At 40.8% G+C, this 57671-nt stretch carries 59 protein-coding genes and 1 riboswitch (2 of these 60 cut by a window edge); of the genes, 19 read left to right on the top strand and 40 right to left on the bottom strand.

The window, feature by feature from the left end; all coding sequences use genetic code 11:
* Window positions 1–620, bottom strand: the 5' portion of a protein-coding gene (locus HNR53_RS09535) for a GNAT family N-acetyltransferase (RefSeq protein ID WP_184525279.1). 58 nt of this gene lie to the left of the window's left edge; the window shows 620 of its 678 coding nt (coding positions 1–620); the start codon lies at window positions 618–620; its stop codon lies off the left edge, out of view.
* A 143-nt stretch (window positions 621–763) separates the two neighbouring features.
* Window positions 764–878, top strand: a riboswitch (TPP riboswitch).
* Between the two features lie 131 nt (window positions 879–1009).
* On the opposite strand from HNR53_RS09535, the gene thiC reads away from it, so the two are divergent.
* Complete coding sequence (thiC, locus tag HNR53_RS09530) at window positions 1010–2794, top strand: phosphomethylpyrimidine synthase ThiC (RefSeq protein ID WP_184525277.1); 1785 nt, start codon at window positions 1010–1012, stop codon at window positions 2792–2794.
* Window positions 2795–2940: 146 nt separating this feature from the next.
* On the opposite strand, the gene HNR53_RS09525 is transcribed toward thiC, so the two are convergent.
* From HNR53_RS09525 to HNR53_RS09505, 5 genes are all read right to left on the bottom strand, one after another.
* Complete coding sequence (locus tag HNR53_RS09525) at window positions 2941–3276, bottom strand: zinc ribbon domain-containing protein YjdM (RefSeq protein ID WP_184525275.1); 336 nt, start codon at window positions 3274–3276, stop codon at window positions 2941–2943.
* A 251-nt stretch (window positions 3277–3527) separates the two neighbouring features.
* Entirely contained in the window at window positions 3528–3761 is a 234-nt protein-coding gene (locus tag HNR53_RS09520; RefSeq protein WP_184525273.1) for a glutaredoxin family protein, read from the bottom strand.
* 71 nt (window positions 3762–3832) lie between these two features.
* On the bottom strand, window positions 3833–4129 hold the full coding sequence (locus tag HNR53_RS09515) for a rhodanese-like domain-containing protein (protein ID WP_184525271.1): 297 nt from the start codon (window positions 4127–4129) through the stop codon (window positions 3833–3835).
* Window positions 4130–4163: 34 nt separating this feature from the next.
* Window positions 4164–4523 (bottom strand): rhodanese-like domain-containing protein, encoded by a 360-nt coding sequence (locus tag HNR53_RS09510; RefSeq protein WP_184525269.1) that lies wholly within the window; start codon window positions 4521–4523, stop codon window positions 4164–4166.
* Window positions 4524–4681: 158 nt separating this feature from the next.
* Window positions 4682–5881 (bottom strand): nitrate/nitrite transporter, encoded by a 1200-nt coding sequence (locus HNR53_RS09505; protein WP_184525267.1) that lies wholly within the window; start codon window positions 5879–5881, stop codon window positions 4682–4684.
* Window positions 5882–6083: 202 nt separating this feature from the next.
* Between HNR53_RS09505 and HNR53_RS09500 the strand changes: the two genes are divergently transcribed.
* The 5 genes from HNR53_RS09500 (at window position 6084) to narI (ending at window position 13495) form a co-directional block, all read left to right on the top strand.
* Window positions 6084–6785, top strand: coding sequence for a Crp/Fnr family transcriptional regulator (locus HNR53_RS09500; RefSeq protein ID WP_184525265.1), 702 nt, complete (start codon window positions 6084–6086; stop codon window positions 6783–6785).
* 259 nt (window positions 6786–7044) lie between these two features.
* Entirely contained in the window at window positions 7045–10725 is a 3681-nt protein-coding gene (locus HNR53_RS09495) for a nitrate reductase subunit alpha (RefSeq protein ID WP_184525263.1), read from the top strand.
* Window positions 10715–12181 carry a nitrate reductase subunit beta gene (gene narH, locus HNR53_RS09490; RefSeq protein WP_184525261.1) on the top strand — a complete coding sequence of 489 codons (1467 nt, stop codon included), beginning with the start codon at window positions 10715–10717 and terminating at the stop codon, window positions 12179–12181. The genes HNR53_RS09495 and narH overlap by 11 nt, the downstream gene beginning before the upstream one ends.
* 71 nt (window positions 12182–12252) lie before the next feature.
* Window positions 12253–12813, top strand: coding sequence for a nitrate reductase molybdenum cofactor assembly chaperone (gene narJ, locus HNR53_RS09485; protein ID WP_184525259.1), 561 nt, complete (start codon window positions 12253–12255; stop codon window positions 12811–12813).
* The gene (gene narI, locus HNR53_RS09480; protein WP_184525257.1) at window positions 12806–13495 is read left to right on the top strand and encodes a respiratory nitrate reductase subunit gamma; all 690 of its coding nucleotides are present in this window, start codon (window positions 12806–12808) and stop codon (window positions 13493–13495) included. Before narJ ends, narI begins: the two co-directional genes overlap by 8 nt.
* Window positions 13496–13557: 62 nt before the next feature.
* Here narI and HNR53_RS09475 read toward each other — a convergent pair whose 3' ends face one another.
* The 4 genes from HNR53_RS09475 to HNR53_RS09460 all read right to left on the bottom strand — a co-directional run bounded on the left by HNR53_RS09475 (window position 13558) and on the right by HNR53_RS09460 (window position 16669).
* Entirely contained in the window at window positions 13558–13980 is a 423-nt protein-coding gene (locus HNR53_RS09475; protein WP_184525255.1) for a universal stress protein, read from the bottom strand.
* A gap of 111 nt (window positions 13981–14091) precedes the next feature.
* Window positions 14092–14979 carry an ADP-ribosylglycohydrolase family protein gene (locus tag HNR53_RS09470; protein WP_184525253.1) on the bottom strand — a complete coding sequence of 296 codons (888 nt, stop codon included), beginning with the start codon at window positions 14977–14979 and terminating at the stop codon, window positions 14092–14094.
* 118 nt (window positions 14980–15097) lie between these two features.
* Window positions 15098–15703: a nicotinate (nicotinamide) nucleotide adenylyltransferase gene (nadD, locus tag HNR53_RS09465; protein WP_184525251.1), complete on the bottom strand. Its 606-nt coding sequence runs from the start codon at window positions 15701–15703 to the stop codon at window positions 15098–15100.
* A gap of 168 nt (window positions 15704–15871) precedes the next feature.
* Entirely contained in the window at window positions 15872–16669 is a 798-nt protein-coding gene (locus tag HNR53_RS09460; RefSeq protein ID WP_184525249.1) for an NUDIX hydrolase, read from the bottom strand.
* 396 nt (window positions 16670–17065) lie between these two features.
* On the opposite strand from HNR53_RS09460, the gene HNR53_RS09455 reads away from it, so the two are divergent.
* The 3 genes from HNR53_RS09455 to HNR53_RS09445 all read left to right on the top strand — a co-directional run bounded on the left by HNR53_RS09455 (window position 17066) and on the right by HNR53_RS09445 (window position 19623).
* The gene (locus HNR53_RS09455; protein WP_184525247.1) at window positions 17066–17413 is read left to right on the top strand and encodes a PadR family transcriptional regulator; all 348 of its coding nucleotides are present in this window, start codon (window positions 17066–17068) and stop codon (window positions 17411–17413) included.
* The gene (locus HNR53_RS09450; protein ID WP_184525245.1) at window positions 17394–18032 is read left to right on the top strand and encodes a DUF1700 domain-containing protein; all 639 of its coding nucleotides are present in this window, start codon (window positions 17394–17396) and stop codon (window positions 18030–18032) included. The genes HNR53_RS09455 and HNR53_RS09450 overlap by 20 nt, the downstream gene beginning before the upstream one ends.
* 133 nt (window positions 18033–18165) lie before the next feature.
* On the top strand, window positions 18166–19623 hold the full coding sequence (locus HNR53_RS09445; protein ID WP_184525243.1) for a DUF4153 domain-containing protein: 1458 nt from the start codon (window positions 18166–18168) through the stop codon (window positions 19621–19623).
* A 57-nt stretch (window positions 19624–19680) separates the two neighbouring features.
* Here HNR53_RS09445 and HNR53_RS09440 read toward each other — a convergent pair whose 3' ends face one another.
* The 5 genes from HNR53_RS09440 to HNR53_RS09420 all read right to left on the bottom strand — a co-directional run bounded on the left by HNR53_RS09440 (window position 19681) and on the right by HNR53_RS09420 (window position 26477).
* Entirely contained in the window at window positions 19681–21255 is a 1575-nt protein-coding gene (locus tag HNR53_RS09440) for a SagB family peptide dehydrogenase (RefSeq protein ID WP_184525241.1), read from the bottom strand.
* A gap of 21 nt (window positions 21256–21276) precedes the next feature.
* Window positions 21277–23223 (bottom strand): TOMM precursor leader peptide-binding protein, encoded by a 1947-nt coding sequence (locus tag HNR53_RS09435; protein ID WP_184525239.1) that lies wholly within the window; start codon window positions 23221–23223, stop codon window positions 21277–21279.
* On the bottom strand, window positions 23220–25175 hold the full coding sequence (locus HNR53_RS09430; RefSeq protein ID WP_184525237.1) for a putative thiazole-containing bacteriocin maturation protein: 1956 nt from the start codon (window positions 25173–25175) through the stop codon (window positions 23220–23222). The genes HNR53_RS09435 and HNR53_RS09430 overlap by 4 nt, the downstream gene beginning before the upstream one ends.
* 200 nt (window positions 25176–25375) lie before the next feature.
* A complete protein-coding gene (locus HNR53_RS09425) occupies window positions 25376–25678 on the bottom strand; it encodes a heterocycloanthracin/sonorensin family bacteriocin (RefSeq protein ID WP_184525235.1) in 303 nt (100 codons plus the stop codon).
* Window positions 25679–26051: 373 nt separating this feature from the next.
* On the bottom strand, window positions 26052–26477 hold the full coding sequence (locus tag HNR53_RS09420) for a universal stress protein (RefSeq protein ID WP_184525233.1): 426 nt from the start codon (window positions 26475–26477) through the stop codon (window positions 26052–26054).
* 241 nt (window positions 26478–26718) lie between these two features.
* Here HNR53_RS09420 and HNR53_RS09415 point away from each other — a divergent pair, with 241 nt between their 5' ends.
* Both HNR53_RS09415 and HNR53_RS09410 read left to right on the top strand, forming a co-directional pair.
* Window positions 26719–27393, top strand: a complete 675-nt coding sequence (locus tag HNR53_RS09415; RefSeq protein WP_184525412.1) for a uracil-DNA glycosylase — start codon at window positions 26719–26721, stop codon at window positions 27391–27393.
* 360 nt (window positions 27394–27753) lie between these two features.
* Window positions 27754–28344, top strand: a complete 591-nt coding sequence (locus tag HNR53_RS09410; protein WP_184525231.1) for a guanylate kinase — start codon at window positions 27754–27756, stop codon at window positions 28342–28344.
* A gap of 106 nt (window positions 28345–28450) precedes the next feature.
* Here HNR53_RS09410 and HNR53_RS09405 read toward each other — a convergent pair whose 3' ends face one another.
* The 5 genes from HNR53_RS09405 to HNR53_RS09385 all read right to left on the bottom strand — a co-directional run bounded on the left by HNR53_RS09405 (window position 28451) and on the right by HNR53_RS09385 (window position 32159).
* Window positions 28451–29245, bottom strand: coding sequence for an SDR family NAD(P)-dependent oxidoreductase (locus HNR53_RS09405; protein WP_184525229.1), 795 nt, complete (start codon window positions 29243–29245; stop codon window positions 28451–28453).
* A gap of 135 nt (window positions 29246–29380) precedes the next feature.
* Entirely contained in the window at window positions 29381–30271 is an 891-nt protein-coding gene (locus HNR53_RS09400; protein WP_184525227.1) for a YitT family protein, read from the bottom strand.
* Between the two features lie 131 nt (window positions 30272–30402).
* On the bottom strand, window positions 30403–30717 hold the full coding sequence (locus tag HNR53_RS09395; protein WP_184525225.1) for a DUF3870 domain-containing protein: 315 nt from the start codon (window positions 30715–30717) through the stop codon (window positions 30403–30405).
* A gap of 244 nt (window positions 30718–30961) precedes the next feature.
* Entirely contained in the window at window positions 30962–31279 is a 318-nt protein-coding gene (locus HNR53_RS09390; protein ID WP_184525223.1) for a DUF3892 domain-containing protein, read from the bottom strand.
* A 58-nt stretch (window positions 31280–31337) separates the two neighbouring features.
* Window positions 31338–32159, bottom strand: coding sequence for an arylamine N-acetyltransferase (locus HNR53_RS09385; protein ID WP_184525221.1), 822 nt, complete (start codon window positions 32157–32159; stop codon window positions 31338–31340).
* 661 nt (window positions 32160–32820) lie between these two features.
* Between HNR53_RS09385 and HNR53_RS09380 the strand changes: the two genes are divergently transcribed.
* Window positions 32821–33279, top strand: a complete 459-nt coding sequence (locus tag HNR53_RS09380) for a hypothetical protein (protein ID WP_184525219.1) — start codon at window positions 32821–32823, stop codon at window positions 33277–33279.
* A gap of 107 nt (window positions 33280–33386) precedes the next feature.
* Here the strand turns inward: HNR53_RS09380 and HNR53_RS09375 are convergent, their stop codons facing one another.
* Entirely contained in the window at window positions 33387–34151 is a 765-nt protein-coding gene (locus HNR53_RS09375) for a MerR family transcriptional regulator (protein ID WP_184525217.1), read from the bottom strand.
* A gap of 176 nt (window positions 34152–34327) precedes the next feature.
* A complete protein-coding gene (locus HNR53_RS09370) occupies window positions 34328–34849 on the bottom strand; it encodes a DoxX family protein (protein WP_184525215.1) in 522 nt (173 codons plus the stop codon).
* A gap of 392 nt (window positions 34850–35241) precedes the next feature.
* On the opposite strand from HNR53_RS09370, the gene HNR53_RS09365 reads away from it, so the two are divergent.
* Complete coding sequence (locus tag HNR53_RS09365) at window positions 35242–35427, top strand: hypothetical protein (RefSeq protein WP_184525213.1); 186 nt, start codon at window positions 35242–35244, stop codon at window positions 35425–35427.
* Window positions 35428–35501: 74 nt separating this feature from the next.
* Here the strand turns inward: HNR53_RS09365 and HNR53_RS09360 are convergent, their stop codons facing one another.
* On the bottom strand, window positions 35502–36233 hold the full coding sequence (locus HNR53_RS09360) for a DsbA family oxidoreductase (RefSeq protein WP_184525211.1): 732 nt from the start codon (window positions 36231–36233) through the stop codon (window positions 35502–35504).
* 253 nt (window positions 36234–36486) lie between these two features.
* Between HNR53_RS09360 and HNR53_RS09355 the strand changes: the two genes are divergently transcribed.
* Together HNR53_RS09355 and HNR53_RS09350 are read left to right on the top strand one after the other, a co-directional pair.
* Window positions 36487–36648 (top strand): hypothetical protein, encoded by a 162-nt coding sequence (locus tag HNR53_RS09355; RefSeq protein ID WP_184525209.1) that lies wholly within the window; start codon window positions 36487–36489, stop codon window positions 36646–36648.
* Window positions 36649–37304: 656 nt separating this feature from the next.
* On the top strand, window positions 37305–37637 hold the full coding sequence (locus tag HNR53_RS09350; protein ID WP_184525207.1) for a hypothetical protein: 333 nt from the start codon (window positions 37305–37307) through the stop codon (window positions 37635–37637).
* 63 nt (window positions 37638–37700) lie between these two features.
* On the opposite strand, the gene HNR53_RS09345 is transcribed toward HNR53_RS09350, so the two are convergent.
* From HNR53_RS09345 to HNR53_RS09330, 4 genes are all read right to left on the bottom strand, one after another.
* Window positions 37701–38366, bottom strand: a complete 666-nt coding sequence (locus tag HNR53_RS09345; RefSeq protein WP_184525205.1) for a DUF429 domain-containing protein — start codon at window positions 38364–38366, stop codon at window positions 37701–37703.
* A 28-nt stretch (window positions 38367–38394) separates the two neighbouring features.
* The gene (locus HNR53_RS09340; protein WP_184525203.1) at window positions 38395–39693 is read right to left on the bottom strand and encodes an acetyl-CoA hydrolase/transferase family protein; all 1299 of its coding nucleotides are present in this window, start codon (window positions 39691–39693) and stop codon (window positions 38395–38397) included.
* A gap of 13 nt (window positions 39694–39706) precedes the next feature.
* Window positions 39707–40126 (bottom strand): MaoC family dehydratase, encoded by a 420-nt coding sequence (locus HNR53_RS09335; protein ID WP_184525201.1) that lies wholly within the window; start codon window positions 40124–40126, stop codon window positions 39707–39709.
* Between the two features lie 407 nt (window positions 40127–40533).
* Window positions 40534–40794 carry a DUF2621 family protein gene (locus HNR53_RS09330; protein WP_184525199.1) on the bottom strand — a complete coding sequence of 87 codons (261 nt, stop codon included), beginning with the start codon at window positions 40792–40794 and terminating at the stop codon, window positions 40534–40536.
* Between the two features lie 169 nt (window positions 40795–40963).
* Here HNR53_RS09330 and HNR53_RS09325 point away from each other — a divergent pair, with 169 nt between their 5' ends.
* Complete coding sequence (locus HNR53_RS09325; RefSeq protein WP_184525197.1) at window positions 40964–41842, top strand: protein-glutamine gamma-glutamyltransferase; 879 nt, start codon at window positions 40964–40966, stop codon at window positions 41840–41842.
* 65 nt (window positions 41843–41907) lie between these two features.
* Here the strand turns inward: HNR53_RS09325 and bluB are convergent, their stop codons facing one another.
* Entirely contained in the window at window positions 41908–42555 is a 648-nt protein-coding gene (bluB, locus tag HNR53_RS09320) for a 5,6-dimethylbenzimidazole synthase (RefSeq protein WP_184525195.1), read from the bottom strand.
* A 179-nt stretch (window positions 42556–42734) separates the two neighbouring features.
* Entirely contained in the window at window positions 42735–43184 is a 450-nt protein-coding gene (locus HNR53_RS09315; RefSeq protein WP_184525193.1) for a V4R domain-containing protein, read from the bottom strand.
* Window positions 43185–43355: 171 nt separating this feature from the next.
* Between HNR53_RS09315 and HNR53_RS09310 the strand changes: the two genes are divergently transcribed.
* Window positions 43356–45008 carry a sensor domain-containing protein gene (locus HNR53_RS09310; protein WP_184525191.1) on the top strand — a complete coding sequence of 551 codons (1653 nt, stop codon included), beginning with the start codon at window positions 43356–43358 and terminating at the stop codon, window positions 45006–45008.
* A gap of 134 nt (window positions 45009–45142) precedes the next feature.
* Here HNR53_RS09310 and HNR53_RS09305 read toward each other — a convergent pair whose 3' ends face one another.
* From HNR53_RS09305 to HNR53_RS09265, 10 genes are all read right to left on the bottom strand, one after another.
* Window positions 45143–45871 carry a CAP domain-containing protein gene (locus tag HNR53_RS09305; protein WP_184525189.1) on the bottom strand — a complete coding sequence of 243 codons (729 nt, stop codon included), beginning with the start codon at window positions 45869–45871 and terminating at the stop codon, window positions 45143–45145.
* Between the two features lie 391 nt (window positions 45872–46262).
* Window positions 46263–47048 (bottom strand): sulfite exporter TauE/SafE family protein, encoded by a 786-nt coding sequence (locus HNR53_RS09300; protein ID WP_184525187.1) that lies wholly within the window; start codon window positions 47046–47048, stop codon window positions 46263–46265.
* Window positions 47049–47123: 75 nt separating this feature from the next.
* Window positions 47124–47351, bottom strand: coding sequence for a sulfurtransferase TusA family protein (locus tag HNR53_RS09295; RefSeq protein ID WP_184525185.1), 228 nt, complete (start codon window positions 47349–47351; stop codon window positions 47124–47126).
* A gap of 36 nt (window positions 47352–47387) precedes the next feature.
* Window positions 47388–48521, bottom strand: coding sequence for an MBL fold metallo-hydrolase (locus tag HNR53_RS09290; RefSeq protein ID WP_184525183.1), 1134 nt, complete (start codon window positions 48519–48521; stop codon window positions 47388–47390).
* A 48-nt stretch (window positions 48522–48569) separates the two neighbouring features.
* Window positions 48570–48695, bottom strand: coding sequence for a hypothetical protein (locus tag HNR53_RS23400; protein WP_281391777.1), 126 nt, complete (start codon window positions 48693–48695; stop codon window positions 48570–48572).
* 25 nt (window positions 48696–48720) lie between these two features.
* A complete protein-coding gene (locus HNR53_RS09285; RefSeq protein ID WP_184525181.1) occupies window positions 48721–49116 on the bottom strand; it encodes a DsrE/DsrF/DrsH-like family protein in 396 nt (131 codons plus the stop codon).
* 158 nt (window positions 49117–49274) lie between these two features.
* Window positions 49275–49847, bottom strand: a complete 573-nt coding sequence (locus HNR53_RS09280; RefSeq protein WP_184525179.1) for a sulfurtransferase TusA family protein — start codon at window positions 49845–49847, stop codon at window positions 49275–49277.
* A gap of 335 nt (window positions 49848–50182) precedes the next feature.
* Entirely contained in the window at window positions 50183–51133 is a 951-nt protein-coding gene (locus tag HNR53_RS09275) for an L-lactate dehydrogenase (protein WP_184525410.1), read from the bottom strand.
* 107 nt (window positions 51134–51240) lie between these two features.
* Window positions 51241–52059 carry a PGN_0703 family putative restriction endonuclease gene (locus tag HNR53_RS09270; RefSeq protein ID WP_184525177.1) on the bottom strand — a complete coding sequence of 273 codons (819 nt, stop codon included), beginning with the start codon at window positions 52057–52059 and terminating at the stop codon, window positions 51241–51243.
* Window positions 52060–52263: 204 nt separating this feature from the next.
* On the bottom strand, window positions 52264–53031 hold the full coding sequence (locus tag HNR53_RS09265) for a GNAT family N-acetyltransferase (RefSeq protein ID WP_184525175.1): 768 nt from the start codon (window positions 53029–53031) through the stop codon (window positions 52264–52266).
* A gap of 326 nt (window positions 53032–53357) precedes the next feature.
* Between HNR53_RS09265 and HNR53_RS23395 the strand changes: the two genes are divergently transcribed.
* Window positions 53358–54569 (top strand): polysaccharide deacetylase family protein, encoded by a 1212-nt coding sequence (locus HNR53_RS23395; protein WP_184525173.1) that lies wholly within the window; start codon window positions 53358–53360, stop codon window positions 54567–54569.
* A gap of 105 nt (window positions 54570–54674) precedes the next feature.
* On the opposite strand, the gene HNR53_RS09255 is transcribed toward HNR53_RS23395, so the two are convergent.
* Window positions 54675–56624 carry an oxidoreductase gene (locus tag HNR53_RS09255; RefSeq protein WP_184525171.1) on the bottom strand — a complete coding sequence of 650 codons (1950 nt, stop codon included), beginning with the start codon at window positions 56622–56624 and terminating at the stop codon, window positions 54675–54677.
* Window positions 56625–56980: 356 nt separating this feature from the next.
* On the opposite strand from HNR53_RS09255, the gene HNR53_RS09250 reads away from it, so the two are divergent.
* Window positions 56981–57671, top strand: the 5' portion of a protein-coding gene (locus HNR53_RS09250; RefSeq protein WP_184525169.1) for a glycosyl hydrolase family 18 protein. It continues 203 nt past the right edge of the window; 691 of the gene's 894 nt are visible here — the first part of the coding sequence; the start codon lies at window positions 56981–56983; the stop codon falls past the right edge of the window.

Below are 57671 nucleotides of genomic sequence, written 5' to 3'. Positions count from 1 at the left end.
ACTCCAGCATATTTCTCCCGATACATCGCTTTGATGATCTCCCTGCATTCTTCTTTCGTACAGAATTCTTTTCCCATTGTTTTAATCAAGAGATTTAATGGAACGCACGCCCCTTCTCCATGCAGCGGAGGCTGGAAGTAATGAATCTCATCATAGACTTGATAACTATTTTTCTTAAAGAAGAGATTTCTCTTTTCGCAGGCTTCTTTTTCAACCATGGAAGAACCCTCTTCGTACTTTTCCGTTTCGAGACTGATAGCCGAAATATTTTGCTGTTTGTTTAAGGCAGCATCTTCGTTTAACAGTCTTTCCATTTGCTGCAATGTTCGCGAGCCCAGCCCTTTTTTTCTCCTATTCTCGCTTACAGCCAGATAAACAATAAATCCGGCGTTGACTTCAGCTAAATAATGAGCGGTTGCCAGCGATACCAGTTCCTCTTTTTCCAGCCCGATGAGAAAGTGAAAGTGATTAGCGTTCTGTTTTTCAGCATATTGGAGGCTATTGAGAAGGATTTGATGAGGTTCCCTCACCTCAATTGGAAAGGACCTATCGTATAGCTGAAATGCCTTTTCTAAATAGATTTGATTATTTAAAGTTATTTCTATCCAGCTAATCGACATGACTGATTCCCTTCTTTCATTCTTTACTCCTTCATCTTATCATAGAGCAAAGGACAGAGTATATTCCTCATTTTTATTCATTTTTCTAAAAAAAACTATTCCATTTTATGCTAGGTTCCGCTATAATAAATTTTGAATTTAATAGCAATAACTAGGGGTGTCCATTGAGTTGGGCTGAGAGAGAAACACGATGAAGTTTCTTGACCCTCGGGACCTGATCTGGTTCATACCAGCGTAGGGAAGTTACTATCATGTACATGATGATTTACTTTCGGATAAATCAAGCCGGGTCCAATCCTTTTATTGGACACCGGCTTTTTTATTTTTTCCATGATCGCTTGATACGATCCAGATCCGATCCCTTGCTGAAAAAAAGGAGAGATCTCATTATGTTAAATCCGTCAGTAAATAACGAAAACATTTCGATCATGTCTAGCTTTGAGGGCAGTAAAAAAGTATATGTAGCGGGCTCAAGACCTGATATAAAAGTTCCGATGCGGGAAATTGAATTAAGCCCGACGATAAATACTCGTGGAGAAGAACAAAATTCACCTGTTCGTGTCTATGATACAAGCGGTCCTTATACAGATCCCAATTATTCTGTTGATATTACAAAAGGTCTCCCTGCTCTCCGTGTGCCATGGATTCAAGAACGCTCTGATGTAGAAGAATATGAAGGAAGAGAAATTAAGCCTGAAGATAATGGCTACAGGGATGCCGAGGATCCACGTTCTAATCATCAGGTGTTCCCTGCGTTAAAACGGAAACCTTTACGGGCAAAACAAGGGAAAAACGTGACTCAGCTTCATTATGCGAAAAAAGGTATCATTACGCCTGAGATGGAATTTATCGCAATCCGCGAAAACATGGATCCGGAGTTTGTTCGTGAAGAAGTGGCTAGAGGTCGTGCGATTATTCCAGCGAACATCAATCACCCGGAAACAGAACCGATGATCATCGGGCGCAATTTCCATGTAAAGATAAATGCGAATATTGGGAATTCGGCTGTATCCTCTTCTATTGAAGAAGAAGTGGAAAAAATGACATGGGCAACACGCTGGGGCGCTGATACCATTATGGATTTATCGACAGGGAAAAACATTCATACCACACGGGAATGGATTATCCGCAACTCTGTTGTTCCGGTTGGTACTGTACCGATTTACCAGGCGCTGGAAAAAGTAAACGGGATTGCTGAGGATTTAACATGGGAGGTATACCGCGATACTTTAATCGAGCAGGCTGAACAAGGCGTGGATTATTTCACGATTCATGCCGGTGTATTGCTGCGCTATGTTCCGCTTACGGCGAAACGTCTAACCGGAATTGTATCACGCGGAGGTTCCATCATGGCTCAATGGTGTTTATATCACCACCAGGAAAATTTCCTCTATACTCATTTTGCAGAAATCTGCGAAATTATGAAAGCCTATGATATTGCCTTCTCATTAGGAGACGGTTTGCGTCCCGGTTCCATTTATGACGCGAACGACGAAGCACAGTTTGCCGAGTTAGAGACACTTGGAGAATTGACGAAAATTGCCTGGGAGCATGATGTACAAGTGATGGTAGAAGGACCTGGGCATGTACCGATGCATCTGATTAAAGAAAATATGGATAAACAGCTCGAGGTTTGTCAGGAAGCTCCATTCTATACATTGGGACCTCTGACTACAGACATTGCACCTGGATATGACCATATTACTTCTGCTATAGGGGCTGCGATGATTGGCTGGTATGGAACAGCTATGCTTTGCTATGTGACACCGAAGGAACATTTGGGACTGCCAAACCGTGAAGATGTTCGAACAGGAGTAGTTACCTATAAAATCGCTGCACATGCAGCCGATTTAGCTAAAGGACATCCGGGTGCCCAGGCGAGAGATAACGCCCTTTCTAAAGCTCGTTTTGAATTCCGTTGGAAAGACCAGTTTAATCTTTCCCTTGATCCCGAACGTGCCGTTGAATACCATGATGAAACGCTTCCGGCTGAAGGAGCGAAAACAGCTCACTTCTGTTCGATGTGCGGTCCGAAATTCTGCTCTATGAGAATCTCTCATGATATCCGCAATCGCGCGAATGAAAATCAGCCTGAAAAAATGGAAGAGATAGAAGCTGGTATGAAGGAAAAGGCAGAGGAATTTAAGAAAACAGGCGGGCACCTCTACCAGTAATTCGCTGTTGTTCAAGGATTTGTGAGACCATCTAATTATTTATATAACAAAAAACGCACAGGGATTTTTTATCTATCCCCCTGTGCGTTTTTCTTATCATACATTTTTGATTTCAATGCCCTTGAATTCATTTGATGATGGCTATATTAGATTTTCTTTACAAATTCAGATTTTAACTTCATTGCACCAAATCCATCAATTTTGCAGTCGATATCATGGTCGCCGTCAACCAAGCGGATATTCTTTACTCTTGTTCCCTGTTTCAAAGTGGAAGAGCTTCCTTTTACTTTAAGGTCTTTGATGATCGTTATCGTATCGCCATCGCTTAACACATTTCCATTCGCATCTTTCACTATTTTTATATCCTCTGTATTTTCTGAATCCAGTGTCCACTCATGTGCACACTCTGGACAGATAAACATATTTCGATCCTCATATGTATACTCAGAACTGCATTCCGGGCATTTAGGCAAATTTGACATCTTTAAATCCTCCATATTATCTCACTATTTTTCAAAACTACCTTTCCTATTGTAGCGAATGTCCGGCATATTCGCCACCCTAAAAACAATCATTTATCTGCTGCTAAAGCTATTTATTATAAATGGAACTGCCTCCTGATTGAACTGCATAACTTCGTTCATAAAAAAAGAGATCCAGCTATTTTGAACTGGATCCCTTTTAGAGCTGTATAGAAGTATCCTTCAGGCACTTCAATAAGAATACAGGAGATTTAGTCTCTTAATGCCTTCATAATGCTATTTGGGTCATACCCTACTACCCATTTCCCATTAACCTCTGTTTGCGGAACTCCTAACTGACCGGTTGCTGCAATGAGCTTATGCATCGATCTTTGATCCTGTTGAACATTCACTTCTTGAAAAGGTATATTCTGGTCGTTTAAAAAGTTTTTTAACATGACACAGTATCGGCATGTGTTTGTTGTATAAACGGTAACTGAATTCATCCTAAAAACTCCCTTTGTAATTAAATAGTCTTTCTTTCATACCAAGGCGATTATCATAAAAGATAATGAATTTATTCCATTTCCCCTGCCCAGCTCATCATACCGCCAATCATATTTGTTACGTTATAGCCATAGCTTTCAAGAACTTGAGCAGCCATACCGCTTCTTCCGCCTGAACGGCAAACGATGATATATTCTTTATTTTTATCTAATTCATTCATTTTAAATTGGATTAATCCTAATGGTATGTTTACGGCACCCGGAACTTTTCCGCCTGCAACTTCATCGACTTCTCGTACATCGATGATGTTTAAGGCTGAGCCGCTTTTTAACATGTTTTGAACTTCTGTTGCTGTGATCTGTTTCATTATATTAATTCCCCCCAAAATATGTGTTTTTATTTTATATCCAGGCACTCATGCCGTCTTTAACATTGGTAACGTATTTAAAACCTTGTTTCTTTAAAATTTTACTTGCTTTATTGCTTCTCATGCCGCTTTGGCAAATAACTACTACTTCCTTTTCCTTTGATAGCCCATTCGATTTTTCAGCTAATTGATGAAGAGGAATATTTTTAAACCCGCTGATATTTCTTGATTTGAACTCCCCGGGGGTTCTGACATCAATAAATTGTTTGTTTTTATCAGTTAATTCCTGTTTTAAATCTGCAGCCGTAATCTGTCGTACCCCTCTTGTCGGCAGCATGCGCATGACAAAAAAGATGCCAATTAGCCCGAGAAGGATGTAATTGATATAATCCATGAAAGTAGTGCCTCCTATATAGTTTATTTACCACCAATACATTTACCCCTATAGGTATTATAATAATTTAATTCGATTAGAGTGTCAATTGATTTACCTGCCTTTGATTATTAGCCATAAATAGAAAAAAAAGGTGCTAAAATTTAAGCACCTTTCATTTATCCTGATTTCTTATTAAAAGTTTCTGTTCCTTCAGGCAGCAAAAAAGGTTCCTTCATCTTTTCTTGATTTAACATAACGAAAACAATGATTAAGCAGACACTCGCTACCTGCGAAAAGGCCATATAACCGATTGCGTAATTACCAGTTAGATTATACAATAGCGACAGCATCAGCGGAGGGAAAAATCCTCCCAATCCCCCTAAAGCAGCAACAACACCATTGACAATCCCGGCTTCCTTTGAAAAATACAACGGCACCAATTTAAAAACGGTACCATTACCGATTCCCGCACACACCGCAATGCAAAGACAACCTACTGAGTACATCACGAATGATAGATTAAACGCAAGCAGAATTCCGGAAAGAGTTAAACCGGTAAAGACACCAATAAGGATTTTAAAAGAATTAAATCGATCACCTAGCCAGCCCCCAATTGGGCGAAGGAAGGTGGCGATGGCAATAAAACCGGCCGTCCTTATCCCTGCATCTACTTTATCTAAGCCGAATTGTTCAACCAGATAGTTTGGCAGGTATACGGTAAAGGCAACAAATGAGCCAAAAGTAAGAAAATAAAACAAACTTAAAAACCATAGCTTTTCATTTTTATAAACATTTTTTATTTGCGCCGCTAAAGGCGTGATCACTTTTGGTTCTTCTTTATCACCAAAGAAAAAGTTACTTAATACAACAATTGCAATAAGAATCGCATACAACTGCACGGTTGTCTGCCATCCAAGCTTAGTGGCAATAACTGGGGCTGAAAATGTCGTAAGGGCTGTACCAATATTCCCCATTCCGTAGATACCATTGACAAATCCATGGCGTTCCTTTGGATAATATTTCGGCAGAGATGTAACACCTGCTGAGAAAACGGCTCCGCTGATCCCAATAAATAACCCGCCAATTAGTAAATCTGAAAATGAATTCGCATGGCTAATATAGAATATGGGGAAAAATAATACAACGAAACTAATCATCGTGACCAATCGGCCGCCAAAGCGATTGGTCCAATAGCCAATTGGCACCCTTAAGATCGAACCAAGCACAACGGGGATAGCTGTAACTAATGTCAATTGACTGGCTGTTAACGAAATATCTTCTTTTATAAACGGGATTAAACCTGACAAAATCACCCACACCATAAATCCAATAATTAATGAAAATGTTTGCAGGGGTAGTTGAAGCGCTTTCCTCATCTTAATTCTCCTTTCTACTTCCACATTTTACATAGTCTAATTTTTTATCTGTTCTTATTTTAAAAAATAAAGAATATGTTAAGATGTTAAGAGATTCACAGATTTCCATACGTTCATGAAATCGACACATTCCTGGAAAAAGAAAATCATGATTAAGTATGATATGATAACGTTATATTGAAAAAATAAAGGGTGATTTCATATGGCTCCAACTTCGATTAAGCCAACACACTCCATTGAGATTAAGGAACTCCTTCGTATTGCTGATAGAACAATCAAAACAGGGAAAAACCAATATTTGTTTCAGGAAGGGCAAGCAGCGAATGAACTTTATTTGATCATTTCCGGTAAAGTGCAAATCAGCAAGATTACTTCTGAAGGCCGCGAGCTGGCCTTACGCATATGCGGTGAAAATGATATTTGTGGCGAATTAACTCTCTTTACCAATGCTCCGCGCTATCTGCTGAATGCGCATGTGATTGCTGAAGGGGAAGTGGCGGTCATTAACAAAGATGTCCTTGAAAAGGAAATTTTCCATAACGGTGCCTTAGCCTATGAATTTATGAAATGGATGAGTGATCATTTTCGCAAAACGCAGACGAAATTTCGCGACTTGCTTCTAACTGGAAAAAAAGGAGCATTATTTTCAACGCTGATCCGGATGACGAACAGCTATGGTGTACAAAAAGAAGACGGAATTCTCATCGATCTTCCACTCACGAACCAGCAATTGGGAGATTTCTGCGGTACATCACGCGAAAGTACAAACCGCTATTTAAATGAATTGAAGCGGGATGGTGTCGTCTCTTTTGAAAAAGGGAAAATAAAGATCCATGACCTGCAATATTTAAAGAACGAAATTGGCTGTGAAAATTGTCCTGCTGTCTATTGCAGCATTGAATAAAATATCTACAAAAAGAGACTGAATCGACATTCAGTCTCTTTTTTTCTCCCCATTTCCTATCATTTTTCAAACAAGCGATATCCCCTATATTTTTATGTCTATTTTGTGACAATAAAATCGGTGTGAAGTACTTCACAGTTTTTACCCTGTACATATTGTTAAAGTGATAGCGTAATCATGATTCGTTTTTTAAAGAAGCAATGAAGTGTTATTTTCTAACTTTTGAATGTATGACCATTTTAGAAAAGGAGTATTTCCTATGAAAAAGAAACGATCACCTTTACTTAATCGTTTAAAATATTTAACGCCGATTGAAAAACAATCCAATAATCACAGTCAGACAACCTATGAAAATCGCGACTGGGAACAGGCTTACCGAAATCGCTGGCAGCACGATAAAGTCGTACGTTCTACTCACGGAGTAAACTGTACGGGCTCATGCAGCTGGAATATTTATGTAAAAGATGGACTTGTGACATGGGAGGGGCAAAAGCTAGATTACCCATCAACAGGACCGGATATGCCGGATTTTGAACCCCGCGGCTGTCCACGCGGTGCTAGTTTTTCCTGGTATATCTACAGCCCGCTTCGTGTGAAATATCCTTATGTCCGCGGCATTCTCTTAAATATGTGGCGTGAAGCATTAAAGGAACATAAGAATCCGCTAGAGGCCTGGAAAAGCATTGTCGAAAACCAGGATAAAGCAAAATCCTATAAGAAAGCACGCGGCAAAGGCGGGTTAGTCCGTGCTGAGTGGGACGAAGTGCTGAAGCTTATTTCTGCTTCTACTTTGTATACGGCGCAGACATACGGCCCAGACAGGAATGTCGGCTTCTCTCCTATCCCGGCCATGTCGATGCTGAGCTATGCCGCAGGCTCCCGTTTTATGGCTTTAATGGGCGGACCGATGCTGAGCTTTTATGACTGGTATGCCGACCTCCCTCCCGCTTCACCGCAAATTTGGGGAGATCAAACGGATGTTCCGGAAAGCAGTGATTGGTTTAATTCCGGCTATATTCTGACATGGGGCTCCAACGTCCCGCAGACGCGGACACCGGATGCTCATTTTCTTGCTGAAGTCCGCTACCGCGGGACAAAGGTCGTCTCTGTAAGCCCGGACTATGCCGAATCAACTAAGTTTTCCGATGATTGGATGAAAGTGAAGCAAGGAACAGACGGTGCGCTGGCGATGGCAATGGGTCATGTCATATTGAAGGAATTTTATATAGAGCATCAGCATGAATATTTTATCAATTACGCCAAGCAATATACAGACTTTCCTTTTGTCGTCACATTGAAAAATGACGGTGATGCCTTTATTCCAGACCGCTTTTTAAATGCGGCCGATCTTGGTAAAGAAGTGGGAAACGGCGAGTTTAAACCCGTTCTCTATGATGAGATAACGGGAGGATTAGTCATCCCGCATGGAACAATGGGTTCCCGCTGGGAAGACAAAGCAAAATGGAATTTAAAAATGATCAATGAAGAAACAGGAGAATCATTTGAGCCAAGACTTTCGTTTCAAGGAATTGAGGAAGAAATTGCCGCGGTTAAAATTCCGTACTTCTCTCATGACGGTAATGAGGTGTTATACCGCAGCGTACCAATGAAAGTAGTGGAAATCAATGGCGAGATTTTTTATACGACAACCGTATATGATTTGACCCTTGCCAATTATGGTGTCGATCGCGGATTAGGCGGCGAGTGTGCCACATCACTTGATTCAGACGTACCATTTACACCAGCCTGGCAGGAAAAAATCACAGGCGTGAAAAAGGAGCTTGTTATTCAAATCGCCCGTGAATTTGCGCAAAATGCCTTAGATACAAATGGCCGCTCGATGATTATCGTTGGAGCAGGGATCAATCATTGGTTTAATTCCGATACCATCTACCGCGCGGTATTAAACCTTGTCCTGTTTACCGGTGCACAGGGAGTAAACGGAGGAGGATGGGCCCATTATGTCGGTCAGGAAAAACTGCGTCCGGCAGAAGGCTGGCAGACGATTGCCACTGCAAAAGATTGGGGGGCTAATGCCAAGCTGCAAAACGGAACCTCTTTCTTCTATTTCACAACGGATCAATGGCGCTATGAAGAGCAGCCGGTAAGCGAGCATATTTCACCGATTTATGATAAAGCGCGCTATGAGCATTATGCTGATTATAATGTTTTAGCAGCACGTCTCGGCTGGCTCCCTTCCTATCCTGCTTTTAATGAGAATGGGATTGACTTATATCAGAAAGCAGCTCTTGCAGGTGCCCAGTCCCCTGCTGAAATCGGAGAGTATATTGCTGAAAGGTTAAAGAAACGCGATCTGCAGTTTGCGATTGAAGACCCTGATAATCCTGTCAACTTCCCAAGAAATCTATTTGTCTGGCGCGCAAACTTAATCTCAAGTTCAGGCAAGGGGCATGAGTATTTCTTAAAGCATTTATTAGGCACCACGAACGGATTATTGAATGAAGATCACGATAGTCTCCGCCCGGAAGAAGTAAAATGGCATGATGAAGCACCTGAAGGCAAACTTGATTTATTAATTAACCTCGATTTCCGGATGAGCGGGACTGCGCTTTATTCCGATATCATTCTGCCGACGGCCACATGGTACGAAAAGCATGATTTGAATAGTACGGATATGCATCCATTTATCCATCCGTTCAATCCGGCTATTTCTTCCCCTTGGGAGGCCCGTTCAGACTGGGATATTTTCAAGTCGCTTGCGAAAACCGTTTCCGACATGGCTCAGGAACTGAACCTGGAACCGGTGAAAGAAGTTTTCCCTTCTCCCCTGCTGCATGACACGAAGCAGGAAATGGCACAGCCGCTCGGGGCTATCAAAGATTGGAGCAAAGGTGAATGCGAACCGGTACCTGGGAAAACGATGCCGCAGCTGCAGGTCGTTGAAAGAGATTATAAGCTCATTTACGAAAAAATGATTTCATTGGGACCCAATGTCAAAAACGCACCATATGGCATTAAAGGCATTTCTTGGTCCGCTGCAGATGAATACGAAAAACTGAGGAAAGTACTCGGAGAGATTCGCGGTGGTTTTGCCAATGGCTGCCCAAGCATTGAATCTGCTAAGAGTGCATCAGAGGCTGTTTTAACCTTATCCTCAACGTCAAATGGAAAAATGGCCGTAAAAGCATGGGAAGCGCTCGAAAAGAAAACGGACCTTGAACTGGTTGACTTGGCTGCTGAACGGGAAGAGGAATGTTTCACTTTTGAGCAGATTACCGCACAGCCCAAAACGGTTATCACTTCTCCGGCATTCAGCGGTTCAGAAAAGGATGGACGCCGTTACTCACCATTTACAACGAATGTAGAACGATTGATCCCATGGAGAACCGTAACCGGCAGACAGTCATTCTATGTCGATCATGCGATGATGCAGGAATTTGGCGAGTCTATGGCGACCTTTAAACCGATTTTACAGCCGAAGCCGTTTAAAAATAAGCGCCCGGAAGTGGAAGGAAAAGAAATTACATTGAACTATTTAACACCGCATAATAAATGGTCGATTCACAGCATGTATTTCGATTCTCAGCCGATGCTGACGCTCTTCCGCGGCGGTCCGACGGTTTGGATGAATAAAGATGATGCCCTTGATGCCGACATTGCCGATAACGACTGGATTGAAGTATTTAACCGCAATGGGGTCGTTGTGGCACGAGCTGTTGTCTCACATAGAATTCCACGCGGGATGGCCTTTATGCACCATGCCCAGGATCGTCATATTAATGTACCGGGAACAAAATTAACAAACAACCGCGGCGGCACGCACAACAGCCCGACCCGCATCCATGTTAAACCAACTCATATGATCGGCGGCTATGGACAATTAAGTTACGGCTATAACTACTATGGACCGACAGGAAATCAACGGGATTTAAATGTTGTCATCCGTAAATTGAAGGAGGTTGACTGGCTTGAAGATTAAAGCGCATATCGGCATGGTCATGAACCTGGACAAATGTATCGGCTGCCATACATGCAGCGTAACGTGTAAAAACACCTGGACGAATCGTCCGGGTGCCGAATATATGTATTTCAACAATGTGGAGACGAAACCAGGGATTGGTTATCCAAAACGATGGGAGGATCAGGAGCATTATCATGGCGGCTGGGAAGTGAAAAACGGCAGGCTGCAATTAAAATCGGGCTCGAAAACGAATCGCCTGCTCCAGTTATTTTACAATCCAAATCTCCCAACGATTGATGACTATTATGAGCCTTGGAATTATGATTATGAAACATTAACAAACAGCCCTGAACGGAAAACACAACCGGTGGCACGGCCAAAATCCGCTTTAACTGGTGAATTTATGGAGGTTCTTTGGGGACCGAACTGGGAAGATGATTTAGCCGGTGCCCATGTAACAGGACTGAAGGATCCAAATGTAGAGAAAATGGAAAACAAAATCCGCACGGAATTTGAAGATGTATTTATGATGTACCTGCCGCGGCTTTGTGAACACTGCTTGAATCCCGCTTGTGTCAGCGCCTGCCCTTCCGGCGCAATGTACAAACGGGATGAAGACGGTATTGTTTTAGTGGACCAAAATGCCTGCCGTGCCTGGAGACATTGTGTCTCCTCCTGCCCTTATAAGAAGGTTTACTTTAACTGGCAGACAAATAAAGCAGAAAAATGCACGCTCTGCTTCCCAAGAATCGAGGCGGGAATGCCGACGATTTGTTCAGAAACTTGCGTCGGACGGATCCGTTATCTCGGTGTTATGCTTTATGATGCCGATAAGATTCAAGATGCCGCATTAGCAGATGAAAAAGATCTATATCATTCACAAATGGATGTATTTCTTGACCCACATGATCCGGAAGTCATCGCCGAAGCGAAAAAAGAAGGCATTCCAATGGAATGGATCGAAGCTGCACAAAAATCACCCATTTACAAAATGATTATCGAATGGAAAATCGCCCTGCCGCTTCATCCGGAATACAGGACACTGCCAATGGTTTGGTATATTCCGCCATTGAGCCCAATCATGAATATGTTTGAAGGCATTGGCAGTTCTTCGAATGCGGAAGACATCTTCCCTGCTATTGAACAAATGCGAATTCCAATTCAATACCTGGCCAATCTTTTGACAGCCGGTGACGAAACACATATCCGTACAGTATTGAAAAAAATGGCCGTCATGAGAACGTATATGAGAAGCGTACAAACGAATAAAAAACCTGATACAGCTGTCATGGAGAAATTAGGATTAACCGAGCAGGAAGTGCGTGACATGTACCGTTTGCTGGCCATTGCCAAGTATCACGATCGCTTTGTCATTCCAGCATCACACCGTGAAGAAGTGGCTGATTTATATGATGAACAAGGAAGCTGCGGACTTGCCTTCGCAGGCGGACCCGGTTCCTGCGGGACATTATAGCAGACTGCGGGATTGGTATAAAACGAAAAAGCCAGTCCCTCCCTATTCTATAAAAAACGAAAGTAGATGAAATGATGACAGACGTTCAAATTCAACCAATCTTTCAGCTATGCTCCTATTTATTAAACTATCCTGACGAAGCTTTTGTTGAATCCCTTGACGAGGTCAAAGCGGAATTGGACACAACTCCCTTTCCGGAGATTCAGCATGAACTAGAGCAATTTTGTCTGAAAGCAAAAAATCAGTCCCTTCCCAGCCTCGTCTCAACGTATATTACAACATTTGATTTTGGAAAAAAAACCAATCTCTATGTTTCCTATATGGCGGGCGGTGAGCAGCGCGAACGAGGAATGGATCTTCTTTTTCTAAAAAATTATTATAAAATGCATGGGTTTCATGTAACGGATAAAGAATTGCCGGACTATCTTCCGATTGTGCTGGAATTCGCCAGTCAGGTTGAAGTTGCTGAAATGGAGCCGGTCTTCACACGGTATATGAAAAGCATTGCAGAAATTGCCGGGCATTTAAATCCGAATGATAACCTGTACGGTCATATCTTTCAGGCAATCCTGCAAACTCTTGAGAGAACCGGGATCAGAGCGATGAATAGCGAGGTGTTCCATTATGTTTGAGCAGTTTCTCTGGATTGTTCTTCCCTATATTATTCTGACCATCTTTATTGCCGGTCATATTTATCGTTATCAGCATGATCAATTTGGCTGGTCTTCAAAATCAAGTGAACTCCTAGAAAAAAGACTGCTCCGTGTCGGCAGTAATCTCTTCCACTTTGGACTGATCTTTGTCTTCGGCGGTCATGTCATGGGTTTGTTAATTCCCATTGAAGTGTATGAAGCATTGGGGGTATCCGAGCATCAATACCATACGATCGCTCTTATCGGCGGGATTCCAGCCGGTCTTGCCGCAACTGCCGGGGTCATGATTCTCTATTACCGCCGAATGACCGTTCGCAGATTGGCAAGGACCAGTTCAAAAGGAGACTGGGCATCACTTTTCTTTCTTACCATCGTCATTCTCTCTGGTATGTCTGCGACCTTTTTAAATGTCGATTCACATGGGTTCGATTATCGTACGACGATTGGTCCGTGGTTAAGAGGAGTTTTAACCTTTCGTCCGGACGCAAGCCTGATGGCAGATGTTCCGCTTTGGTTTAAAATCCATTTGCTGGCTGTTTTCGGACTTTTTACAGCATGGCCCTTTACCCGTCTGGTTCATGTCTTCAGTTTGCCTGTCCGCTATCTGTCACGCAGCTATGTGATTTACAGAAAGCGTATGCCGAAACAGGATAATCTTTAATAAGCATGTTGAGAGACCCCCGTCGAGATATCTATAAACCGGGGGTTTTGTCTATGTTCGCCTTATTTCATTAGCAGGACTGGAATGTCTGCCTGCTGTGTTACCGTATGACTGACACTGCCGAGGAACTCTTTAATGCCGCTTAAGCCGCGGCTGCCCATAATGATCAGATCACATTGCCGTTCATTCGCGGCTTCCAATATTACTTTATAGGAAAGTCCCTCTTTGATGATCACTTCTGAAGAATTCGGAATTTGCCCTAAATCAAATTTTGCCGGTCGGAGTGTTTTCTCAGCATCTTCTAAAATAGATTCTTTAATTTTATCGTAAAAATCATATTGATAGGTTTTTGGCGGAAACTCTACCACATGTAGGACCGTTATTTTTGTATCTGGATCTAAATTTGCAAAATCGATGGCCTTTTCCAATGATTTTTCCGCTAATTCAGAGCCGTCATAGGGAACAAGAATATGGGAAAACAACATGATGCACATCTCCTTTTATATATGTATTGACATCCATATATCTATTATAATCTTTCTCTATATGAAAGAACGAATGAGATGTGCACTCATTCGATCATTTACTTTTATATTTCACACAATGTTCCCATTTTGCTGTAAATGCCCTAATTGTTTTGCTAATTCCACTAATTCCTCTTTTACCAATATGGCATCGATGAAATGCAGGGGCAATTTTTCATAGCCGCACTGCAGTCCAGCTAATCCACCGGCTATCGCAGCAACGGTATCGGTATCGTATCCTTCATTTGCCGCTCCAATCACAACATCAGAGAAGGTTTCGCTGTTCAGCAGCCAGTATAGGACCCACATCATCGTATGAACGACAAAACCATCCGGAGTGCATGCTGGTTTTTCTTTTAATAATGCAGCCGCATAAGGAGTATTCTCTATTTCGGCAACAATAGCTTCTTTTAAATCTTGTCCATGCAGGACTTGAAAGGCAATGCGATTGTAGATGACACAGGCTTCTTCGGCCAAAGAGTCATAATGAGTCATTTTCGATAGCTGCTTTGTGACTTCCTCTACTTTTTCGATAGAAGGATAGGCAAGGGCCGCCGGCAAACAACGCATTAAGGACCCGTTTCCGGCGGACATACCATTGAGATATTCAAAATGAGCATGTTTAGCTGTCTCAAACCAATTGCCATTAAAGGTTCCTAAAACGGTACTGATAATGATTCCAATATCCTTTGGGCGTGAATCATACCAGGTTAAGAATTCCTTCCCAATTGCTTCGATTGGCTCCTCAGGATTTTGCAGGATCCCTTTAGCAACAGCCATCGTCATCGCCGTATCATCCGTTGTTTCACCTTTTTCTAATCCCCAGCATCCGCCGCCGCTAACGTCCCGCAGCACGCCGTGTCTTCTTTCTATCTCTTCTTTTGTTAAAAATTCCGTTGTGCCGCCCAATGCATCCCCAATTGCCACACCAAAAAGTGCTCCTTTTATTTTATTTAACATGAATAAACCTCATTTCCCATATTGTCCAGAGTGAAATAAAAAAGCAACTTATCACTTATATTGTAAATGAAATTCCTAGCAAAATGTGAGGATTTCACATATTTATTGACAGCAAGTCTTACTTATACAGCTCGTACTTCAAAGCATATTCCAGTGCCGCCTGGGGAACTAAATAACGGACACTTAAACCATCGCGGATGCGGGAACGAATTAATGTAGAACTCGTTTCAATATTGACTCCTTTACTGAGGCAGTCGAAACGATCTTCATGCTTGATGAGAAAGGAATCCTTGGCAATGATATCCGACATATCGTAGCCTTCCCGCCCCATGACGAGAAACCTGTTTGTTTCAATCAGTTCCTTCCCTTTGTGCCACTTTGTTACATGCACTAGGTTATCTGCGCCCATTACGAATAACAGTTCATCATTTGGAAATTGTTCCTTCAGTTTTCTCATGGTCTCAAATGTATAGGTCTCCCACCCGACAGCATCCATTTCAATGGTATTGACTTGAATTTTATCATTATCCGCCACCGCCAGCTTCACCATTTCCAAACGGTGTTGATTTGTAGTTAAAATCCGATCCTTATCCCGGCGTTTGTCCGAAGAGGGCACTAAAATCATCCCATCCAGATTTCGCCTATCCATTACGATATCCATTGTTACTAGATGTCCAATGGTAATGGGATCACAGGCTGAACCAAATACGCCATATTTAGCCATATTGTCATCCTTTCTCATTTAGGCTTAATTATTTTCAGTTTTTCCTCTGCATTTGGATTTCCATCCTCTAATGTCATATCATTACCCTCTGTTTTATTGTTTATCAATTGGACAATTCTGCAGACTTTTTTTCCCAGAGCGGAAACCTGCTCCATGCTGGAGGGGTTTTTAATATTTTGCATTATAAATTGAAACAAATGGCTCATAATCATTAAACCGATACAGCTGGGCATTTCCTTTTGACCATCTATTCGTCTTTTTCAAATCTCCATTCACGGTCACTTTTTCGATAAATGGCAGTGATGGTGCCTTACGAAAAAACTGCGCATCCAACTTAATCCATGGTTCATCCAGTACCGTCATCAGCACCCCTTGCAGATCTGACAACACGAATTCTTCTGCAAGGAAGTTTTTCGCTAAGGTTGTGATCGACATATCTTTTCTAATATACCAAAGGGCATCTTCAATTATTTTCCTGTGATCAAAGGCTAAATCGAGGCGAAATACTTCATCCATATCAAATAACTCTACTTCAGCTGCATCATCTGCGGCCCTTCTTTGCGCTAATACATTTTCCGGGACGATGGCGTAGTGGGCATTTGAAATAATCCAGCCTCTTTGATCCCGGCCCATTTTATCATATACACCAAAATGCTTGATTTTTAAGTCGTTCACACCTGTTTCTTCTTCCAGCTCTCTCAAGGCTGCGACATAGGCGGTTTCATCAGGCTGAACAAATCCTCCAGGAAGAGCCCATTTGCCTCCTTCCATATTCGGATTTCCTTCCTGATCCAGAGAAGCCCGTTTAATCAGCATTAGCTTTAAGATTTTTTTCGGCGGCTTATGGGGTCCAATTTCTTCCGATATAATAGTGAATACAGCAATATCGGATGTATACCCATCTGGGGTACAATATTTGCTAGAATCATAATGCTTTAAGATTTCTTCTGAAGAATACTTTTCCAAAGATTGCACCTGCTTTCAATAATGGAAAAAACTGAATTTGATTGATATTTCAATTAACATATTGTTAATCATTAATCGTTAATCACATTATAAAGATTTGTTGAATGAATAGCAAGCATTTTTTTCCAATGCTTATTTGATCAGCTCTGTTTCCCCTTGAGTTTGAATCATTCTCTTGCCTGCGTTCGGGGACTCCTTTATGGTAAATGATATAAAGCGGGCGAAGGATGGATTTCTTTGCTCTTACTGTGTATTTAGCACATTGTAAAACTTTCATATTATTTCGCATGGTACGGGTCCGCCCTCATGCTTCAATATTTTTGATCGAGTACTTTACATTTTTTATTTTATATTGTAGAATTTCTATGTACCTAATATTTCTAGGTAGGTGATGAAATGTTTAACCGTGAATTGGTGAAAGGAAGTACATCTCTTTTGCTCCTGCAGCTGCTCGATGAACGCGATATGTACGGATACGAGATTGTCAAAGAGCTGGAGAAACGCAGCGGCAATGAATTTTCCTTTAAGGAAGGCACACTTTATCCTGCCCTCCATAAGCTCGAGAAGCAGGAGTATATAGAATTCTATTGGCAGGAGCAGGAAAAAGGGCCAGCGAGAAAATATTATCGGATTACAGAGGCAGGCAGAGAAATGCTTCAGGAAAGAACCCAGGAATGGCACGACTTTGTTTCTGTCATGAACAAGGTAATGGGGAGAAAAAAACATGGAACGGCTGAAGAATGAGTTTTTAGGAGAGCTTTCACAGTTTCTAGAGGATCATCAGGAGAAAGATGTCATTTTACAGGAATATGATGCTCATTTGAATGAATTGCTGGCCGAGCTTCATTTGGAGGGGGCTGAAGCGGATGTTCGCAGCCAAATCTATTTAAGGCTTGGCACACCCGCTGAGATTGCTGATTTATGGAAAGAAGAGCTGTCTGTTACTCCAAGCAATATGAAATGGCTGTTTATTGCGGTGAATATCCTATTATTTACGAGCGGCGCCATCCTCACTCTAGCTCATAATCTATTGGATTGGGACTGGTTGAAAGAGCTTTGGGATCAGTTAACTTCGATTCCGATTGTGATTGCTTTTATCTACATGGCTTTTTGGGCATTGCTCGGTTATGAAATTGGCCGAGGGTTCGGTCACAAAGGAAAAAGGATATTGAAAAGGACCTTTCTGCTGGCATTAATTCCAAATTTGACACTGATGGGTTTAACTGTATTCCAGATCATACCTCATGCATGGTTCTATCCATTACTGACCGAAACTTTTATCGTTCTGTGCATTGTGTTGACAGTTCTGTTATATCCACTTTGCCTTATCAGCTACAGATGGGGAAAAAAAGCTTCTATATGAGCTTTTTTTATCCATATACATAGAAATTCTATATACTATTATCTTGATACAAACTATAAAATTCTTTTATTTTTTCTTCATATACCTAGAATTACTATATATAAAGAATAACGATATTAATGGAGGTTTGAACATGGAAATGAAATTGGAAAAAACAGATTGGATATTTTTACTGCTGTGCCTGGTGACGGGAATTACTGCCGAAGAGGCTTTCTTCCGCGAGCAAATTGGAATCTCTTTCTTTGTTTTTATTGTTGTCTTTTATGTTGTATTTTTCTGGCGATTCCGCACCTTTTCGTTCTCCCACCAGCGCTTTGGCTGGCTTGTATTGATTTCCATCTGGCTGTTGGCGGCAGGCTATTATTTGTATGATACCGTCTTGTTTTACTTCTTAAATATTTTGATCATTCCGGCACTTGTAATCTTTCATCTGGCATTAATCACAGCGCCAAAGGGATATCATTGGAATCGATTGTCTTTCTTTTATTATACGATTCTCCGGATCGGCAGAAGTTTTTTCTACAGCGCAGGTTTTGCCAAAACAATAATCCGGCATTTAGTCCGAAACGGGAATGGAAAGCGTAACGATGTTTGGAAGAAGGTTTTCATTGGGATTGCCATCTCCCTCCCTTTCCTATTGGTCATCCTGAAACTATTAATTTCAGCAGATACTCAGTTTGAAAGACTGTTAAGAGGAATCCCCAATCAAATCAGCGTGCAGCCCGAATATATTTTTCGTGCAGCAATCGTTCTAATTTGTACTTTCCTTTTCTTTGGCTATATGCAGACATTGCTGCAAAAAATAAATCCACTTAAACCAGACGGAGAAGCTGTTCCTTCATTCACGCTGGATGGAATCATCGCTCTGACTTTCCTGCTCCTTTTGGATTTGGTTTATCTTTTGTTTGTTGCCGTGCAATTTAAGTATTTCTTCAGCGGTACGCTTAGTGACGGCTACACGTTTGCCGAATATGCCCGCCGTGGTTTTTTCGAACTGCTCTTCGTCACATTGATTAATCTCAGCGTTACTACTGCCGCGATTCAATGGACCAAAAATATCCATGACTTTTTACAAAAAGCAGTCAATCTCGCTTTGACTGTTCTTGTATTATCGAGTGGAGTATTGCTCGTATCAGCATTCATGCGTTTGGCAATGTATGAAGAAGCATATGGCTTTACCTTTACAAGAGTGTTGGCTCACTCCTTTATGATTTTCTTGATGGTGATACTGGCTTATACCCTTGTTAAAATTTGGCTTACGAAACTGTCGTTGTTTCACTTTTATTTCATTGCAGCGCTTATCTATTATACCGGCATCAATGTCGTAAATATTGACAGATTTGTCGTCAAACAGAATATAACCCTCTATGAACAGACGGAAAAAATTGATATTCACTATTTAAATAACTTGTCCGCATCTGGAGTACTCGGACTAATTGAGCTTTATGAAAAGCATTCTGATATTCCCGGTTTGAAGGATATGCTAAAGGAACGAAAAAAGGAAAGTGTCCAGCTGAAAAGAGATGCGTGGCAATCCCGTAATTTCACAAGAAGCAAAGCTGTTGAACAGCTGAAAGAGTTAGAGTTCTAAAAAGCTACAAAAGCTGCCCAGTTGATCTCCATTCAAGAGGCAGCTTTTGTAGCTTTTTTAAGTTTGTATCCTTCCCTTTAACCATGCCCGCTCCCTAAAGTGCCCGATTGGAATTTGGATGAGACTGGTTTCACCTGCTTCTTCCATTTGATATAGTTCATCACACACTTTCACATCAAATCCCAGAAGCGGATGACCGCCCAGCCCGAGAGCAGACGCTGCCAGCAATAATCTTTGTACAAGCATCCCCGCCTCCATTTGTTGAATGCGATAGCCTCTGAAACCCAATTTCTCTTTATAATGATTATTATCCCCCGCAACATGAAAGCAGAGCGGAACTTGGAATAAATTCACATTTCCGACAGACAGACCAGACTGCAATCGAAATCGATGATCACCAAGACGGATCTGCTGTAACACATGCTTATCGCCATCATAATGATAAGCACCATCGGGAATCCCTTCAATATTGTGGAAGCACCCATACAGAGAGACGCGCGGCTCTCGCTTTCGATGTTTTTCATCTAGATCATTGCGATAATTGAAGGAAGCGGCTGCCTCCTGCAGCAGAGCAGCCAACTGGACTAGATTGACTTTCCCTAGAATAAAATCCATTCCCGGTGAATAGCGTCTTCGGCATGCCTCAGCCAAATCGTACGACATTCGTTCTACATATGGCAGCTTAATGACTGAAGCCATTCCGATCGTCTTTTCCCTCGTCTCCATCTGTTTCAATCCATCTACGGTATCCAACATTGCTGCTTCATTCATCTTAATTAACAGCGGAAACTTGTGGATTTTGTGTGACTTAACAAAGTGCTCATTGTGAATCGGTGGTAATTGCTGGCACAGTCCGGCAGCAGAATCCATTCGGTCTCTGCTTTTTTGCGAAACCCAATTAGTTGCTTCCACAGATAGCGGGATCATCGCATAAACGCTTTCTTCCGTTTCAGAAAGACCGAGCAGATGATTGATCGCGCGATCAAGAAATTGGAAATACACTCCTGAAGCAAAGCCGAAGCGTTTTGCTGTTTCCAGCAGCTGTCCAATCAGCACCCCAGCATCCAATCCCTGCAGCCTGTAGGCAAAGTTATTGTATTTATAAAAGTTTTTCCAAAACATGGTCGAGACAAAAACAGTGGCAAAACAAGCCGATACTTCACATCGATGTCCTAGAGCCCGTTCTATATAGGAATCGAAATGGCCTTCCCGCACTAACACTAAACGATGATGTGCTGCATCGTAATGATAAACGCCGGCAGGTACATTCTCTATGTGCAAATAGATATACAATTCATTCGGATACAACGCACCGCCGGAGGGGGCAAAACGCCGATACGAATAGTTAACATCTTCTTCATTTTCCGTAGCAGCGAAGCTCGCTTTCGTCTCGGCAAATTGCGTAATCCCATATACATACCAGAGAAAGTGACCGATTTTGCGCAGATCAGATGCTGCAGGGGCTTCCCATTCTTCCAGCGACAACGGTACTTCTAAAGATAATGAAAAAAAAGGCAGCCCGCGGTAGATTTTATATGGCAGCGGTGCATCTTTCCAATCCACTTCCCAATCTGGCGGGCTTACCTTATCAATGGCAAAATGAAGGTTGTGTAAAAATTCATCCAGATTCATCTTTTGCTCTCCTCTTCGCTCTCATGGAAACGGATGTGGATATGGATTAAGCTGTTCTGGTTTAAGCGGCTGTTTCCGATATCCAAGCTCTACCGGTACCCGCAGTACCCTTTCCAGCCCTGTTATCCTCCTTAGATGATGACCAAATGTCATGGGCAGCATTCCAGGGATTAGCACTTTAACGCAATATAGTTCGTTTCGTTTTATTTCCGGCGTTGATTGCTCCACAACAATGACTTCGAAGTTCAATTGCCGGAACTTCTGCAGAATTTCCTGCAAATCTTCCGTTAAATCTTTATGATTAGACTTCCACTTAAAGGACTCCGCAAATGTTTGCATGGGACGATTTTCATCTAACAAAAATTGCAAACGTTCTTCCGCTTGAGGTAAACCATACAGCATGCCGTGATCATCCATTTGCTGCACTAAGGAAGAATCGTCGAGCATCTTTAAAAACTGCCCCCTGCCCTTTTCAAATTTTTCATCAAGGGTTTGCATCATGCCCGCCAGCTCATGAACAGCGCTTTTCGCCGCGCGAACGGGATCCAGATGCGCTCCCGCGGCACAGATGAGATTTAACCCCACTTGTTTTCTATTTTTTGCTATAACCCAAACACTTGGAATTCCGTGTTCCATTGTCGAATTATAAAAATACAACTCATATCCCGCTACTGTTCGTACACGTTCGATCATCACCTCTAATTCCGGGTCGTTTGCCGAATATGGATCAAGACGCGGGAGAGGAAGCTCAGCATACCATGCCATGAGGAATGAATCCCGTTCCACCACCTCCAAAATCCCGTAAAAAATACTTTCTTCTAAACTTCCTCCTAAGGCACAGCCATTGGAAGTTTCATAGACAAATCCTTGTCCGCACTCAAGACTGTAATAGGCAAGCCGTTCCGGTACCAAAAGGGGACATTCTTGATAAAACGAATAGCCCCATACCCATTTTATCGGAGCATCAGGATCAAATGGCGGAAATGGAAAATCGCCCCTTTCATATTGTTCCTTTGCGTGAACTCCTGTCCTGAGAGGATTGAGCGCTTGTTGACTTAAATTATTGTAGCTGTCATATACCACTGTCCGTTTTCCTCGAGGGGAAATCCCGCAGGTCCGTTCCAATCCTTCCAAAATGGCTGTTAACTCGCTTAATGCATAGGAATGTGTTCTCCCTGCTACTCCCTCATCCCCTGCGAATAATGGCAAATTGACCGCAACATCGGCAAAAGGCGGGACCAGATCATCCATTTTTCCATTCAAAACTCCAGTCCGGTGATCGAGATAGTCGTTTACGAGAAAGGTTTTTAATTCCTCTATGGAACGCGTGCGGAAACTGCCTGCCATTTTTGGACTGGGTTTTAGGGTGATTCCAGCCCTGTTTGCCGAATCATCAGGGATTTTACCGCAAACAGGACATAAAGGGTCAGGTAAAAACACATGCCATGAACTTTTTAATGTTTTCAGATTAACGATACATACCCTTCCTTCTGCATGTCTCCCATGCTCATGGCCTTGAATAATTCTTCGCACCTCTTCTTCCAAGATACATGCCAGCTGTAAAAGCCCTGTGCGCGCTGCCCATGGATCACGTTCAAACTTTTCGTCTCTTGCCATCCTCTGCTGAATGTCCCAGTTCTCTTTCCGGTCCAGTCCTGCCATCAGATGCCTTAGATCCGCACATTGAGAACACCCCTGTGCATCTGTCCGGACAAGCGGTCCTATTATCCCTTCACCAAATGAAACAAAGCCCCTTAACCATGGAATCCCGCTTGGACGTATCACTTCTTCCGCCTTTTGATGAATCGCAGGATTCCAGCCATCATGCAAAACTAATATTAAATCAGCCTGTTTCGGTATTTCTGTAGTGAAATCCATTTGGCGGTATATGCTGTATTGGGCAGTTAAGGCTTCACACATGTGATCCGCTAACCATCCTTCTCCGACAACGGTAATAACTGCATTCATCGTGAATCCACCTCCCGCAGCCATACACCATACACACATAACCGTTCCTTTTTTAAAATGGGGTCCATTTCTACTTCGAAAATCAGCATTTGTTTGCGGGACTGTTCCAAGACTTGCATGGCGGATTGTAATAGACTGGATGGCTCCGCGTCCCCGCTGCTGCGGATTTCCAAACATTCCACTGCCGTTTCTGCCAAAAAGACATGCGAGTGCTCCAATGAACACCCGTCAATCGAGTCACTTTCGCTTAACAGCGCATTTCTCAGAGCTTTTTGCAAGGCTAATGTGGTTGTTAAACCGGCACTTCCATACCATCGGTCCTTCGTTCCAACCCATACAACAGGGAATCCGCACACTTTCCTACCCAAGCCGATGATCGGTGCTTCATCCATGGTCGTTAGTACCTGTAGGTAATAGTGGCAGTGCGTATCCTCTACAGCACTTATTTCAAAGGGTGTAACAACCTTCTTCCCCTCAGACATCCCCTTGTTCAGTTCCTCCGTTAAACACTTCTGCAAGCCGCGGCAAACAGCTTCTGCGAATGTCTCGCCGGCACCAAAACCGACATATTCCCGGGATTCTCCGATGTCAAACTTTCCTGTCTGATGTGGCGGAAGAGTATTTATTAAATGAACATCCAGTCGTGTAATATATGCTTCAATCCCCGCAAGACCTGCTTCTTTCCGTGCAGCATGATGCGTTAAGCCATTACATACCATGCCGGGCAGGAGATTAGCCGGTCCCTCCGATAACGGGTCAACAGTTTGCACACGGCACTGTGCTAAAGGCAGCTGCTGTAAATCTTCTTCCCCTAAAACATGAAAAATCCCTGACTCAGCTGATGTAAGCTGGCTGAAATACATTAGCAAACCCGTTGGCTCCCTTATGGTCTCTTCCTGATTCAAACGAAAATCGAAATCTTCCACCCATTGGCATTTAAGACGTCCAGTCACTAATGGATGAGGCATGAATAAATGCCAGTTTCCCTCCAACGTCTCCAAATCCAGCAGGAAAAATTGATTTTGCTGATTCAATTGAGATACTCCCGACAACTTTTTAAATAATTCGAACACGATAACATTGGCCAACATCGCTCCAGCCGAAGGTGAGTAATTCTCACCACTGTGCTCCTGCCGAAACACAGTTTGATGTACGCTGCGCCAGGCAGATTCAAAGCACGCTGCAGAATCTTGATGAACAAGCGGTCCGGCCATGCCTGCCTGCTGAAAACACAGGGCGGGTAGCAACAGTTTCTCTTCTTCCCTGCAGATTTTATTAAGAACCCGTAGTTCCTCTATATTCCCTGTTTGCGATACATATAAGATGAAATCGTACGGCTCAATTAGGCTGCACCAATTACTTTCCCTGCCATCCTTTGGCTCAATTTCCTTTATTTCTGCCTCTGAATCTGTTTTCCGGGCATGGATCACTAATTCTTCTATGCGCTTTCGATTTGTCGGAACAGCGTTTGTTATGAGCACATGGAACATACACAATCCGGATTCAAGCAAAGATGAAATCAACGAAACTAAAAATGCTCCTGAACCGATAGCCAGCACTTTAGCCTGGCGATACGTTTGAAACCGGTAAGCACCCGACTCGGCAGAATTTTGCAAAAACTCTATTTGCGAAGCAAATTTTTCAACAATCTGATCGGATAATTGGTGCGGCAGGTCCTTGCTTATATCCTGAACAAAACCATTTCGATATAGTATTTCTGCAATTTCATACACCCGATTTCGATGCACTTCCGGCAGTCCGTTTGTTAAATTCTCCATTGTATACTTTCCATTAAACATTGGTAACAGTTTCTCAACCCATTGATCGATGGAATGACCTTTCATTTGGAACGAACGAGTATTATTTCGGAAATACACACCTCTACCAGGATCCGGGAGAAAAAAGGTGTCTCTTTTCATTTTCAGCCTCATAAAAGGGGTCAAATTTTTCATTCTACAGCCTCCTGCACCATAAAACTTCGTCCTCATTTTCATGGCGTCATTTCCCACTATCATTTTATGTACTGAATTTTGTCCTTTATGTCTGAGTGAAATGGTCCGGATCCAAATTCATCCTCGAAAAAAAGCCCTTGTCAATCAAGGGCTTTACTATATGAGCTTTCATCTTCATCTGATCGACTGGAATAAGAGTCCTACATTCCGCCGCAGCGCCCTCCGCCACATCGATGACCGCCGCCTCCGCAACGTCCGCCGCAGCTGCTGCATCGATGACAGTTCGAACAGTGAAAACAATTCGAGCAGTTAAAACAATTCGAGCAACGAAAACAATTGAAACAGTTAGAGCAATTGAAACAACTAAAACAGGTGAAACCTAATCCAAGCCCAAACTGCCGCTCTTCGTCCGTGCCGTATTGAGTATAGTCCCAAGTGATTGGCTCACTAGCCTGAAAATTATCCACATTTAACATTTGCAGTTCATTTTGAAAGTTATACAATTTATTTCATACCTCCATATTTATATTTAGATCCATTGGCAAGATGACATGGAAACACTAAAAATAGTCCCGTCATAGGACGAGGGTCATTGCCGCAGGTATAGGTGAAATACCTGCGAATGCACTCTTCAACAAAATATGAATGTTCATTAGGGTTAGTTCCTGATATCACTGCCTATTTTTCTGGGACAGTGTCATTGTTCTAAGTGGAGGGCTGAAAAACGGCCTTTTTATGGATTGCGGAAATAAGTTCAAGAAAGGAATCAAAGAGAATAATAGGAATGGTTTGAAGACATTATAATAAAAATTGAAAACAGGCGTGGTCCCGCACATTCCATAACAGACATAGCCATGTACAAGACCTCACCTGTATTTACTTAATAATTAATACCGGGCAATGGGAAAGCTGCAACACTTTATAGCTGACGCTTCCCATCACGATTCCTTTTATGGCGCCTAATCCTCTGCTTCCCATTACGATGAGCTGGTAGTTCCCCTGTTCTGCTGTTTTGACGATTTGCACCGCTGGATCGCCCATCACATAATGAGTTTCAATTTCTAAATCTTCATCTTCTGCGAGAGACTTTGCCTCATCGAACAGGGCATCCACCTCATGATTGATTTTTGAATATATTTCATCTATCGAGTCCGTGGTCATATTTTCAGAGATCATCACATTTTTTTCAACATGGATCACTCCTACTTTAGAAAAGCGCTCCTTCGCAATCTGCAACGCAGATTTTAAAGCTTTATTACTCATTTTTGAACCATCAATGGCTACCAAAATACGATTATACACTAGACATTGCCTCCCGAAACAAAGATACATTATTATTCTAGCAAAAACTTAAGCGGTAATCTGATTAAAATAACGGCAAAGTGATTAGCATTTCTACTTTTACTATACAAAAATATAGCAGAATTTGAAACGCTTTCGGGCAAATATGTATACTTCCTTCCATACTTGTTTTATTGCTGATTATTTAATAGACTTTTATCATGAATATGTACAGCAACAATGGAAGGTCGTGGGCATCGTAATGGCTATTTTGAAAAATGACTGGGCACCTCTGCTTCAGGGGGAATTTGAAAAAACGTATTATCAACAGCTGCGGAAAATTCTTTGGCAGGAATATCAGTCACAAGTGATTTATCCGGACAAGTTTGATATTTATAATGCGCTGCATTTTACATCCTATGAAGACACGAAGGTTGTGATCATCGGGCAGGACCCCTACCACGGTCCTGGACAGGCACATGGATTAAGTTTTTCAGTCAAACCCGGGATAACGATTCCTCCTTCGCTGCAAAATATTTATAAGGAACTGCATGCCGATCTAGGATGTTCTATTCCGAATCACGGCTATTTAGTAGAATGGACAAAGCAGGGCGTCCTATTGCTGAATGCTGTCTTAACCGTTCGTGCGGGTAATCCAAACTCTCACAAAGCCTTGGGGTGGGAAAATTTCACCGATAAAGTGATCGAAAGATTGAATGAAAGAGAAAAACCAGTTGTTTTTATTCTATGGGGGCGTTTTGCCCAACAAAAGGAGCAGCTCATTACTGCACCGCAGCATTTCATTATTAAGTCACCGCATCCAAGCCCCTTTTCAGCAAATAAAGGATTCTTTGGCAGCAAGCCATTTTCAAGGACAAATGCCTTTTTACAGAAAATCAGGAGCGAAGAAATTAACTGGCAGATTACGAATCTATAACGGAATAATGTTGCAAAACATTGAAGATGTTAAGGTATAAAGACCAATACGAAGCATAGCGGCATGACCGCTTCGTATTGGTTAATATTTTATGCGAATGTAATAACGAACATAAGTAAAGTATGATAGAAAGTTTTGCAGGGTTTATTAGAGATTTCTTACAATTGAAGATGTATATAAAGAAATTTTTATGATTTAATAACTGAAATGTCAGAAAAATCTGGGAAATATCTTCAAAAATTTGCTATAATATATATAACAGCATATTTTTGCTGGGATACGGTAAAAATCTACTGTATAAGTAATATCAAACCTGGATATCTTTTATCCAGCAATAACTTTGAAAATGGGGGCTTGCGAATGTATCAAATTAAGGAAAAGGAAAAGATTTTTATTTACACTGGTCCAGATGGCTCTGGAAGAAAAACGATTGCGAAAATGGTTGCTACCGCGTTTGATATGGAAACTGTCCTCTCTTACACCACCCGACCTCCCCGCCACTATGAAAAAGACGGAAGAGATTACCATTTTGTTGACAACGCATCCTATCTAAAAATGCAAGAACAAGAGGAATTTCTTGAAAGTGTAGAAATTGACGGGTTTCATTACGGGATTCGTGAAGAGGAAATCGTAAAGGCGTTTGAAAATCATAACCTTGTTTATTTAACATTAAATCCGGAAGGCACGGAAAAACTGAAAAAAATGTACGGTGAAAGAGTAATGCGCTTTTTCATTTATGCTGACCGTGATACTGTCATCCAAAGACAAAAGGAACGGCAGGATAATGATGCGGATATCGAGCGGCATTTAACGCACTACGATGAAACGATGGCTTATAAAAATTCTTGTGAACATGACTTTGAAAATTATGATCTGCCGCAGGTTTCCTACAAGATTAGCGAAGTCATTGAAGCATTTCTGGAAAGGGATATTATCATTACAGACTATTAAGAGAAGAGATCGGAGCATATGAAATGTTAATAAAAGTTAAAAAGTCCTCATCATTTATATGATGGGGACTTTTTAACTTTTTTCATTCATACCGATTAAATGAATATCATAATCCGTTTGTCATCCCGGCATCAATGATGATCTCTGACCCAGTTATGGAGGGAATGACATCAGAGACAAGCAGCAGCGCCATGCTGGCAATCTCCTCCGGCTGAATCATAGAACCGAGAGGAATGGATGAGTGTTCCAGATCCATCTGTTCCTCTATGCTGATCCCTTTCACTTCAGCCCGTTGTCCTGCAAGGCTGACCGCCCGTTCTGTCGCGGTTAAAGCTGGCGATATGGCGTTAATCCTGACTCCATATTGAGCCAGTTCCTTCGAAATTCCTTTTGTAAAATTAATCAATGCGGCATTAGCGGTTCCTCCTGGCAGGAAGGTTGCACTTGGATTTTTTCCGCCTGTACCGATGATATTGAGAATTCTCCCGGAGCGCTGATTGATCATGACGGTCCCAATTGCTTTAACCATGCGGATATATCCTAACAATTTTAAACTCCACGCATCGATAAAATCCTGATCGCTTAATTCCCAGAATGAACCTGCACGGGCCGAACCGGCATTATTGATTAAAATATCGATACCGCTAAATTGTTCTTTTGCTATCATGGTGATTCTTTCCGCAGCAGTTGAATCGGTTAAATCTTCACTGATTGATAAAACCGGTTGATTCTTTCCCGCAATATGTTTCAGTTCATGCTCAGCCTTTTCCAATCTAGTTTTATCTCTGCCAACAATGATAACATTTGCTCCTTCAAGCACTAATGCTTTGGCGCAGGCTAAGCCAATTCCAGCACTTCCCCCCGTTACAATGGCATTTTTCCCCGTTAAATTTAATTTCATTTATGAATCATCCCTTCATAGAATTTTTAAGATAAGGTATTGGAGCACCGGCTAGAAAAAAGAAGCTGAGTTCCAATTCTTCACAGGAAATCAGCTTCTTTTTTCACAGGAAATAGTCTCAGATTTCCATTTTCGTTAATGGATATCTTTCTTCTTAAACCGTCCTCCGCGTACTTCCGCAACATCATTAGAAATAATAAAGGCACCCGGGTCAAACTCGCGGATGATATCCTTCATTTTCGTTTCTTCTAATCTAGTGAAGACACAAAGAATGACCTGCTTATCTTCGCCGCTGTAAGCACCTTCACCATGTAAAAAAGTAACTCCACGACCCAGTCTCTCGGAAACCGCATCTGCAATTTCCTTATTTTGATCGCTGATAATATACATGGACTTCATATCTTCAAGACCTTTGACAACAACATCGATCGTCTTAAAGGCAATATAGTATGTAAGCATAGAAAATAAAGCATGCTCTAATCCGAAAACAAGGGCGGCAACAGAGAAAATAATCACGTTCACAACCATGATGATTTCACCGACAGAAAATGGAAGTCTTTTCTCAATTAAAAGCGCCAATGTTTCCGTCCCGTCCAAGACCCCGCCGTTTCTAATCGTTAATCCAACCCCTACCCCAAGGGTTAAACCTCCGAAAACAACAGCCAGTAAAGTATCATGTACAAGCGGTTCTATATGATGTAATAAAGATGTCGCAATAGATAAGGCGATAATGCCATATAACATACTGACGGCAAAAGTTTTTCCGATCTGTTTGTACCCTAAGAAAAAGAATGGCAAGTTTAATAATACAAGAAAGATACTAAGATTGATGGGTGTAATACTGGATAAAATCATCGATAAACCCGTTACCCCTCCGTCAATCATTTCATTTGGAATTAGGATGGCTTCTAAGCCGTAGGCCATGATGGCTGCACCGAGTGTAATAAATAATCCCCTCTTGATTACACTTCTGACTGTTAATTTTTTATGCACTGCTTTCGCTGCCCCAGCTGCTGTTTGATTCATTCACATTCCTCCCCTAAAAAGTGACACTTCTGTAATTATATCGCATTTTTTGTCGATTTAACAAGGAATGAGTCTGACTCAGATTATTTCAGCAGAAGGTTTTACTTAAACAATCTATTCCGTAAGGCATTTTATCTTCTCATCGGTACGGTTTCAAATTGTGAATAGGCGTCCATTAGCGCTGCTTCAACGGCGTGTCCCTCTTTCCCGCGGTAATGGGTCTGAACCCGCTCAATAAGACCGGCAATTCCATCCCGTAAACAGTATCCGCGCAGCAGTCTTTGGATATAATCCCGCTCGGATTCTGTTTCAAGCGTGCAAACTGCATCAATAATGACCCCGTACTTAAATTCCAATTCTAGTGTGATGGTCATCGATTCATCTATATTTTTAGCTGCCATTCCCTGTGGAAGTTTAGCATATCCTGCAATTAAATAGGTGTTCATTTTTCATTCTCCTCTATATTTTGTACACATGGCTGTTCTTTTAATATAATAATTCAAAATTCATCATTGAAATCCCTCTATTTTCCTTATATTTATTTGAAAATTTTTAATATTATAAATGCATTTCATCCAATTTCCCCTATATTTGCTCTCTTTCTACATCTGTACTAGACAAAAAAGCCAGTAAACGTTCGCTGTTTCTTCAACGTTTACTGGCTCCTACCCAAATTGTTTTCCCGGATTATTAAAAATCCGGCAGATTATCCAGATTATTATCCTTTATCCCGTCAGGTTCGCTGCGAATGATGTCTCTGCCATATTTGTGAAACACATCCACATGTGCTAACTTCCCCGCTTTCGCTTCCTGAAGTGCTGTTACATAATCTAATTCTTTGCCGGATTCTGTTTTAAAAGCAATGATATCCCCCTCATCATTTTTCCGAACAGCAGTGATTTTTTCTTTACCGTTCGTATCTTGATCAAGATTTGCTTCTGAGACAGCTTGCTCCTGTGCCTGCTGCCGGTATGCATTATAAATGGCGTTATAATCTTTCGTATCCATTTTATCACCTCATTAAAGATATAATTAGTTTAAGGAGTTCAAGTGAGGGATATGTCTGCTAATTTTTGGTATTCCATTCGTCATGATACAGTTTTTTTAATACTTTTTCGGCCTCGTTTGTAAGAGAAGCCGTATAAAAAGAGCGAATGGTTTTAAAGAAGTCATCTTTTGTTTGGAAGACCATTTCTTCTTCCCTCCCATCGCTCCATTTGCGGGAAAGGCGTTCTTCGTTTATCGATTGTGTGCCGTTCCGAAATACAGAGGCAATTAAAGGTTTTTTATTAAAACCTGAATTTGCATGATGATGGATATCCTGTTTGATTCGATTCAGCTCTTGCCATGGTTCAGGGTTCCAATCAAATGCGTAATGAACATCCCAATCCCCTCGTTGATTTTGCATCTCCAGTGCAATGGAACCTTTTTCGGTTTTCACCGTACGCAGTCTGAAGCTGCCTGCAGGTGAAGTGACGATACTGCCATCAAGCTCCAGCGGATAAAGCGCCAGCCGGTTTCCGTACCCTCCATCTGCAATATATTTTTTATCATTCATCGTAAGCAGAACCATCGCGTGTGTTCTGTCTGTTGCCCAATTTCCCTCTTTGTTGACGGTTCCTATTCCAATGGAAACATTAAACTTTAGCTGCTTTAATATAAGATATAATAGGGAGTTAATTTCATAGCAAAGACCGCCGCGACTGCTTTGTAAAAGTTTTTCTTGTAAAAATTCCGGCGTGATTTCAGCCTCTATTTGATTTAACACATCTAAATTTTCAAAAGGAAATGTTTCCGCAAATTTGCATAAGACAATAGCAGCCTGCTCCGGAGTATGCAGCCCCTGCTGTAATCCGAGTTCAGTTAACTCTTTGATAAATTTTTCCACTTCATTACTCCCTCCAATGAAATTCCTCCTTTTAATTTTAACGTAAAAATCCTGAAAACATGATACATTAATCTTTCAATAAAAAAAAAGAACCTTGAAAAGGGTCCATATGAGATTTATTCATTATATCTATTCTGAAGTTCATGTTGTTGAATCCTGCTGTCCTGCGCAATGGAACCTGACGATGTTAATGTTCCGTTGTCAGTAGCAGCATTTTTGAAAGTAAGTTCATAGGGTTGAAAGATGAGTAAAATTGTGGAGATCAGTGTGAAGCAAATCAATTGAAATCTTTTCTTATTTGTTAACATTTGTTCCCCCCTATAACATGAAAAGCCTGTTTACCCTTACAAGTTGGAGAAAACTTACAGAATCCAGAAGTCCTTTTCGGATAAAATGGATTGTCTAGTGTCTTTTCACATTTATCATAGCAGGTGTTTGTAAATGTACCATTTACTGTTTATAAATAATTGTAAAGAAATTGCATCCTAACAATAATAAAACCCTCGATAGCAGATACTAGGCTCAGCTTTCATAGGGGAAAAATTCTCAGTTGGCGAATGGATTTTCATACCTTTATTATCATTCCGGCAAATGAATAGATAATTAAATACGATGGGACAATAATGATAAATTAATTTTAAAGAAAAAGCGGGTTGCTGTAGTGAATAAGAATGCAATTGAAAAATTATTCTGGTCCATCGCCTTGCCGGGCTTCGGTCAGCTATTAAATGGAAAGTTTCTTAAAGGGCTGCTATTTATTGTTTGCGAAATTTTCTTCAACGTACAGTCTCATTTTAATGAAATCATACGCTTTAGTTTTAATGGGGATATTCATACTTCTATTGAAATTGCGGATTATCAATGGTTGATGTTTTATCCTTGTTTTTATTTTTATGCAATGTGGGACGCATATAAAGAAGCTGGCGGCGGCAAGTCTCCCTATGCTTTTTTTCCATTTGTTTTTGCGGCATATTTCGTTACGGTGGGAGTGATGTATTCTGCAAGTTTGAGGCTGTTTGGGTTCTTACTAGGACCCGTGTTTTTGCCGATGCTGTTTGTGCTCCCTGGACTTATGATAGGGTTTGTCATCAAAAAAATTCTTGGAATGTATCAAGGCTGAGTGAATAGTTTCCATTGCTAGCAGGTCTGCAGCAGTTCTTGTCATGTAATCATTCCAATCAGAAAAAAGGACCAGAGTGAAACTCCAGTCATTTACTTACAAATTCTTTATCGTTTCTGCCCGGTATAAATCAGAATCGCATCACGGAGAAATCCGGTACCACCTTTGACTGCTTTGTCGTAGTATGCCGTGAAGCGTTCGTCGGCAATGTACATTTCAGCAAGACCTGCATGCGCTTCCGGAGAATACTTTGTCCAAGAATACATCAGCCACTCTTTATGTTTTGCTGCAAGCTCCTGTGCCACATCTGATGCCGGGTCACCAGTCGTATAGGCTTTTTCCAGGAGGGTGAAGATCTCTTCTCCTATTTTGGTCATGACCTCGAAGTCTTCTTGAGACATCCCCATTAGTTTAGCATTGCTGGTCTTAACCGTTTCATGCCCGTATTTTTCACGGATTTCTTTGCCATATTTCTGCTCGTTTTCCTCGATCATTTTTTCCTTAAAAGCGGCAAATTTATCTTTGTCCCCCATGATCCTTCCTCCCTTTTTACTGATAATCGTCATTTTGACGGTGGCAATGATTTTGTCAAGATGAGCTCGTTTTTTCATCAGTTCTGCGTAATGATTCTCTAACGCCTCTATTTCATTGAAGTTTGGCTGATGGATGATGTCTGCTATTTCCTCGAGACTAAGCTCCAATTCACGGTAAAATAAAATTAGCTGCAGCCGATCCACTTCTTTCTGACCATAAATTCGATATCCGGATGAATTAATTCTTGCCGGTTTAAGAAGCCCGATTTCATCATAATAGCGAAGTGTACGCCCGCTGACACCGGACATATGCGCCAATTTGTTCACTGTGTACTCCAATTTACTTCACCTTCCTGACGATTCCATCTTAAGGCTTTACGCAGCGTCAAGGTCAAGAGAAAGAATAAAAAATAAGAAAAGTTTTTTATTAAACATATATTTTAAGTGCTTTTTCTTATATTGTTCTTGGAGAAAAAACAGTCCCATCGTTTGACAGGACTGTCTGGATAAGTTTTTTATGCTGCCGAGCCTTTTTGAATTTCTTTTCCATTTTCTTTTTTCATTAACTTGCGTAAATATGGCAGCACAAAACGATCTAGTCCATATTTTCCTGCATTAATACCGGCAGTGATAATTAAAAATTCTATGAAAATATCTTGAGGGCTGTGGGATACTGTCCCAGCCATCATGAACGAAAAGTTCATCAGCATTCCACAAATTGCTGCTACAGTAGTAAAACATCCTAAAATAAGACCTAAGCCGACGAAAAATTCTCCCCAAGGGACCATGACATTGAACAGTTCCACATTTGGTAAAGCAAAGCTTTTTAAAAAGGCAGTAAATGGAGCAAATACGGCATTTCCATCCGGACCCAATACTGGATTTTTGATTGCATTGGCAAGAAAACCGCTCGCATCAAATTGTCCGCCTGAGATTTTCCCCCAACCTGCTGTTAGAAAACTAACACCTAAATAGAGCCTGATAATTGTAATAAGTCCTGCTGCAATGTTACTGTTTCTCCACCATTTGTTAATCAAACGAACCTCTTCCCTTCATCATGAGTATAAAGTAGGTAATTTCTATATATAGAGATTAACATTCTCGAATTTAAAAGTCCTTAATTCAGTGCATTATTCACATTTCTGAAGAAAAGTTTTGGCGGTTTGATGAACACCCTCCCTAGAAACAGCTGCCTGGTTCTGAATAACCCTTGTATTTGCCTGTGCTATATAAATTTTTGTCTCTGATACTAAGCCCAGCAACTTTTCTCACCGAAAGAAGATATCCATGTAATATTCGATCATTACAATCGATTACACCATTTAGATGGGCTTATAAATTTGTATAAGTACATTTTTTTAAAACCATTATTATTATCATAACCTCCCTTCAGCTTGTTCATAGAATGTATGGAAAGGAGGTTGAAAAAATGGATCGTTTAATCCTTTTAATGTTAGCCGGTCTTTTAGCGGGTCTTGCCTTAATGAATATTCCGTTAGAAGATACTTTCCTGGCTAGTATCGTTCCAATAACTGATATTATTGGCGTATTATCAGTTTTAGTATTCTCCCTATTCCTAATCTATAAAGGAATTACAGCAATGTTTAGTAAGTAATGCAATCTATTGCATACTAGACAACTTAATGAAAAATAAAAGCTGCAGATTTGCAGCTTTTATTTTTTTGCATATTATTTGTCTTCTTGTGGGATGATACACGACTCATCTGTGCAAACGGTCCCGTCTGAACTGTTTGCGGACAACGGTTTTAATACTGGTGTCTGATTTTCTTCCTGCCAAACCTGCTGGAGGGCATTGATAAAGGTCTCGATTGGCTGTGCACCGGAAATGGCATATTTTTTATTAATAACAAAAAATGGCACCCCCCTAACCCCAATGCTTTGCGCTTCGGTTTGATCATGGCGGACATCCTGAGCATAGGCATGTTTATCTTTCACGATTTCCAAGGCTTTCGCCCGGTCAATTCCAACGGTTTCAGCAATCTCGGCTAATGTCTCTTCATTCGATAAATGTTTCGATTCAGTAAAATAGGCATGTAAAAGAGCTTCAGTGATTTCCGTATCCTTGCCAAGAGTTTTCGCATACTTCGTCAGCCTGTGGGCATCGAAGGTGTTAGATGGCTTCATTTCATCGAAATGATATGTTAAACCGACTGTTTCAGCCTGTTTGCCGACATTTTCATTGGCCTCCTTAGCCTGCTCGACAGTCATGCTATATTTTTGTGCGAGCATTTCGTGGATACTTTGCTGCGCTTCCTTTGGCGCATTCGGATCGAGCTCGAAACTTTTATATACTACTTCTACCTGACCGCGCTGGGAAAACCCGGAAAGCGCCATATCTAGTCTTCTTTTTCCAATATAGCAAAATGGACATACATAGTCCGACCATACCTCTATTTTCATGTTCAACACTCCTTTCACTTTTCCATCCTAACATGAAAAATGGAATCTTTTATTATTTGATGCTCAACCTTGGACTCACTATTTAGTTTTGACAGTCTATCAAATATCAATAAGAACTTTTCATATTTGCCCCGTCAAATTTGTACCCGAATTAGTGCCCGGGTACGGCAATTTTAATAAAGTTAAACGAATAAAGTCAAACGCTGCGCGTATCTTAAACATGTAAAGATTACTGTTGAAATGGGGTTTCAGAATGGCAAAAACACATGATGAAAATATGTTTGAAAAGGTGCAGCTAGCACAAAAGAGTGAATATATTGGCGGACCGCGACAACCCCGCGGGGTTAATAATGAGAAGGATAATAATGGCGGGGATACGGATAAATCTACTGGAGCTGGAGGCAGATTGGTTTGAGCCTTAGGCGTCATCTATATACTAGATGGTGCCTGAAACTTTTTATCCCTGTTTAGTTAGATAAATGGACTACAGGCGGGGTGCCGCCAATTCAGCAAGACGGTCGATCATCGTGTATTCATAAGATTATTGGCAGCGAATTTCGTATAACAATCGGAATCCCATTGTGCTTTATACAAAATTTGTAAATTTGTCAAATAACTAGTCAACTTTTTGTTGTAAAATGGTAATAGCTTGGTGATTATTCACAGAAAAGCTTTCCTTGTTTCAAAGATATTTTTCTTTTGTAACGAGAATATAACATTTTTATTAAAATGGAGATTGATGGATTGATCGACAGTATTTTTAATTACGATCCGCTATACTTATGTTATCCTCACAGAAAGAGAAACTTCTCACTATCAAACAGTTATCATCTTGCCCATCATGATCATACGATGAATCCATTTCCATTACTCCTACATCCGCCATGTTACATTTCACTGATGAACCAAGGGAAATACAACAACAAATGAAATTGAGACATAAAAGCTTAAACCGTACTCTCCATTACGTTACCCTTGGATTCTCTACAACCTGAGTACCTAATCACTGCGGCATTTGCAAAGGAAGGATCCGAATTTAGTAGAAGCAATTATTAGGATGGTGAAAAGGATATGTTAAGTACCACTAGTGTGTTAAAGGAAAAAGAGAGACGATTAGTGCAATATTTGGAGGTATATTCGACGGCGGAAATTTTGAAAGAAGTTGAAAAATATTTACCTTCCCCGCAAGTAAATTCTGAAATTATTGATAAACTCAGCGAAATCAATATCCCACAGCCCGTAATCAACACCCTTATTATCTACGACTTGACGATAAATAAGGATGAACCACTATCTAATAAAACGTTGAAATATGCTGAGCTTTGCAAAAAATCCAATATCAGCAATGCTCAGGATGCGATTTCTTTTTTTAAACAATACCATCTATCCAATATGATTCATTAACGAGAAAAGGACAAGTATCGCTCATGCATTGAAGCAGATACTTGTCCTTTGGTATGGGGCAGCTTAACAGCAAAATTCAAAAGGATGTTCCGGCGATGTCTCGGACCAAAGCCAAGCAGGCTGCTTATCTGGATCAGCCCAGTGCCAAGCGGCCAGAGCTGCTGCACACGAATCAATCTGATGGGATGTGCCGCTGATTTCTTGCGGCAGACCTTGAAGTCCAACTGTTTGCAACCAGTTGAAAATGACGTTTCTTGATGGTTGTGCTTCTTCTTTTTTGTAATTTCGCGCGTGATACAGATTTTCTGGACCAATCCGTGTTCCAATTGCTGCACCTGGATGGACTTCAACAATGCGGACTTTTCCTAGTAAATGATGCATCATCATGGTCCTCGTTAAGCCAATACCGCGAAGAGACAGGTAGACCATTTTGGTTAATGTAGGCGGCATGATCGAACCGCCAACTAGCCCAAAACCTTTGATAAATTGACGAATGCTTTTATCCTGGGGTCTGTCCCCTCCTCCATCCTGATAGGACAGCGGTGCATCCAATCCAATGACTGCTTCGTCGTTTTTGGCAATTCTAACTATCGCTGTCAGGATCATGCTATCACTAGCATTGGTAATCGTTTCCTCAAAAATAAGTCTTCCTTTTTCTATAGAGAAAACCGTCATAACGGTATCCTTTGCATTGGCAGGTCCTGATAAATCAATTCCAATTATTTTCATCAGTAAACTTCTCCCCAAAAATGCCTGATTAATAAAGAAAACCGAGCCGTTTGGCTTCGAAGGTCAGTTCCTCCCGGAATTTCGGGTGGGCAATATGAATCAGCGCAGCTGTACGCTGCGCAATACTCTTGCCGCGTAATTCGGCGACGCCGTACTCCGTAACAATTCGATCAACATCATTTTTAGAGGTTGTCACGACCGAACCAGGGCTGAGGTACGGATGGATTCTTGAAACGGTGCCATTTTTCGCTGTAGAATGCAGGCAGATAAAACCTTTTCCATTTTTTGCAAGGCGCACTCCTTGAGCAAAATCAGCCTGACCGCCTGATGAACTGTAGTAGCTGCCGCCAATCGTTTCCGAAGCACATTGCCCGTAGAAATCTACTTCCGTTGTAGCATTAATCGAAATGATTTTTTCTTCCTTAGCAATTTCCCGCGGGTCATTCACGATTTCAACTGGAAGGAATTCTACCGCAGGGTTTCCATCAAGAAAATCATAAAGACGCTTTGTCCCTAAGGCAAAGGTTGTCACAATTTTTCCTGGATAGGTTTTCTTTTCACTTCCTGTTACCACTCCTGATTCCACGAGATCAATCACCCCGTCGGAAACCAGTTCTGTGTGGATACCAAGGTTTTTATGCGATCCTAATAAACTGATCACCGCATTGGGAATACCCCCAATTCCGGCTTGAAGTGTTGCGCCATCTTCAATCTGTTCTACAATAAACGAGCCGATTTTTTGATCTTTTTCTGTCACATGTGGAATGGCAATTTCTTTTATAGGGTAATCAACATTAATATATCCTTCAATTTGACTAATATGAATCTGATTCTCACCGAATGTGCGTGGCATCTGTTTATTTACTTCGAGAAAAAAGGGAACCTTTCCAATAAACGATGCCGTGTAATCAGCCTGCGTCCCCAGAGAAAAGTACCCATGCTCATCCATCGGCGATGCAGCAGCCGCAACAAGAGAGGTTTTCGTCGATTCCCTTAAAATTCGCGGAACCTGGTGGAAGTGATTTGGAATCAAATCACACTGCCCCTGTAAATAAGCCTTTCGCGAAGGTCCGCTTAAAAAATATGACACATGTGTAAGGGACGGCTTCCGTTTCCCCTGGATATACTCCCGTTCTTTCGCAGGGTGCATTTGATGTATCCGAACATTCTGAAACATATCGCAATGCTGCTCCAGCGTATCCATTAATACATGAGGCTCCCCATTAGCAATCGGAATGATTAAATCATCTCCATCTTGTATAAGGGAGAGCAGTTCCTCCGGTTGTTTTCTTTTCACTTTTATCCACTGCTGAAATCGTTTTTCCATTTTACACCAACCCTCAATATTTCTTCATCACCAACGCTTCGCCGTCTACGGCCAAAACTTTATGCTGATTGAATACTTGTGTTTTTAATTTAATCAATTTTTTGTCATCTCGTTTTTCGATGACTTCAACGACCGCTTTCACTGTATCTCCAATCTTGACGGGTGCCGTAAATTTAAAAGTTTGAGATAGATAAATTGAATTAGGTCCAGGCAGTTTCATTCCAAGAACGGTTGAAATAAAGCTGCCGGATAAAAGCCCGTGTGCTATGCGATCCTTGAAAATCGTAGAATCAGCAAATGTTTCATCAATATGCATCGGGTTAAAGTCACCAGTAATTCCGGCAAATGAATAAATATCAAATTCAGAAATCGTTTTTGAAAAAACCGCAGTATCTCCAATGAGAATATCTTCGTACGTAAGTTCTTTTTGCATTTTAGTACCACTCCCTTTTCCGTTATTTGATTTTCCCTTCATACACTGCAGCCATTACGGACGGCAAATTACAACTTTTGGATCTATATATATCTATATTACAAGAAATTTGCCGAATATTGTTAATTTTAACTAAACTTTTTGGTTCTTTAAAAGATAGTTTTTAAAGGAGACTTTTCGTGCCCGTCTTTTTGAAAAAGTCGAACAAAAAAGAAGTTGTTTACCTACAAGAATAGGCCAACAACTTCAAATTAAATATGTATTTCTTCTGCTGCAATCATTTCTTTTCCAATGCTTAGCATAATATAAAGTCTGTTGTAAAAACATAGATAAAATGTGAATTATTAGCAATACTTTTACAACATGCACAATGTTTTCACAGAAAAACGAGGGTCCTTCCCCTCGTTTTATTTTGCCTGCTGCAGCACGTCTTCAAATGGAGTTAAATCGATTTTTTTCGCTTTCAGCATCTTAACAGCGCGTTCCTGCATATCCCCCGGTGAGGCCATTATGTACCCTTTGATCACGTCATCCTTTGTGACAGCATTTCCTTCAACACCTTTTAAAATAACCCCTTCAATTTTCTTTTTCGCCATCGGTCGGGCAAATACTGGAATTGGCTTGACAAGCTCTTCCAATAAATCTTTTGCATCTTGGTTCCATTCCATATTATTCTTTACCTCCCTTATTTATGAAACTCATAAAGTTAGTATACACATTTATCTGTTTTAACACCATAATTATGTTGTTATCTTTCAGGAATTCGATCACAATTCATAAATACACGAATATTCTAGGTAGTAATACTAGGAATCACCACCTGGAATGAGGGATAATATGATACAGCTTTTGGGGAGACCGTTCTCGTCTAGTGACGTCTGGCCAGTCGGCAGTGTTGAAAGAAAAATTGTCCAGGGCATGATAGATGATCCAATCGTCTATCCATATCGAACGATTGAGGAATTGAGGTTTGAGTTGAAACTGAGGAAAAATATTATCGCAAGCTCAAGAGCGATGAATCAAAGTGATGTGGATTTTGAAATCTTTTCTACTGCCCGCTGTAATCCTAACTTTTGGATCTTAACAGGAGCTGGCGGATTCCTGCTCAGGGATGATGTCTATCCTTCTGAAGCCATTCTAGATATCTATAAAAACAGTTCACTTTACGGTTTCGAATGCGCTACGGCAAAAGTCATTCTCCTGTATCATGCGGTATTAACTACGATAGGAAAAACATTATTTAATCGATATTTCCAAAACCTTTATTTATACAGCTGGCACAATGACCCTGATTTAGGTTTAAAACCTATTCCTACAAGCCACTTTTTGCCGGGAGATATTGTCTATTTTAATAATCCGGAAGTGGATCCTTCTACCATCTGGTGGAGAGGCGAAAATGCTGTGCTACTAGAAGATGGGAAGTTTTTCGGCCATGGACTTGGCATCATGACAAGTCAAGAAATTATTAATTACTTAAATAAAATGAGAAAACCAGGCAGTAATATTTCCGCCTATATGCTGAATTCTGCAGCCAGACCATCCTATAGCCACCTGGCAAACATAACCAAGTTTACACAAAGAGATACAAGTAATAAAATGCCTTATTTTGTGATGCACCATAATAAAAATTCCATTTCATTGGAACGTTATCAGCGCTATCTAAATACGGCAATGATGCAACAAAATAATATCCACCCTAGCCCATTCCTGTTATAAGAATGGGTTGGGTGGTTTCAAGGTGTTTATACCCATTTTATGTAATCGTGTAAGTTTAACAAACTTTACTTTTCTTCCCATTGATTACGAAATATCAGTTGTTCTAAATCCTGCCTTTTTTCCCAGCCTGCCAGTTCCAAAAGTGGTTTTTCCGGATATTCATCTGTATATCCAAGCGACATCAGTGCAACCGGTTCGATATAGGGTGGGATTTCCAAAATGCTGCGGATATCATTTTTCTTGTAAAAACTGACCCACCCCATCGCGAGTCCTTCTGCACAGGCAGCGAGCCACATGTTCTGAATCGCACAAGCAGTTGATAAAATATCGGTTTCCGGAATGGAGTTCCTCCCCAGTACATGCGAACCTCCTCTAGTCGGATCGCATGTTACACAAATCGTAATCGGCGCCTCCTTCAGACCTTCCACTTTTAAACTTAGAAACTTTGCCTCTTTATCCTCTTTCTCTTCATAGTGAATAGCCAAGGCACGCCTTTCTTTATCAGCTGCCCAAGCTAATTTTTCTTTTATTGTCTTGGAAGTGACGATAATAAAATTCCATGGCTGCATGAAGCCGACAGACGGTCCATGATGTGCTGCAAGCAAAATCCTCTCAATTTTCTCTTTCGACACCGGGTCCGGCCGAAAGCTGCGAATGTCTCTTCTTCTATGAATCACTTTATAAATGGCTTCTCTTTCTTCATTCGAAAACATGAAATATATCCACCTTGCTCTCTAATTTAAGGTATTTGGCAATTTATAATAATCCATCCACCGCATCCCATCTTCTACATTTTACCATAATCAGAAAGAATGGTATTTAAGGTATATGAAAAATGGACGCACTCATTTTTAGAACATCCATCATCCTCGGTTATTATTTTAGCTTAATATCAGCTTAATATCAGCTTATATTCGCAATGTTCATCACCATTTACATTACATTTGACCTCTCGTATATGGACTTCTCTCTGCCACATTTTCATAAGTGCCCCTTCTAAGATGGACCCCTCTAAATCACATACCAGTTTTCCTTTCTGGACGGGTATACCCTTACAGAAACACTCTTTCATAATCACCCTCATCTCATTTTCTGATTTTTTTTCAACAACAGGCATGCCAATTTTCAATTGAATAAAGAAGTCCAGCAATTCCTCTAACGATTGTACTGGCAGGCTTTCGCCGATTTTTCGTCCAACAGTTATGGTGGTACTCTTTCCATTCATTGGCAGTCCCTGGTACATTCCGATCAGGCGGATTGCCCGGAATAATTCAAGAGGGACCATTTCACCAAGTTCATCGCGGTTTATTTTTTTCATATCGTCAAAAGTAAATTCTCCCATTTTTTTCCTCCATTATAAAATTCATTCTTTAGAACTATTTTCGCTGAATAAATCCTCTTTGTACTTGATTCAGATCACAGTTTCCCTAAAGAATTAACTGTAAACTAAGTGAAGACGTGACTATTTTCCTTTTTATTAACACAAAAAAACTTTTTGGGTGGGGATGTAATATTGAATAAAGAAATTATACATATGGACTCACCTCTTTTTGAGGAGTTTTTCCAGTTCTATAGTCAAGGAATGGTACTTGTAAATGAGAATAAACAGGTGATAAAAATAAACCCTGCTTTTAAGAAGAAAACCCGCTATAAAGAGATTGATTTACGAAATAAGCCCATTCATTCTATCCACCTGCCGCAAAGTGATTATTTGCCCTTACCAAGCAGTACAGATTCAACTTTTGAGGAAAATCATGAGCGTGAAATCATACTGAAGCTAAAAAACGGAAATTTGAAACGGCTTCGCTTAGAAACAGTTCCGCTGCATAGGACAAAAACAGTTTCTTATTATGCCTATATTTATAAAGAAATCCATCCTTTAGCCTATCAAGATCCATTAACCAGTCTTCCGAATCGCCGCTGTTTTGAAAACTGTCTCTATAAATCATTTATGCAAAAAGCAGATAGAGAAAAAGATGCCGCCATCCTCTTCGTCGATTTGGATCGGTTTAAATTTATTAATGATACGCTTGGACATAAATATGGAGATAAATTGCTGCAAATGTCTGCACAACGAATGAAAGCAGTATTACGGAATAAAGATATTGTTGCTCGATTAGGCGGTGACGAATTTGTCTGCCTGCTGCCGGATATTATAACGAAAAGAGAAACTGAAGAAATTGCAAACAGGATCCTGAAAACTCTATCCAAGCCTTTTCATCTTTTCAATCAGGAAATTCGGATTACGGCCAGCATCGGGATAAGTCTTTATCCTTTGGACGGCGACGACCCTGAATCCTTAATTACCAACGCTGATATTGCGATGTACAGAGCCAAACAACACGGAAAAAATCAAATCAAGTGGTTTAAAGCAGAGGATCACGCCAGAGGGTATGAGAAGTTCGTCCTAGAAAACCATTTACGAAAGGCCCTTTGTCATAATCAATTTTCCCTGGTTTATCAGCCTCAGATTGATTTACAGCAAGATGAGATATCTGGAGTAGAAGCACTGATCCGCTGGGATCACCCTGATCTTGGCTTAATTTCTCCCAATGATTTTATTCCTCTCGCAGAGGAAACTGGGTTAATTATGGAAATTGGTGAATGGGTTCTTAAAGAAGCGTGCAGACAAAATAAAGAATGGCAGGACCGCGGCTATAAACCTTTGAAAATAGCTGTTAATCTTTCCGCAGTTCAATTGACACAAGGAGATCTGCCTGAAACCATTCGACTCATTTTGCAGGAAATTGGGCTGGAACCTAAGTGGCTGGAAGTAGAAATAACGGAGAGTATGATTTTTCAAAATGTTGACGGAGCGATTCGAATTCTGCATCAATTAAAAGACATGGGGCTGCATATATCAATTGATGATTTCGGCACTGGTTACTCATCTTTAAGTTATTTAGTCAAATTGCCGATTGATATATTAAAAATCGATCGTTCCTTTATTAAAGAAATTGAAACCAATCGAAAACTGCCGCTGGTGACCAGTTCGATCATTACAATGGCTCATTCTATGGACATGAAAGTGATTGCTGAAGGGGTGGAAACAGTCGGACAGCTGCAGGAAATGACCAATCAGGCATGCGATACTGTGCAGGGCTATATTTTTTCCAAACCGCTCATACCAGCAAAATTAGAGAAATTATTACAAGAATTGAACTGATTAGACCTTTGAAGGTTTTTGACAAACGAAAAGGCTATCCCGAAAGTCCATACCATGACTTTTAGGACAGCCTTTCTATATCATTCTCAATAGCTTACACCAACCAAAGTGTATTTTGAAGTTACCAGTCATTTTTATTTCGCAATAAACATTTGTGTCCAATAGTTTCCATTTGCTGCATGCCCTACTCCGATGTGAGTGAAGGAATTATTTAAGATATTAGCACGGTGACCCGGGCTGTTCATCCAAGAATTCACAACCTCTTGTGGAGATCTTTGTCCCTTGGCGATATTTTCTCCGGCACCGCGGTATGAAACTCCAAACTGTTTCATCATTTCGAATGGAGATCCGTAAGTTGGGCTTGTATGGCTAAAATAATTCTTTGTTTGCATATCAACTGATTTTGCCCGGGCAGCTTTACTTAATCCATTATCCACTTTTAACGCGGGAAGACCATTTTTTGCCCGTTCTTGGTTTGTTAAATCAACGACCTGTTGTTCAAAAGCACTTAATTGTGATACGGCAGGTGTTTCACTTTGTTTATTTACCGGTGCTTGTGGCTGTGATGCCGGCTTTTGCACTGGTGTTTCAGCAGGCTTTTGTACAGGTTCTTGCTGCACTGGAGTTTCATTTGGCTTTTGCACTACAGTCCAGTTATTTGTGTTATTCCACTGAATCTGGCAATTTTGATTATACTTTTGCAGATATTGATAGTATTTAGAAATATTCTGATTACTAGTTTGATAGACATAAACTTTTTTTGTTGTCGTATAATAACTAGCAGCTTCCGCACTATTAGCTCCGGCTGATACAAAAAGAAGTGATGCAGTCGCCAGTACAGAAAAAACAAATTTCTTTTTCATTCGATATCCTCCCTAAAATATGCTTCTGTTTTGCTTCACCCTCATCATAGCATGAGTTTTTTCGTCATATTTCAGGAAGAATTTAACATCATATTCGTTCTGCGACAAAATCATATGAAAAAAAGAATAAAAATCCTTTCATCCATTGCGACAGCAGCCAATCAGGATTATAGCGCCATAATTCCATCTTTTTCATAAACGGAAACTATCTCCAATGGAACTGTATATTACCAACAATCTTGGGTTGACAGGTTTTTATCCCCTGTTGTTTTTTTACAACCTTTACGAAATGATGACCTGTTTTGTTGCAATATATCATATTTAACAGATTTTATTGCGGTGTTCATACCGGGATCAAATTTATTCGCTACGGCTTTTTCCATTAAACCATTTAGATAATATGGTAGATATCAATCCATATTTTGACCGCCGTTGCGGAAATTAATAAGGCAAGGATAACCTGAAGCACTTTTGTGTTTATTTTCTTTCCGGCATTTGCTCCTAATGGAGAAGCGATTAAACTAGCAATAATCATAATGAATGCAGGCCAATAATCTACTTGACCAGTCGTCACCTTTCCAACGGTAGAACCGATCGATGAAATAAAAGTGATGGCTAATGAGGAAGCAATCGTCATCCTCGTTGGAATCTTCAGGACAACCAGCATAATTGGCACTAATAAAAAGGCACCAGCCGCACCGACAATTCCTGCACCGACACCCACGATTAATGATAAACAAGCAGCAAGCCATTTGTTAAATTTCACCTGATCCATTGGCAGATCATCCAAACCTTTTCTCGGGATAAACATCATCACTGCTGCGATAACGGCCAAAATACCGTAGACAACATTGATGCTTCCCTCAGACATCAGCTTTGATCCATAACCGCCGACAAAGCTTCCAATTAATATGCTAATTCCCATGTAGGAGATCAATTGCTTATTTAAATATCCATCCTTTCGGTATGCCCAAACACCGCCAATGGTTGCAAATAGCACCTGTACCGCGCTGATTCCCGAAACCTCATGTGCCGTAAACGTCGCTACCCCTAGAAAAGAAGGGATATAAAGCAGCATCGGATATTTAATAATGGAACCGCCAATCCCGACCATTCCCGATATATAAGAACCAATAAATCCGATTAAGAAAATAGTTATAATATATGCAAAGTCCATTGTGTTTCCCCCCTAGCATTTAGTGAGGGAGTCTTATCAAGAGCCCGACTCTTGCGTAAGACTCTATTCACTGTATCAGCCTTTCTTCACCCAAAATTTATAAACACCATTTTCTTCATCCTGTTTTACTAATTCATGCCCGCTGGACTTTGACCAAGCAGCAAGATCATTTTTTGCCCCTTTATCTGTCGCATGAATTTCCAGCACCTGCCCTGATTCAAGTTGATCGATTGTTTTCTTTGTTTTTACGATCGGCATTGGGCAGGCTAACCCTTTAGCGTCTAGTATTTTATCTGCATTCATCTTTACTTCCTCCTCAGCATTCGTTGTTCTCATCTATCATTCAGTATGGTGCACAGCACAACGGTTTGGACCGATCTCCAATTCTTGCTGCCTTTCATTGTCGGCATCTTGAATCCCCTTATTAATCGCGACAATGTCTTCAAAATTTGGCGGTTTAATAGAGCTTGCCGATTTTTCTACATCATTAAGAAAATCCTCACGAGTGGCATTGAACATTTTCTCATTGCGCTTGCGGATATTTCCTAATGTGTCGCCGATAAAGCCTGCTTTGTTTATTTCTAGATCAAAGTCCGCATAATGGGATGGCAAAACGATAACATCATCAGCAATTTCAGAAACTTTATTGTAGACTGTGTCATATAAATCATTTGCCCATTCACGTACTTTATTGCCTAAGTCCGGTCGGCCAAGTCCGCTGATGAAGATCGTGTCGCCTGAGAAAAGAAGCTTTTGATTGACAAAGAAGGATACACTGCCAGGTGTATGGCCAGGTGTCTTCACGGCTAATACTTCTAATTCCACATTTTTGAACGTAATTCTGTCGTGATCCTCGAAAGGCAAGAAATCAAACACGGCGCCTTCACTCTTCATTAAATAATAGCCTGCACCTGTTACATCAGCGAGCTCTTTAGCGCCGGATATGTGATCGGCATGTAAATGAGAATCAACAATATGGGTAATTTTCGCGCCGCTTTCTTTTGCCGCTTCCATGTATTCGTTTGTAAATCTGGCCGGGTCAACAATTAGAGCTTCATCACCGGAAACAATCATGTAAGATAAACAGCCTTTCCCGACACGTACAAACTGATAAACTTGAATGTCGACATCTTCATATACTTTTGCTTTATATAATTGTTCACTCCAGGATTTCATCCCGCCTTTTAGGTAGGCTGTGTCAATCCCTTCTTCATCAAGCATATCCGCCACCATTTTTGATGAACCCTCTTTGGCACAAACCACGAGGATTTCTTTATCAACCGGTAGTTTATCTTTTACTTCTTCTATACCATCCAATAATTCAAAATAAGGGATATTTAAATAGACAAAGTTCTCTCCTTCAATTTTCCAATCATGAAAATCACTTTCATTTCGAACATCAAAGATAAATAAGTTTTCTTTTCCCAATACCTTTTCAACAACTTCAGATGCAGTCATTTCTTTTACCGCCATCCATCTTACCCCCTATGGTATATTTTTAGCTAAAAAAATTTCAATTTATCATTGTAATGAGTCGTTTAACGCAAACGCAAGTCCCGGTGCACCATTTTGATTGGTTTTACTTTGGTTGAGAAACAAACTAAACTCCAGTGCACCAAGAGCTTTTGTTTGAATGGTGTTACCCACAATCATCTCTTGATTCAGTGCTTCTTTAAAATGTAAGAGTGGCAGCAGCATTTGTGGCAAATTCTAAAAATGTTACAGCTCCGCCTACTTCAATGCCGTCAACGAAATCAGCTTCGGTTAAACCCATTACATCCATGGTCATTTGACAGCCGATGAATTTAACGCCTAAATCCTGTGCCATTTCCACTAATTCAGGAATCGATGGAACATTTGCCTTCGCAAACCCTTCGCCATATTGTTCTTTTCCCTCAGGCATTGGCAGATGTTTGTTTGCTTCCTTATGAATTAAATTTAAACCTTCAAATGTGAAGAAAACTGCCACTTCCTGTTCTGTTGCTGCTGCTGCCGTTGCGATATTAAACACCTTATATGCATCAAATAAACCGCCATTGCTTGCGATAATTGCTACTTTTTTACTCATGATTGATTTCCTCCTAATTATTAAAAATGTTTATCATCAAAGGCTTAAAAAGCCGCAAAACTAAAATTTTCATACGTACAAAATTCATTCTAACTCATGAGTGAAGCAAAGCTTCACATACTATCTAAGCTACGCCGTCTAGTAATTTAGTGAAATCTTTATTTTTGTATACCTGTTGTTTCGCCAGACCATTGACTCATACCAGGGACAACATTATAAGTATTTATAAATCCGCTTTCAGCCAGCTTTTGCGCTGCAAGATCACTGCGGCTGCCAGTACGGCAAATGACATAAATTTCATCGCACTTATTTAACTCCTGCAAACGATCTTCCAAATCACCTAAAGGAATCGAAACAGCCTTCGGAATATGGTTGAATAAATATTCTGCAGCCTCTCTTACATCTAACACGACAATGGGTTCATCGGTGTTTAATTTCGTTTCCAATTCTTCATTGGTTGTAATTTTCGGATGTTTTTTTTCAACTGGTTCATTGTTTGTAGAAGATTTTCTTAAATAGTGCTTTAATACACCTTCCTCTTCAATCGTTCCCAAGTATTGATGACCTGTGCTTTCTGCCCAAGCTTTCATATCTGCCTTTGAGCCTTTATCCGTCGCTTGAACCTCTAATACATGACCAGCCTCTAAAACAGTCATAGCCTTTTTTGTTTTGACAATTGGCATCGGGCAGGCCAACCCTTTTGCGTCTAAGACATCATTTGCTTTAATCATGGAGACCTCCTTCTATTATACCATATAGGGTATTTTTGAAGCTAAACATAGTTCTTTACGTTAAAAATATTACATGTAGCAACTTCGGTGCTTTCTTTTAGAAATCTATTTATCGCACCAATTACCATTACCACTATGGGTATATATTAAAATACAAATGAATGATTGTCAATCGAATGATTACAAAAATATGTATTCAAGCAGGAATCTTGAGAGACGAATTATTCCCCTTCTCATCGGATCAAAAAATGCCTGATAGAGAATAGGCTCTAATCAGACGAGAAAAAAGCATGAAATTCTTTACTTTATGAAAAATGAATTTTTCGTCCCTGCTATTATATTTTTAGTTTCTGATTATATTTCCTGATAATTGCAACTGATTTTCTCAGTTCCGCCATTTCTTCCTTTAGCAAATGATATTCCACCAGTTCCTTGATTCCCTGACTGTAGAGAACGGCGGGTACACCGGCATAGACATCCTTTTCACCGTATTCCCCATTCAGCATGGCAGACACCGGGATCACTTTATTTTCGTTATGGAGGATAGCTTTGATAATTTGCACGGTTGTCGCGGCAATCCCGAAAGTAGTGGCCCCTTTTGCCAGCATAATTCGGTCGGCTACCTTTTTAATATTATCCGCAAAATGATCAAGATTGAATTTTTCAAACAGCTTTTTATTATCATGGATAATATCCAAAAACCTCTTGCCTCCAACCGAAATCTGGCTCCAAGGAATAAGCTGGGATTCGCCATGTTCCCCCATGCAAATCGCATGTACACTTTGCTGATCAACTCCCATAATATCAGCTATCGTATATTTCAGCCGCGCCGAATCTAGGGCAGTACCTGTACCAATTACCCTGCTCGGCGGCATGCCTGAAAGCTTTTGAATATAGTAGCTGATACAATCCACCGGGTTGGTGATGACAATAAAAATCCCGGAAAAGCCGCTTTTAATAATCACTGGAACCATGTCCTCCATGATTGCAGCCGACTTTTCCAGTGCATCGAGTCGTGTTTGCCCTTTAATATAGGGCGGTGCAGCAGCCATAACCACAATATCGGCATCGCCGCAGTCTCCAAACACTCCATCTTTGATGAGCATCTTTTGCCCGCTGTAGCCAAGGGAATGCTGCAGATCGACTGCTTCTGCCCAAGCTTTCTCCTTCGTGCGGTTTACCAGTATCAATTCATCACAAACATGGTTTCTCACAAGGTCAAAGGCCACTGTAGAACCAACAGCCCCTGTCCCTACGACAACTACCTTACTTCTGCCAATCGCCATAGCCAATCCGGTCCTTTCTGATTTAGATTCCTTAAGAAAGCCCCGACATTCCCTTTTAAAAGAATATTTATAATCATTAACCTTTTCTCAGTAAAAACAGCACATCCCTATATCAAATATTTATCTTCAAACTGGCTGTAATGATGAAGCATACGCAGCGGTGCATTATCTGCTAAAAGCAAAGGGTTGAGTTTCAAGACAAGGGATTCCCATGTCAGCAGACGTACTTTTGACCGAAGCTCAGGGACAAGACAATCGTTTAGGACATCGTTGTATTCTTGAATAATCTTATGATTATCCTGAGGACAAATGGTGATAAACAAATGATTTTTTGCGGCATCTATATAAGAGATGTGCCGCAGAAGCTGATAATGCCGGATTAATTCATCATATTCGTTCAATTCGGAACTTATTTTTCCATGAAGGCGATTTTTATAAATTTCTTCGTATTTCCTGCGATATTTTCCAATTGATTTCGCTTTGCCAAATTCCTGTTCTGAGTATTTTATTTCAAAGAAAATCTGACGGCCGGATTGGAGTTTAAGATAGAAATCAAAGCTGGTTCCTTCTTTTGGACATAGAACCTTTTCAAATGTCCAATCTTCTATGGTTTCATTTTCAATTTGCAGAATCTCTAGCAGCATATCATTCTTTTGTTCAGCGATAATGGGATAAAAAAAGTTTAAGCAGACGGCCTGTGAGGAATTTAAATGATGAAAATCTTGATGAAGATGGATGTCATTAGCTTCAATGTAGCGGATTAAGTCATTTCTATAGTTCTCTAATAAATTAAAGCCCCATAGTTCTGGCGGCAGGATATGCGGATAGGGTCTGTCATTCCGCTTCCATATTCCGTTTTCGTACACACCCAGTTCTTCCTTTTTGTAATCTGACAAGTGATTTTTGACAGCTTCGCTATATTTCATGCTGCTCCCTCCCGTTTCGGTATTCTTTTTAACACACGGTATTTTTCCTGCAAAAAGGTTATTTTTACAGCACAGTATTCGACAATGCAGATCCCTTTTCCTTCTTGTTTCGTTGAGGAACTTTTTTAAGAACGGAAGTTGGAGGTTTGATGTACAGCAAAAGACCCTGCGAAAGTCTCCGCGGGGTCTTTTGCTACTGTTTTCCTAGAACTCCTTTTCACAACAAATCTTCAGCACTTCATAGCGGTATCCAAGAAATTGATAATGCTGTTTCTGATACATTTTCTTGGCGGTGTCATATCCATCTGCTGCAAGAATAATTATTTTTTCAGCAAAGTGATTCATGACATATTGCTGCAGTCTGCTACCAATTCCTTTGCCGCGCAAAGACTCAAGTACGATCAAATTGTCTAATTCAACAATTTCTTCTGAAATGATCACAACGACAGAACCGGCCGGCATTCCCTGATAATAGGCAAGCAGCTGCATCATTCTACCGTCTTGGAAACTTCTCCTATAATGCCCCTGCTTTTCTTCAGCGAATCCTGTCCCGTACTTGACATCCTGTTCATATTCGAAGTCTAAGTAGGTTTGCAGCTGTTCCTCCGTAACAGGCTGGATGTTGATTTCCGGCACTTCATCTGCTTTCGGGAATTGCTCCGGGTGAATTCCATAAAGCTCCATTAAGCAATTGCCATACCCGCTGCTGCTTAGATAGACGATTATTTCTTGAGACAATGGTTCATTATCCGGAAAACAGAACTTTAGATGGTTTTGTTGATGCCTGAAATGAAAGTCTTGTAAATATTCTTCTGCCAAGATAAATTCAGGTACGGTAGGCATTGTTTTAAACTGGATATCATTGTAATCATATAGCAGATTCGTTTCGGGGGCATGAAAATGGGTGAAGAATTCATTATCGATCACCACTTTACCCGGACGGTAAAGATTTTGAAAGGTTATCTTTTTCATTGGCTTCTCCTTCTATCCTTCTTGTTATTATAATGCAAGTGGATTATAGCAGGAAAGCAGATTTTATATTGTCCAAAACTATGATTATCCGAATATTGACATAGTTTCAGATACGTTGGTGGTTTTTCATATAGTATAATTATTATAGAGATATTATTCCTCTTGTTATTGCTGAAAGCGTCATTTACGAACTTTTTTCTCAAAAAGCTGTATGGAAATGGTTTCTAGTCTCCCATTTTGATATTTTCTTTCAAACCTTAACCTTTTCTCGATTCGTATTTCCACCGTTATTTCTCGACATTATTTATTACAAGGGGGAAGTGATTATGCCGGCATACTTGATTATTACTGCACTATTATTGTTTCTCATCTTTCTCTTGGCAGGGACTTTTCGAAAAACAAAAAAGAAATGGATATTTTTCTCTCTTTCAGCCCTGAGTCTGCTTGCATGCATTGTTCTTATTTCGGTTACAGATTGGAGCTTGTCAAACTTTGGTTTCGAAGCTGATGAAAAAACCGAGTCAATTGTAACTGAGAAAGAAAAGGTAGCGAAGCAGAAAAAGCCTCCTGTGGAGGAAAAAGAACAGAATGAAGATAAGCCGGCGGGGTCCCCTGCTCCTCCACCAACAGAACCAGTTCTTCCGCAACAGAAAGAAGAACTAACTGCCCCTGAACCTAGCGATCCTTCACCGGCCCCTTCCGCAAAGATCGCGGTTCCTGCAAATGGCAGCGTGAATTATTCGGTGATTAGCGGCGATACATTATGGTCCATAGCGGAGAGGGCAGATGTGACGATATCGGACATTAAACGGTGGAACAACCTGAGATCTGATATCATTTATATAGGACAAGTGTTAAAATTGTATGGCAAAAACAATGAGCCTGCACTTCCTGTGGATCCGGAACCAGCGCCGGAACCACAACGTCCTGTAACAGGTCCAGCGTCCATGATGATTAGCCATGGAAACCTGCAGCAACGGGAAATTGCCTTAACATTTGATGCAGGAAGCGATATTGCCGGAATACAAATTTTAGATATTTTACAAAAACATCATGTAAAAGCAACCTTCTTTTTAACCGGAAAATGGGTAGAAAAATTCCCTGAATATGCAAAAAGAATCGTGAATGAAGGACATGAAATTGGAAACCACTCTTACTCACATCCGGATGCGGTACAAGTCAGCAGCAGTACATTTGTCGAAGATATAAAGAAGGCAGAACAAATTATCAAATCAACAACAGGAGTATCGCCTGCCCCCTATTTCCGCTTTCCTTACGGTTCCTATAATCAATCTGCTTTAAAAGCCGTCAGCAGTGCCGGGTATCAGTACAGCATCCAATGGTCGCTCGACACCATCGACTGGCAGCAGCCCTCTGCAGATGTAATTGTGTCCCGCATTCAAACAGGAGCCAGCAACGGGGACATCATTCTAATGCACATCGGCGGAATCAACACCCCGTCAGCTGTTGACCAGGCTATTCCTCTATTGCAGGAACAAAGCTACCAGCTTGTTACATTGAGCCAGGTGCTGAACTAAAGGTTTATGCAAATAAACGAAAACTATAGATTGTTACGCCGCAAAAAGGCCTGTCCCTATATAAGGGCAGGCTTTTCACTTAAACTATCAAAACCAAACCATACATCATAGAGTTTCGACGCTTTTCAGGGAGCTGACGAGTAGTCCGGTCAGGTAGCCTTCTTCAATGGCTTCAAGAGCTTTTCTGATTTTGATAGCGTCGCCAATTACAGATACGTGATAGGATTTGTCTTTCAATTTAGATGCCAATTCTCTGTCTGATTTAGCACCCATTGCCAAAACAACGGAATCAGCGGGAATGAAGATTTTATCGATTCCGCCACTTTCTACTGATACACCATTATATTTAATCGAATGCACTCTTGAATTAACAAGAACTGTTACATTTTTGTCCGCTAATTCTTCCAATAAATATTTTCTTGGTCCTGGTTCATAATCAATTGCAATTTTTGGCAGCACTTCAACCAACGTTACATTTTTCCCCTGATTAGCTAAATAATTGGCTGTTTCTGCTCCGACTGAACCTCCGCCGATAACAACGACATTTTGATCGGCTTCTTCTTTTCCGCTTAACACATCGAATGAGAAAATAACATTTTGTAAATGTGCTCCAGATATATGCGGAACTTTTGGTTTGGCACCCGTTGCGATAATGACTTCATCTGGTTCTTTTGATTCAATTAAATGAAGTGTTGCTGTTGTATTAAGGTGGACTTCAACCCCAAGCTTGTGCATTTGATTGATTTGCCAATGAATAAAGCTGGCAAATTCCCCTTTTCCTGGGGGAATGCTAGCTAAGTAGAACTGCCCTCCTAAACGGTCACTCTTTTCAAATAGTGAAACCTCATGTCCTGCCTCTGCTGCAGCAATGGCTGCTGTCATGCCGCCCGGTCCTCCGCCGACAACTAAGACTTTCTTCTTTTCTTTTGCTGGTTGTATCGTCAATTCCTTTTCCTTTCCTAATTTTGGATTCACGAGACAGCGAATCGGTTCATCTGCACGCAACCGCTCTAAACAACCCTGTTCACAGCCAATACACATCCTAATTTCAGCAAACTTTGATTCAGCTGTTTTCCGCGGTAAATTAGGATCGGCAAGTGAAGCACGTCCCATGGCAACAAAATCCGCGATTCCTCCCGCAAGCAGCGATTCCGCAATCATCGGATCATTGATTCTAGAAACCGAAATGACCGGGATATTAACCACTTTTTTCATTTCAGCTGCTAAATGGGTTAAGTTTCCATGCGGGACAGCTGAAGGGGGGATAAATTTATCCGTGCTGGCATAACAGCCTGCAGATACGTGTAACACATTAATTCCGGCATTTTCTAAAATAGGAGCCATCGCTCTCGTATCAACGATGGTGTTTCCCCCGGTTACAAATTCATCGGCAGAAATGCGGAAGCCTACCGGAAAATCGGGACCGACTTTGGAGCGTACATTTTCAATAATTTCTAATGGAAACCGCAAACGGTTCGATAAACACCCACCATATTGGTCCGTCCGTTTATTGGAAAAAGAGGACATAAATTCTGCAATTAAAAATCCATGTGACCCGTGAATTTCAACCCCATCATAACCTGCAGTTTTCGCCCTTAGAGCTGAATCACCAAATTTTTCTACAATGTCATGAATTTCCTCTACCGTTAACTCATGGGGCATTTCCATTTTCACCGGACAAGGAATCGGTGATGGGGCAACTGGATCCATATCCATCACTTTTTTGCTTGTTTGTCTGCCCGCGTGAAATATTTGTAAAAAGATTTTTGTCTTATACTTGTGGACATTCTTCGTCAGTGCACGATGGCTATCAATCTGGCTGTCATTCCAAAGTCCCGCCATAAAGGAAAATCCTCTGCCGCGCGGATCAACTGCACATGCTTCTGTAATAATTAGACCCCAGCCGCCTTTAGCCCGGGCTTCGTAGTAGGAAATATATCTTTCAGTTGTTGTACCGTCCGAATTACAATAATTAGTTACCATAGGTGGGACAACGAATCTGTTTGGTATTTCTAATGCTCCAATCTTCATCGGCGTAAATAGATTCTTAATCATTATTTTCCTCTCCTTAGAAAAGTAATCGAATCGTCAAGCCTGGAAAACTAATATGTGAATATATTTACCTTGGATTTTACGTATTTTGTTCCACTGGTTAATTTGATATTTTTACCTCCCCTTCATCCTTTTCCTTTTATAGATTTAATTCATACCGCCTTTTTATATAAAAAACTATCATGTTACTATAATTGTATGGGTTTACAAAAACTGTATCAATCGATAGAAAACTGATTTTTGTAGAGTTACTCAACAAATTCTCTGATCATGTTGATTAGTTCACACATATTTCAATTGAAATACAATTTACTTGTAAACTAAAATTCCGTGATCCGGAAGCAGTTAATTATTCAGATATGACGCACGTCATTTTTTCCTTTGCTCATCCCCTCCCGGATGGCAGTTTCTTACTAAATGGCGATCGCGCTTTAAATAATCTGAAAAAAATGGTTTCACTGGCCCATCAACATGATACAAAAGCGATATTAGCTGTTGGCGGATGGTTTCATATTTGGGGAGGCGAATCGTATCCCTACTTTAAACAAGCAATCATGAATCCCGCCTCCCGTGCGAAACTCATACAGGAACTTTTCAGTATCACGGAGCGTGAGAATTTAGACGGAATTGATATTGATTTTGAACACCCCCGTTCAACTGAGGAAGCACAAAGTCTGGCAACTTTTACAAAAGAATTAAGCGAGAGTCTCCATAGTAAAAATAAAGAGGTATCCATTGCAGTGTATGCGAAGGTTCATAGTTCCTCAGGAACAGAGGTTACAAGTGTTGTCTATGATTCTTCTATGTTTGAACAGGTTGACCATGTTAATATTATGGCTTATGACGGTCAATGGGATGGCGGCTATAACGCTGCTCATTTATCGCCATATTCATATGCGGAAAATATCGTAAACTACTGGAGCGAGTTGTTTAATGCACATCAACTGGACAAGGAAAAACTGGTATTAGGAGTCCCGTTTTATGCACAACCGGAAAAACCGGATCATAAACAAATATCCTATGCTGACATAATTGAAAATAATCCAGCAA

The sequence above is a fragment of the Bacillus benzoevorans genome (genome assembly GCF_014207535.1).
GTDB lineage: Bacteria > Bacillota > Bacilli > Bacillales > Cytobacillaceae > Bacillus_BD > Bacillus_BD benzoevorans.
Note: the sequence above shows the minus strand (reverse complement) of the source record. Positions and strands in the feature narration are given on the sequence as shown.

Coding starts and splice junctions, on each gene's coding strand:
- thiC (WP_184525277.1), top strand. CDS start 1,010: ATGTTAAATCCGTCAGTAAATAACGAAAACATTTCGATCATGTCTAGC.
- HNR53_RS09525 (WP_184525275.1), bottom strand. CDS start 3,276: ATGTCAAATTTGCCTAAATGCCCGGAATGCAGTTCTGAGTATACATAT.
- HNR53_RS09520 (WP_184525273.1), bottom strand. CDS start 3,761: ATGAATTCAGTTACCGTTTATACAACAAACACATGCCGATACTGTGTC.
- HNR53_RS09515 (WP_184525271.1), bottom strand. CDS start 4,129: ATGAAACAGATCACAGCAACAGAAGTTCAAAACATGTTAAAAAGCGGC.
- HNR53_RS09510 (WP_184525269.1), bottom strand. CDS start 4,523: ATGGATTATATCAATTACATCCTTCTCGGGCTAATTGGCATCTTTTTT.
- HNR53_RS09505 (WP_184525267.1), bottom strand. CDS start 5,881: ATGAGGAAAGCGCTTCAACTACCCCTGCAAACATTTTCATTAATTATT.
- HNR53_RS09500 (WP_184525265.1), top strand. CDS start 6,084: ATGGCTCCAACTTCGATTAAGCCAACACACTCCATTGAGATTAAGGAA.
- HNR53_RS09495 (WP_184525263.1), top strand. CDS start 7,045: ATGAAAAAGAAACGATCACCTTTACTTAATCGTTTAAAATATTTAACG.
- narJ (WP_184525259.1), top strand. CDS start 12,253: ATGATGACAGACGTTCAAATTCAACCAATCTTTCAGCTATGCTCCTAT.
- narI (WP_184525257.1), top strand. CDS start 12,806: ATGTTTGAGCAGTTTCTCTGGATTGTTCTTCCCTATATTATTCTGACC.
- HNR53_RS09475 (WP_184525255.1), bottom strand. CDS start 13,980: ATGTTGTTTTCCCATATTCTTGTTCCCTATGACGGCTCTGAATTAGCG.
- HNR53_RS09470 (WP_184525253.1), bottom strand. CDS start 14,979: ATGTTAAATAAAATAAAAGGAGCACTTTTTGGTGTGGCAATTGGGGAT.
- nadD (WP_184525251.1), bottom strand. CDS start 15,703: ATGGCTAAATATGGCGTATTTGGTTCAGCCTGTGATCCCATTACCATT.
- HNR53_RS09455 (WP_184525247.1), top strand. CDS start 17,066: ATGTTTAACCGTGAATTGGTGAAAGGAAGTACATCTCTTTTGCTCCTG.
- HNR53_RS09450 (WP_184525245.1), top strand. CDS start 17,394: ATGGAACGGCTGAAGAATGAGTTTTTAGGAGAGCTTTCACAGTTTCTA.
- HNR53_RS09445 (WP_184525243.1), top strand. CDS start 18,166: ATGGAAATGAAATTGGAAAAAACAGATTGGATATTTTTACTGCTGTGC.
- HNR53_RS09440 (WP_184525241.1), bottom strand. CDS start 21,255: ATGAATCTGGATGAATTTTTACACAACCTTCATTTTGCCATTGATAAG.
- HNR53_RS09435 (WP_184525239.1), bottom strand. CDS start 23,223: ATGAATGCAGTTATTACCGTTGTCGGAGAAGGATGGTTAGCGGATCAC.
- HNR53_RS09430 (WP_184525237.1), bottom strand. CDS start 25,175: ATGAAAAATTTGACCCCTTTTATGAGGCTGAAAATGAAAAGAGACACC.
- HNR53_RS09415 (WP_184525412.1), top strand. CDS start 26,719: ATGGCTATTTTGAAAAATGACTGGGCACCTCTGCTTCAGGGGGAATTT.
- HNR53_RS09410 (WP_184525231.1), top strand. CDS start 27,754: ATGTATCAAATTAAGGAAAAGGAAAAGATTTTTATTTACACTGGTCCA.
- HNR53_RS09405 (WP_184525229.1), bottom strand. CDS start 29,245: ATGAAATTAAATTTAACGGGGAAAAATGCCATTGTAACGGGGGGAAGT.
- HNR53_RS09400 (WP_184525227.1), bottom strand. CDS start 30,271: ATGAATCAAACAGCAGCTGGGGCAGCGAAAGCAGTGCATAAAAAATTA.
- HNR53_RS09395 (WP_184525225.1), bottom strand. CDS start 30,717: ATGAACACCTATTTAATTGCAGGATATGCTAAACTTCCACAGGGAATG.
- HNR53_RS09390 (WP_184525223.1), bottom strand. CDS start 31,279: ATGGATACGAAAGATTATAACGCCATTTATAATGCATACCGGCAGCAG.
- HNR53_RS09365 (WP_184525213.1), top strand. CDS start 35,242: ATGGATCGTTTAATCCTTTTAATGTTAGCCGGTCTTTTAGCGGGTCTT.
- HNR53_RS09360 (WP_184525211.1), bottom strand. CDS start 36,233: ATGAAAATAGAGGTATGGTCGGACTATGTATGTCCATTTTGCTATATT.
- HNR53_RS09355 (WP_184525209.1), top strand. CDS start 36,487: ATGGCAAAAACACATGATGAAAATATGTTTGAAAAGGTGCAGCTAGCA.
- HNR53_RS09350 (WP_184525207.1), top strand. CDS start 37,305: ATGTTAAGTACCACTAGTGTGTTAAAGGAAAAAGAGAGACGATTAGTG.
- HNR53_RS09345 (WP_184525205.1), bottom strand. CDS start 38,366: ATGAAAATAATTGGAATTGATTTATCAGGACCTGCCAATGCAAAGGAT.
- HNR53_RS09340 (WP_184525203.1), bottom strand. CDS start 39,693: ATGGAAAAACGATTTCAGCAGTGGATAAAAGTGAAAAGAAAACAACCG.
- HNR53_RS09335 (WP_184525201.1), bottom strand. CDS start 40,126: ATGCAAAAAGAACTTACGTACGAAGATATTCTCATTGGAGATACTGCG.
- HNR53_RS09330 (WP_184525199.1), bottom strand. CDS start 40,794: ATGGAATGGAACCAAGATGCAAAAGATTTATTGGAAGAGCTTGTCAAG.
- HNR53_RS09325 (WP_184525197.1), top strand. CDS start 40,964: ATGATACAGCTTTTGGGGAGACCGTTCTCGTCTAGTGACGTCTGGCCA.
- bluB (WP_184525195.1), bottom strand. CDS start 42,555: ATGTTTTCGAATGAAGAAAGAGAAGCCATTTATAAAGTGATTCATAGA.
- HNR53_RS09315 (WP_184525193.1), bottom strand. CDS start 43,184: ATGGGAGAATTTACTTTTGACGATATGAAAAAAATAAACCGCGATGAA.
- HNR53_RS09305 (WP_184525189.1), bottom strand. CDS start 45,871: ATGAAAAAGAAATTTGTTTTTTCTGTACTGGCGACTGCATCACTTCTT.
- HNR53_RS09300 (WP_184525187.1), bottom strand. CDS start 47,048: ATGGACTTTGCATATATTATAACTATTTTCTTAATCGGATTTATTGGT.
- HNR53_RS09295 (WP_184525185.1), bottom strand. CDS start 47,351: ATGAATGCAGATAAAATACTAGACGCTAAAGGGTTAGCCTGCCCAATG.
- HNR53_RS09290 (WP_184525183.1), bottom strand. CDS start 48,521: ATGGCGGTAAAAGAAATGACTGCATCTGAAGTTGTTGAAAAGGTATTG.
- HNR53_RS09285 (WP_184525181.1), bottom strand. CDS start 49,116: ATGAGTAAAAAAGTAGCAATTATCGCAAGCAATGGCGGTTTATTTGAT.
- HNR53_RS09280 (WP_184525179.1), bottom strand. CDS start 49,847: ATGATTAAAGCAAATGATGTCTTAGACGCAAAAGGGTTGGCCTGCCCG.
- HNR53_RS09275 (WP_184525410.1), bottom strand. CDS start 51,133: ATGGCGATTGGCAGAAGTAAGGTAGTTGTCGTAGGGACAGGGGCTGTT.
- HNR53_RS09270 (WP_184525177.1), bottom strand. CDS start 52,059: ATGAAATATAGCGAAGCTGTCAAAAATCACTTGTCAGATTACAAAAAG.
- HNR53_RS09265 (WP_184525175.1), bottom strand. CDS start 53,031: ATGAAAAAGATAACCTTTCAAAATCTTTACCGTCCGGGTAAAGTGGTG.
- HNR53_RS23395 (WP_184525173.1), top strand. CDS start 53,358: ATGCCGGCATACTTGATTATTACTGCACTATTATTGTTTCTCATCTTT.
- HNR53_RS09255 (WP_184525171.1), bottom strand. CDS start 56,624: ATGATTAAGAATCTATTTACGCCGATGAAGATTGGAGCATTAGAAATA.